At 65.5% G+C, this 42,541-nt stretch carries 36 protein-coding genes and 2 tRNA genes (1 of these 38 running past the window's edge); 16 read left to right on the top strand and 22 right to left on the bottom strand.

Annotation, left to right across the window (positions count from 1 at the left end):
* Positions 1 to 1,232 precede the first annotated feature (1,232 nt).
* The 12 genes from KIH31_RS17235 to dnaA form a co-directional block, all read right to left on the bottom strand.
* A complete protein-coding gene (locus tag KIH31_RS17235; RefSeq protein WP_214428364.1) occupies positions 1,233 to 1,721 on the bottom strand; it encodes a tyrosine-type recombinase/integrase in 489 nt (162 codons plus the stop codon).
* Positions 1,722 to 1,863: 142 nt separating this feature from the next.
* Positions 1,864 to 1,936: transfer RNA gene (locus tag KIH31_RS17230), tRNA-Ala, on the bottom strand.
* 24 nt (positions 1,937 to 1,960) lie between these two features.
* Positions 1,961 to 2,077 (bottom strand): DLW-39 family protein, encoded by a 117-nt coding sequence (locus KIH31_RS17225; protein ID WP_214428363.1) that lies wholly within the window; start codon positions 2,075 to 2,077, stop codon positions 1,961 to 1,963.
* A 37-nt stretch (positions 2,078 to 2,114) separates the two neighbouring features.
* Positions 2,115 to 2,188, bottom strand: a tRNA-Ile gene (locus tag KIH31_RS17220).
* Between the two features lie 86 nt (positions 2,189 to 2,274).
* Positions 2,275 to 2,946: a DUF3566 domain-containing protein gene (locus tag KIH31_RS17215; RefSeq protein ID WP_214428362.1), complete on the bottom strand. Its 672-nt coding sequence runs from the start codon at positions 2,944 to 2,946 to the stop codon at positions 2,275 to 2,277.
* Entirely contained in the window at positions 2,943 to 5,600 is a 2,658-nt protein-coding gene (gene gyrA, locus KIH31_RS17210; RefSeq protein ID WP_214428361.1) for a DNA gyrase subunit A, read from the bottom strand. Before gyrA ends, KIH31_RS17215 begins: the two co-directional genes overlap by 4 nt.
* 58 nt (positions 5,601 to 5,658) lie before the next feature.
* Complete coding sequence (gene gyrB, locus KIH31_RS17205; protein WP_214428360.1) at positions 5,659 to 7,710, bottom strand: DNA topoisomerase (ATP-hydrolyzing) subunit B; 2,052 nt, start codon at positions 7,708 to 7,710, stop codon at positions 5,659 to 5,661.
* A 302-nt stretch (positions 7,711 to 8,012) separates the two neighbouring features.
* Positions 8,013 to 8,552, bottom strand: a complete 540-nt coding sequence (locus KIH31_RS17200) for a DUF721 domain-containing protein (RefSeq protein ID WP_214428359.1) — start codon at positions 8,550 to 8,552, stop codon at positions 8,013 to 8,015.
* Positions 8,536 to 9,723: a DNA replication/repair protein RecF gene (gene recF, locus KIH31_RS17195; protein WP_214428358.1), complete on the bottom strand. Its 1,188-nt coding sequence runs from the start codon at positions 9,721 to 9,723 to the stop codon at positions 8,536 to 8,538. The genes KIH31_RS17200 and recF overlap by 17 nt, the downstream gene beginning before the upstream one ends.
* A gap of 27 nt (positions 9,724 to 9,750) precedes the next feature.
* A complete protein-coding gene (gnd, locus tag KIH31_RS17190; protein WP_214428357.1) occupies positions 9,751 to 10,635 on the bottom strand; it encodes a phosphogluconate dehydrogenase (NAD(+)-dependent, decarboxylating) in 885 nt (294 codons plus the stop codon).
* Between the two features lie 50 nt (positions 10,636 to 10,685).
* Positions 10,686 to 11,807: a DNA polymerase III subunit beta gene (gene dnaN / locus KIH31_RS17185; protein WP_214428356.1), complete on the bottom strand. Its 1,122-nt coding sequence runs from the start codon at positions 11,805 to 11,807 to the stop codon at positions 10,686 to 10,688.
* 454 nt (positions 11,808 to 12,261) lie between these two features.
* A complete protein-coding gene (dnaA, locus tag KIH31_RS17180; RefSeq protein WP_214428355.1) occupies positions 12,262 to 13,671 on the bottom strand; it encodes a chromosomal replication initiator protein DnaA in 1,410 nt (469 codons plus the stop codon).
* Positions 13,672 to 14,131: 460 nt separating this feature from the next.
* On the opposite strand from dnaA, the gene rpmH reads away from it, so the two are divergent.
* From rpmH to KIH31_RS17140, 8 genes are all read left to right on the top strand, one after another.
* Complete coding sequence (rpmH, locus tag KIH31_RS17175) at positions 14,132 to 14,269, top strand: 50S ribosomal protein L34 (RefSeq protein ID WP_214428354.1); 138 nt, start codon at positions 14,132 to 14,134, stop codon at positions 14,267 to 14,269.
* 55 nt (positions 14,270 to 14,324) lie between these two features.
* Complete coding sequence (gene rnpA / locus KIH31_RS17170) at positions 14,325 to 14,654, top strand: ribonuclease P protein component (protein WP_250546177.1); 330 nt, start codon at positions 14,325 to 14,327, stop codon at positions 14,652 to 14,654.
* 25 nt (positions 14,655 to 14,679) lie between these two features.
* On the top strand, positions 14,680 to 15,018 hold the full coding sequence (yidD, locus tag KIH31_RS17165) for a membrane protein insertion efficiency factor YidD (protein WP_250546176.1): 339 nt from the start codon (positions 14,680 to 14,682) through the stop codon (positions 15,016 to 15,018).
* A gap of 64 nt (positions 15,019 to 15,082) precedes the next feature.
* Complete coding sequence (yidC, locus tag KIH31_RS17160; protein ID WP_214428380.1) at positions 15,083 to 15,991, top strand: membrane protein insertase YidC; 909 nt, start codon at positions 15,083 to 15,085, stop codon at positions 15,989 to 15,991.
* Positions 15,991 to 16,530, top strand: coding sequence for a R3H domain-containing nucleic acid-binding protein (locus KIH31_RS17155; protein ID WP_214428381.1), 540 nt, complete (start codon positions 15,991 to 15,993; stop codon positions 16,528 to 16,530). Before yidC ends, KIH31_RS17155 begins: the two co-directional genes overlap by 1 nt.
* A gap of 61 nt (positions 16,531 to 16,591) precedes the next feature.
* The gene (rsmG, locus tag KIH31_RS17150) at positions 16,592 to 17,230 is read left to right on the top strand and encodes a 16S rRNA (guanine(527)-N(7))-methyltransferase RsmG (RefSeq protein ID WP_214428351.1); all 639 of its coding nucleotides are present in this window, start codon (positions 16,592 to 16,594) and stop codon (positions 17,228 to 17,230) included.
* 94 nt (positions 17,231 to 17,324) lie between these two features.
* Positions 17,325 to 18,386 (top strand): ParA family protein, encoded by a 1,062-nt coding sequence (locus tag KIH31_RS17145; protein WP_307857692.1) that lies wholly within the window; start codon positions 17,325 to 17,327, stop codon positions 18,384 to 18,386.
* Between the two features lie 73 nt (positions 18,387 to 18,459).
* Positions 18,460 to 19,485 (top strand): ParB/RepB/Spo0J family partition protein, encoded by a 1,026-nt coding sequence (locus tag KIH31_RS17140; protein ID WP_214428350.1) that lies wholly within the window; start codon positions 18,460 to 18,462, stop codon positions 19,483 to 19,485.
* Between the two features lie 1,640 nt (positions 19,486 to 21,125).
* Here the strand turns inward: KIH31_RS17140 and KIH31_RS17135 are convergent.
* The 6 genes from KIH31_RS17135 to KIH31_RS17110 form a co-directional block, all read right to left on the bottom strand.
* Entirely contained in the window at positions 21,126 to 22,301 is a 1,176-nt protein-coding gene (locus KIH31_RS17135) for an N-acetylmuramoyl-L-alanine amidase (protein WP_214428349.1), read from the bottom strand.
* A 4-nt stretch (positions 22,302 to 22,305) separates the two neighbouring features.
* On the bottom strand, positions 22,306 to 22,632 hold the full coding sequence (trxA, locus tag KIH31_RS17130; protein ID WP_214428348.1) for a thioredoxin: 327 nt from the start codon (positions 22,630 to 22,632) through the stop codon (positions 22,306 to 22,308).
* 26 nt (positions 22,633 to 22,658) lie between these two features.
* Positions 22,659 to 23,630 (bottom strand): thioredoxin-disulfide reductase, encoded by a 972-nt coding sequence (trxB, locus tag KIH31_RS17125; protein WP_214428347.1) that lies wholly within the window; start codon positions 23,628 to 23,630, stop codon positions 22,659 to 22,661.
* A 121-nt stretch (positions 23,631 to 23,751) separates the two neighbouring features.
* Positions 23,752 to 25,338, bottom strand: coding sequence for an ABC transporter substrate-binding protein (locus KIH31_RS17120; RefSeq protein ID WP_214428346.1), 1,587 nt, complete (start codon positions 25,336 to 25,338; stop codon positions 23,752 to 23,754).
* A 115-nt stretch (positions 25,339 to 25,453) separates the two neighbouring features.
* Positions 25,454 to 27,367 (bottom strand): murein biosynthesis integral membrane protein MurJ, encoded by a 1,914-nt coding sequence (gene murJ, locus KIH31_RS17115; RefSeq protein ID WP_374224898.1) that lies wholly within the window; start codon positions 27,365 to 27,367, stop codon positions 25,454 to 25,456.
* Between the two features lie 75 nt (positions 27,368 to 27,442).
* On the bottom strand, positions 27,443 to 27,934 hold the full coding sequence (locus KIH31_RS17110; RefSeq protein ID WP_214428344.1) for an NUDIX hydrolase: 492 nt from the start codon (positions 27,932 to 27,934) through the stop codon (positions 27,443 to 27,445).
* 141 nt (positions 27,935 to 28,075) lie between these two features.
* Between KIH31_RS17110 and KIH31_RS17105 the strand changes: the two genes are divergently transcribed.
* The 5 genes from KIH31_RS17105 (at position 28,076) to KIH31_RS17090 (ending at position 33,701) form a co-directional block, all read left to right on the top strand.
* A complete protein-coding gene (locus tag KIH31_RS17105) occupies positions 28,076 to 29,509 on the top strand; it encodes a CCA tRNA nucleotidyltransferase (protein ID WP_214428343.1) in 1,434 nt (477 codons plus the stop codon).
* The gene (locus KIH31_RS17100) at positions 29,506 to 30,087 is read left to right on the top strand and encodes a histidine phosphatase family protein (protein WP_214428342.1); all 582 of its coding nucleotides are present in this window, start codon (positions 29,506 to 29,508) and stop codon (positions 30,085 to 30,087) included. The genes KIH31_RS17105 and KIH31_RS17100 overlap by 4 nt, the downstream gene beginning before the upstream one ends.
* A gap of 463 nt (positions 30,088 to 30,550) precedes the next feature.
* The gene (locus KIH31_RS18350) at positions 30,551 to 30,679 is read left to right on the top strand and encodes a hypothetical protein (RefSeq protein ID WP_284676044.1); all 129 of its coding nucleotides are present in this window, start codon (positions 30,551 to 30,553) and stop codon (positions 30,677 to 30,679) included.
* Between the two features lie 131 nt (positions 30,680 to 30,810).
* Entirely contained in the window at positions 30,811 to 32,253 is a 1,443-nt protein-coding gene (locus tag KIH31_RS17095; protein WP_214428341.1) for a glycosyltransferase family 87 protein, read from the top strand.
* Positions 32,250 to 33,701 carry an NAD(P)/FAD-dependent oxidoreductase gene (locus tag KIH31_RS17090; RefSeq protein ID WP_214428340.1) on the top strand — a complete coding sequence of 484 codons (1,452 nt, stop codon included), beginning with the start codon at positions 32,250 to 32,252 and terminating at the stop codon, positions 33,699 to 33,701. The genes KIH31_RS17095 and KIH31_RS17090 overlap by 4 nt, the downstream gene beginning before the upstream one ends.
* Positions 33,702 to 33,737: 36 nt before the next feature.
* On the opposite strand, the gene KIH31_RS17085 is transcribed toward KIH31_RS17090, so the two are convergent.
* The 4 genes from KIH31_RS17085 to KIH31_RS17070 form a co-directional block, all read right to left on the bottom strand.
* A complete protein-coding gene (locus KIH31_RS17085) occupies positions 33,738 to 35,939 on the bottom strand; it encodes a heavy metal translocating P-type ATPase (protein ID WP_214428378.1) in 2,202 nt (733 codons plus the stop codon).
* 141 nt (positions 35,940 to 36,080) lie between these two features.
* Entirely contained in the window at positions 36,081 to 36,302 is a 222-nt protein-coding gene (locus KIH31_RS17080; protein ID WP_214428339.1) for a heavy-metal-associated domain-containing protein, read from the bottom strand.
* A gap of 48 nt (positions 36,303 to 36,350) precedes the next feature.
* Positions 36,351 to 36,683, bottom strand: coding sequence for a metal-sensitive transcriptional regulator (locus KIH31_RS17075; RefSeq protein ID WP_214428338.1), 333 nt, complete (start codon positions 36,681 to 36,683; stop codon positions 36,351 to 36,353).
* A 54-nt stretch (positions 36,684 to 36,737) separates the two neighbouring features.
* Positions 36,738 to 37,664 (bottom strand): LysR family transcriptional regulator, encoded by a 927-nt coding sequence (locus KIH31_RS17070; RefSeq protein WP_214428337.1) that lies wholly within the window; start codon positions 37,662 to 37,664, stop codon positions 36,738 to 36,740.
* Between the two features lie 132 nt (positions 37,665 to 37,796).
* Here KIH31_RS17070 and glgX point away from each other — a divergent pair, with 132 nt between their 5' ends.
* The 3 genes from glgX to treZ all read left to right on the top strand — a co-directional run.
* Entirely contained in the window at positions 37,797 to 40,016 is a 2,220-nt protein-coding gene (gene glgX, locus KIH31_RS17065; RefSeq protein ID WP_214428336.1) for a glycogen debranching protein GlgX, read from the top strand.
* Between the two features lie 77 nt (positions 40,017 to 40,093).
* Positions 40,094 to 42,469, top strand: coding sequence for a malto-oligosyltrehalose synthase (gene treY, locus KIH31_RS17060; protein WP_214428335.1), 2,376 nt, complete (start codon positions 40,094 to 40,096; stop codon positions 42,467 to 42,469).
* Positions 42,462 to 42,541, top strand: partial view of a malto-oligosyltrehalose trehalohydrolase gene (gene treZ, locus KIH31_RS17055; RefSeq protein ID WP_214428334.1) — the beginning only. It continues 1,657 nt past the right edge of the window; the window shows 80 of its 1,737 coding nt (coding positions 1-80); it begins with the start codon at positions 42,462 to 42,464; its stop codon lies beyond the right edge, outside the window. Before treY ends, treZ begins: the two co-directional genes overlap by 8 nt.

Here is a 42,541-nt window from a genome sequence, read left to right as displayed (position 1 = left end):
TCTACAATCATGAACGGCCGCACGGATCCCTGAACGGCATGACGCCGAAACGCTACTGGGAAACCTGGACGCAAGAAAACCAATTAGCTATCGCATAGACGCTGGACTGCTAACGGGGGCCCAATCACCAGCTCTGCGTTCCCGCCGTAGTCAGGTAACACACTGTGCAGGTGCATGTGAGTTCCTTTCAATCGAAGTCTCGTGCGCCAGTTGCTTAGAGCGCCAACGACGCGGCCCAGGACATGTCACGGCCTCCGCCGCCTGGGACGCCAATGCCAACAGCGGGGAAGCCCCGAGTGCGGTGACGACCAAGAGGACTGAGGGGCACGAACGGTGCCCGGGTCTCCTACCGTGTCCCTTGGGAGTAGACATCCACGAGCACAGGTGGGCAAATCTCACCTCACTGATCGCGAGATACGTCTATCGCATTACTCGTCCCTTTCCTGATTCGGGTCGCTGGGCTCGTCGTCCACGTTCGTCTTAGACCCGTCGTCCGATTCTGCATTTCGGTTCCTTGCCCACCAGTTTGCTTGGATCAACAGAACTGGAATGATCCCTATGCTGAGTCCTTGGAGAGCGCCGCCCAAGCCTCCCATCAGGTAACCGAGTCCGAAGCCAAGGAGCGGCAAAGTGAAAATCTTGAGGCGGTCCCTAATTGGGCGCTGGCCCATCATTTACCCCCTATAGCCCTGCAAGAAATCCACCGACTGCGCCGCCGATGGTACCGACACCCAAGCCGTTAGATATGGCGTTCTGCGGTCCGGTAGGCCGAAGTACACCCCGAATATCAGTGCAGGGACAACAGAGAGCGCCCGAACCAACCCCAACGCTCGGCCCCCTCTCCCGATAAGTCCAAGCACGCCGTCTTCTGGGGAACATGCACTCACCGCTCTATTGAGATGCGCGCACTCTTTCGACAAGACTGCGGTCGCTGAACAGCGCGACCGTATAACGGTCGTTGCGTGAGCAAACAAGTAGAGCTTCAAAACAGCATCTGCGGGACCCCAATCCGCCGGTAGGGTAACTGTCTGCTTGCCCAGCTGCCCATGGCCAACCGCCGTGAATATGGCCAACCAACGGTTGAAGATTGCCCATCCACTGTCAGCTCTCACATAGTCATCACAAGTGACGCATTTCGAAAACTCCAGGCGTTGTCGTTTCTTCCAACTAGGTCGACCTCTCACCGCTGCCAACTGGCTTGTCGCTTGTGCTGCGTATCTGACAACTCGCAGTTACGCCGCGTCGTCCGAGTCGCCGTCCGTCTCCAACCTCACTAAACGGTCGATCGACCCCATGAGCGGAGCCAGTCCGGCCGGTGCGAGATGGCCGTAGCGGTCGAGCGTAATCGAGGGTCGAGCACGCCCCATGGCGCGCGACACCGAGAGGATGTCCCCGCCGGCCTCGGAGAGGGCGATGGCCGCGAAGGAGTGCCGCAGTCCATGGACGGTGATGCGTTTGATCGGATCATGCTGGCCCTGGGAGGCTATGCCAACAGCTCGGGTCAGAGTTGCACGGGGGTAGGTGTCGCCGATCGGTGCCGCCGGCTTCCGGGGCGAGGCGAACAACCAGGCCGTCTTCGGCCGGTCACCGGCCAGCTCAGTCAGGTACGGCAGCAGGATGCTTGGCACCGGAAGCACCCGCCTGCTGGCGCGCGTCTTGGTGGTGTCGGTACCGGCCCCGGAGTTAGTCACGATGAGCGCACCCGAATGCAGGTCGCCCACGGTGTTCCTATCAGGAGAACCGGGCTGAAGTATCAACTTCTGCCGATATCAATGCCGAGGTGAGCATCAAAACCTGCACTGACCCGCACAAACAAAAAATGAAGGCCCGAACCTTGGCGATTCGGACCTTCATTTCATTCGGTGGAGGCAAGGGGACTCGAACCCCTAACCCCCTGCTTGCAAAGCAGGTGCGCTACCAATTGCGCCATGCCCCCGAACGGGACCTTCGGAACCTGGAATCACTCGACCTGGTCGGTCGCGCTGCTCCATGCGTTCTTCCGGGCTTCGGTTTCCTGCGACTTCCGGTAAACCAGGACACCTGCGATCGCCGCCGCAAGGACGAACAGTTTCTTCACAGTGCTTCCTCGTTTCTTCACCGTTGGTGCAGAACCGTGGGCGTACCAGGACTTGAACCTGGGACCTCTTCGTTATCAGCGAAGCGCTCTAACCGCCTGAGCTATACGCCCGTGTTCCCTCTCGGGCCGAGATATGACTCTACATCATTCCCGCGGAAGTCCCAAAATTGCGGGACCGCCCGGAGGGTGACCCGTGGTCAGTCGTCAGTCAGGGTAACCCCGATGCCGCCGACCAAGGTGGCCGAGATGTTGTAAAGCACCGCTGACAGCATTGCGAGGGCGGTCAGCAGCACCACGTTGACCACGGCGAGGATGGTGGCGAAGGAAGCCACCTGGCCCAGCGAGGCGTACTTCCTCAGGTCGAAGCCGCCGCTCTCGCTGCCGGCAATTTCCCCGAGCAAGCCGTTGATGCGGTCGAAGATGCCGGTCAGATCCAGCACGGTCCACAGCACGATCGCGGCCACCACGGTGACGATGCCGAGGGCTACCGAGAGCAGGAAAGCCATCTTCAGCACCGACCACGGATCGACCCGGCTGATGAGCAGGCGGGCCCGCCGGGCCTTCGCTTTCGGCGCCGGGCGCACCAAACCGGCTGCGGCCGACGACGGAGCTGCCTGCGGACGCGGTCCGGCCGTCTGAGCGGGCGCGGGACGGACTCCGGCGGGGGCGGGACGCCCCTGGACCGGCCGGCCCCCCGGAGCGACCGGCCGCGCCGTCTGGCCGGCGGCAGGACGGGCGGACGTCTGGGGCACCGGGGCGTTGGCGGGCCGCTGCGGCGGCCTGGCGGGGGTATTCACCCGCGGGTTGCCACCCTGGGCAGGACGGCCTCCGGCGCCGCCGGATCCCGGGTTGGAGTTGCTGCTGCTCACTCGGTACCTCCGCTAATGTCCGTGTCCGTCTCAGCCGTGGCCTCCTCCGCGGATGCCTCAGCATCCTGCGGCGTACCGGCGGCTGACGGCTCGCGATCTTCAGTCAACGTTACGTCATCCGTGCCCTGATCGCCGTCTTCGTCGTCAGACTCCTCGACCAGGCCACGCTCGCTGTTGCGGGCAACCTCGATGATCCGGTCATTTTTGTCCGGCTTGGCGAAAACGACGCCCATCGTGTCGCGGCCCTTGGCCGGAACCTCGGAAACGTTGGAGCGCACCACCTTGCCGCCCTCCATGACCACCAGCACTTCGTCATCCTCACGCACGATGAGCGCCCCGACCAGGTCCCCGCGATCTTCAGATAGCTTGGCGACCTTGATGCCCAGCCCTCCGCGGCCCTGGAGCCGGTACTCCTCGACGGCGGTTCGTTTGGCGTAGCCGCCCTCGGTGACCACGAACACGAAGGATTCGTCCGAGACGACATTCGCCGCGAGCAGCTCGTCGGTCTCACGGAACTTCATTCCCGTGACGCCGGAGGTGGCGCGACCCATCGGGCGCAGCGCCTCGTCCGTGGCCGTGAAGCGGATTGACTGCCCCTTGCGGGAGACCAGCAGCAGATCGTCGGTCTCGGACACCAGCTGCGCCGAAACAAGTTCATCCCCGTCGCGGAGGTTGATCGCGATCACGCCCGCCGAGCGGTTGGTGTCGTAGTCCTCCAGCCGGGTCTTCTTCACGAGCCCGTCCTTCGTCGCCAACACCAAATACGGCGCCTGCTGGTAGTCACGCAGATCCAGGACCTGGGCAATGGACTCGTCCGGCTGGAAGGCGAGCAGGTTTGCCACGTGCTGGCCCTTGGCGTCCCGGCCGGCTTCGGCCAGTTCATACGCCTTGGCGCGGTACACCCGGCCAAGGTTGGTGAAGAACAGCAGCCAGTGGTGCGTCGTCGTCACGAAGAAGTGTTCGACGACGTCGTCCCCGCGGAGCTGCGCGCCGCGGATGCCCTTGCCGCCGCGGTGCTGGGACCTGTAGTTGTCGCTGCGGGTGCGCTTGACGTAGCCGCCGCGGGTAATGGTGACGACGACTTCCTCTTCCGGAATGAGGTCTTCCATCGACATGTCGCCGTCGTAGCCGAGCATGATCTGGGTCCGCCGGTCGTCTCCGTGCTTGGCGACGATCTCTGCCAGTTCCTCGCTCACGATGGAGCGCTGCCGTGCCTCGTCGGCCAGGATCGAGTTGTATTCGGCGATCAGCTGTTCCAGTTCCGTGTGTCGGTCCTGGATCTTCTGGCGTTCCAAGGCGGCAAGACGGCGCAGCTGCATGTCGAGGATGGCACGGGCCTGCAGGTCATCGATGCCGAGCAGTTCGATCAGCCCGTCCCGCGCGGCTTCCGCGGTCGCGGAACGGCGGATAAGGGCGATGACCTCGTCGAGCGCGTCCAGGGCCTTGAGCAGGCCGCGCAGGATGTGTGCTTCCTCCTCGGCCTTGCGCAGCCGGAACCGGGTCCGGCGGACGATGACGTCGAGCTGGTGGGTCACCCAGTGCCGGATGAACGCGTCAAGGCTGAGCGTGCGCGGAACGCCGTCGACGATCGCCAGCATGTTGGCGCCGAAGTTTTCCTGCAGCTGCGTGTGCTTGTAGAGGTTGTTCAGCACCACCTTGGCCACAGCGTCGCGCTTGAGCACGATCACGAGGCGCTGGCCGGTGCGCCCGGAGGTCTCATCGCGCAGGTCGGCGATGCCCTGGATCTTGCCGTCCTTGACCAGTTCGGCAATCTTGATGGCAAGGTTGTCCGGGTTGGCCTGGTACGGCAGCTCCGTGACGACGAGGCAGGTGCGGCCCTGAATTTCCTCCACGTTGACGACGGCACGCATCGTGATCGAGCCGCGGCCGGTCCGGTAGGCCTGTTCGATGCCCTTGTGGCCGAGAATTTGTGCGCCGGTGGGGAAGTCCGGGCCCTTGATCCGCTGGAGCAGGGCCTCGAGCAGCTCCTCCCGGGAGGCTTCCGGATTCACCAGATACCACTGCACGCCGTCGGCGACCTCGCGCAGGTTGTGCGGCGGGATGTTGGTGGCCATGCCGACGGCGATGCCGGAGGAGCCGTTGACCAGCAGGTTCGGGAAGCGCGACGGCAGGATGGTCGGTTCCTGGTTCTTGCCGTCGTAGTTGTCCTGGAAATCGACGGTTTCCTCGTCAATGTCACGGACCATCTCCATGGCCAGCTGGGCCATCTTGGTCTCGGTGTACCGGGGGGCCGCCGCGCCGTCGTTGCCGGGGGACCCGAAGTTGCCCTGCCCCAGCGCCAGCGGGTAGCGCATGGTCCAGTCCTGGATCAGGCGCACCAAGGCGTCGTAGATCGCCATGTCGCCGTGCGGGTGGTATTGGCCCATGACCTCGCCCACCACGCGGGCGCACTTGTTGAAGGAGCGGTCCGGGCGGTAGCCGCCGTCGAACATCGCGTACAGCACACGCCGGTGCACCGGCTTGAGCCCGTCGCGCACGTCCGGCAGCGCCCGGCCCACGATGACGGCCATCGCGTAGTCGAGGTAGGAGCGCTGCATCTCGGTCTGCAGGTCCACCTGCTCGACACGGTCCGTCAGCACACCCCCCTCAAGAGGCGCATCGGATTCGGGAACGTCGGGAGTCTCGTCGCTCATCGCGTTGTATTTTCCATTTCGTTTATATGAAGACCCGGGTATACATAGCCGTCAGCGGCTAGATGTCGAGGAACCGGACATCCTTCGCATTTTGCTGGATAAAGGTGCGGCGGGACTCGACGTCCTCGCCCATGAGGACCGAGAAAATCGAATCCGCTGCGGCGGCATCGTCCATCGTCACCTGCAACAGGGTCCGGTGGTCCGGGTCCATGGTCGTGTCCCACAACTCGGTGTAGTCCATCTCGCCAAGGCCCTTGTAGCGCTGGATGCCGTTATCCTTCGGGATGCGCCGGCCCTGAGCGAGGCCGTCGGCGACGACGGCGTCGCGCTCCCTGTCGCTGAAGACGTAGTCATGCGGGGCGTTCGACCACTTGATGCGGTAGAGCGGAGGCTGTGCCAGGTAGACGTAGCCGTTCTCGATCAGCGGCCGCATGTAGCGGAAAAGCAAGGTCAGCAGCAGCGTGGTGATGTGCTGGCCGTCCACGTCCGCATCCGCCATCAGGACAATCTTGTGATAGCGGGCCTTCTGGACATCGAAGTCCTCGCCGATGCCGGCACCGAACGCGGTGATCATCGCCTGGACTTCGGTGTTGCTGAGCGCACGGTCCAGGCGCGCCCGTTCCACGTTCAGGATCTTGCCGCGAAGCGGCAGGATCGCCTGCGTCTCGGGGTTGCGCCCGCGCACGGCCGAGCCGCCGGCGGAGTCGCCCTCCACAATGTAGATTTCCGACTTCGACGGGTCCTTTGACTGGCAGTCCTTGAGCTTGCCGGGCATCCCGCCCGATTCCAGCAGCCCCTTGCGCCGGGTGGATTCGCGGGCCTTGCGCGCGGCCAGCCGCGCCTGGGCAGCTTGGACGGATTTGCGGATCACATCGCGCGCCGGGCCCGGGTTGCGCTCCAGCCAGTCGCCGAGCTGGTCGTTCACGGCGCCCTGGACAAAGGACTTGGCGATCGAGTTGCCGAGCTTCGTCTTTGTCTGGCCCTCAAACTGGGGTTCGGACAGCTTGACGGAGATGACCGCTGTCAGACCCTCGCGGATGTCGTCGCCGGTGAGGTTGTCGTCCTTTTCCTTCAGGATTCCCTTGTCCCGCGCGTAGCGGTTGATCAGCGACGTCATCGCGGCACGGAACCCCTCTTCGTGGGTGCCGCCTTCGTGGGTGTTGATCGTGTTCGCGTAGGTGTGCACGCTCTCCGAGTAGGCGGTGGTCCACTGCATCGCCAGTTCGAGGGCGATGTGCTTTTCCTTGTCCTCCGTTTCGAAGGCGATCACCTCGGGGTGGATCACCTCAACCTTTTTGGAGGAGTTCAGGTGCGTTACGTAGTCGAGCAGTCCGTTGTCGTACTGGTACACGACCTTGCGGTGGTGGTCTTCCTGCTCCGGGGCCTGCTCGTCCTGCTCCGCGATCTCTTCGCTGTCGACCTCGGCCTTGCGCTCGTCGGTGAGCGTGATGCGCAGGCCCTTGTTCAGGAAGGCCATCTGCTGGAACCTGGCCCGCAGCGTTTCGAAATCGAAGTCGGTCGATTCGAAGATGCTGCCATCGGGGTAGAACGTCTGGGTGGTGCCTGTCTCGGACGTCTCCTCGCCCTTGCGCAACTCGCCCACCGGCTTGCCGCCGTCGGCGAAGGACTGCCGCCAGACATAGCCCTGGCGACGGACTTCCGTTTCGACGCGGGTCGACAGCGCGTTCACCACGGAGATGCCGACGCCGTGCAGACCGCCGGAGACCGCGTAGCCGCCGCCGCCGAACTTACCGCCTGCGTGCAGGATCGTCATGACGACCTCAACGGTGGGCCTGCCCTCGGTGGGATGCATGTCCACGGGAATGCCGCGGCCGTTGTCAACCACGCGCACGCCGCCGTCGGCCTGGAGCGTGATCTCGATGTGCGTGCAGTAGCCTGCCAGGGCTTCGTCCACGGAGTTGTCCACGACTTCGTAGACCAGGTGGTGGAGGCCGCGCGGGCCGGTTGAGCCGATGTACATGCCAGGCCGTTTGCGGACAGCTTCAAGGCCCTCGAGAACCGTGATGTCGCTGGCGCCGTATTCCCGCTTCTCCGGCGTGCCGGGCTGGGAGGCTTGCTCGCCCAGGTTCTCTGAATTGTCGTTAGCCACTGGCGCTTTCGACCCCTATTCTGTCTTGATCGAGGCCAGCACGGATCACTGATCAGTTGTACTGGTCGGTAACCGCGCCGGACATCTGGCACGCTACTAGCGGCGCCGCTGGGCTTCAGCGACGCCTGCAACCCTTCAATTCTACCTTGCCCGGGGCGCCAAAACGGGCTGAACAGCCTCTCACCGGCCAGAAAACAGCCATAGGAGCGGTTTAAACCGGCCGAACAGGGGGGCTATACGCCAGCGGGGGAGTTCGCCGCTCTCCATGCCGCTCATTCAATTTCCAAGATCCGGGGCCGGCCCTACCCGTAGGTGTCCCTCGGACCGCGGCCCTGGACCCGCCGGTAGCCCTTGTTCCAGCGCGGGGCGGCAGGACCGATGACCTGGAGTTTGGTGACCACTCCCTTGCCGAGTTCGGCCTCGAAGCGCGCCAGCAGGGTGCTGCTCAACAAGCGCAGCTGGGTGGCCCACGCGGTCGAGTCGCACCGGACGATGACGGTGGTGTCGGTGAAGCTTTCGGGCCGGCAGTGCGCGGCAATCTCGTCCCCGACCAGCCGGTCCCACTGAGCCATCACGGAGCCGACAGCAACAGGGGAGGCCCAGCCGCGCTCGGCGACCATGCGGCTGACCACTTTGCCGAGTCCGCGGGGGTCGCGTCCGACGTCGGCTGCGGCCACGGGCGCGGACCGCAGCTGCGACCCGTCTTTTCCGGTCCTGCGGCGCGAAGCGGGCGTGCGATGCTCGCCCCGGGCTTTGGCAGCCTCGCGCATCCGGTTCAGCGCTGCTTGTGCAGCATCGATCCGGTCCGGTTCCTTTTCCGGTTCCTTACCGTTGCCCTTCATCGATTCCTCCGGGGACCACCGCAATCCTGCGCCCGTCGAGCTTGTCCGGAATGTCCGCCTCGACGGCGGCCGTCACGAGCACCTGCTCGGCACCCGCAACGATGCCGGCCAGACGCTCGCGGCGCTGGACATCAAGTTCGGCAAACACGTCATCCAGAATCAGCACCGGGGACTGGCCTTCGGCCGGAGCATCCTCCAGGAACACATAATACGAGCCCAGACGGAGCGAAAGGGCCATCGACCAGGTCTCCCCGTGCGAAGCGAATCCGCGTGCCGGTGCACCGCCGAGGATCAGGTCCAGTTCGTCGCGGTGCGGGCCCACCAGCGAAATGCCCCGCTCCAGTTCCCGCCGACGGGCGGCGGCAAAGGCAACCAGATAGCGCTCGGTAAGCTCCGGCACGCTCAGCCCCGCCAGGTCGGCCGCTTCCCCGGCGGTGGCACCTTCGGCGTTGCCGTCATCCGTCAGCGGACCGGACAGCGTCGAACGGTAGTCAATGCGGGCTTCCTTGGGACCTTCGGTGAGTTCCGCGTAGGCCCGGGCGACGTGCGGGCGCAACCGTTCGACCAGGTCCAGGCGGGCACGCAGCAACTGCGCTCCGGCGGCGGCCATGTGCTGGTCCCAAACCTCCAGCGTTGCCTCGTGCCCGGAGGAGAACTTGCCGGCCCGGGCCGATTTCAGCAGGGCGTTGCGCTGCTTGAGCACACGCTCAAAATCGCTGCGGGTAGCCGCATGCCGTGGCAGCAGGCTCACCAACAGATCGTCCAGGAAACGACGACGGTGGGAGGGATCGGATTTCACCAAGGCGAGATCCTCCGGGGCGAAAAGCACTGTGCGGCAGATGCCCAGCAGTTCGCGGGCACGGACCGGGTTGGCCCGGTTGATCCGCCCCCGGTTCGCGCGCCCGGAGTTAATCTCCACCTCAAGCAACGTCTTCTGCGCCCCGCGGACAATCATTGCCCGGATCATGGCCTGCTCCGTGCCGAAGCGCAGCAGCGGCACGTCCGAACTCACCCGATGTGAGCCCAGCGTGGCGAGGTAGCCGATGGCCTCCACGAGGTTGGTCTTGCCGAGGCCGTTGGAACCGACCAGCACCGTAACGCCGGGCCCGAGCTCGACGTCGACTTGTGCGTAACTGCGGAAGTCAGTCAGGGAGAGGTGTTCTACGTACACCGGGGGTCAATCGATTCCTGGCAACTGCTACTTTGCCGGCCTGGTCGCGTGTCCGCCGAACTGGTTGCGCAGGGCGGACACCATCTTCATAGCGGGGGAGTTGTCCTCACGGGAACGGAAACGCGCGTACAGCGCTGCCGTGATCGCCGGGGCAGGAATCGCGTTGGCGATCGCTTCCTCCACCGTCCACCGGCCCTCGCCGGAATCCTCGACATAGTCGTCGATGCTGGCCAGGCCCGGGTCCTCGTCGAGCGCCTTGACCAACAGGTCCAGCAGCCAGGAGCGCACAACTGTGCCCTTTTGCCAGGCGCGGAAGGTGCCCGGGAGATCCTTGACGATGTCCTTCGAGGCAAGCAGCTCGTACCCCTCGGCGTAGGACTGCATCAGCCCGTACTCGATGCCGTTGTGCACCATTTTTGCGTAGTGCCCGGCGCCGACCCCGCCCACGTGGACGAAGCTGTCTTCGCGGACACCCTCGGGACGGAGCGCATCGAAGACGGGCATGGCGCGGCTGATGTATTCCTCATCGCCGCCGGCCATCAGACCGTAGCCGTTCTCCAGCCCCCAAACCCCGCCGGAGACGCCGACGTCGATGAAGCCGATGTTCTTCGAGGCCAGCAGTTCGCCGTGCTTCTGGTCCTCGGTGTAGCGCGAGTTGCCGCCGTCGATGATCAGGTCCCCTTCGCTGGCGAGACCGGCCAGTTCCTGGATGACGCCGTCGGTGATCTCACCGGCAGGCACCATGACCCAGATGACGCGCGGCGCCGGCAGCGCCGCGACGAGTTCCTGCACCGAAGCCACGTCCGCGACATCGGGATTCCGGTCGAAACCGGTCACCTCGAGGCCCGCATTGCGCAGACGGGCCCTCATGTTGAAGCCCATCTTGCCGAGTCCGATCAGACCGATATGCACTGTTGCGCCCTCCTGGCGGTAAAAAAGTGGAAGCTGGGACGGCCTGCTGGCTAGCTCGGAAGCCTCACAGGCATGACCAGGTAGCGGTAGTCGTCCCGGTCCTCGCCGTTGAGTTCGGCCTGCGCCGTGATCATGGCAGGCTTCGGAGCACTGGTGAAGGAGAACCGCACGTACGGCGTCTCAATCACGCTGAGGCCTTCGCTGAGGTAGTGCGGGTTGAAGGCGACGGTGATTTCGTCCCCTTCGAGGTGCGCTTCGAGGGCTTCGGAAGCCTGGGCGTCTTCGCCGGTCCCGGCGTCCAGCGTCAGCTGGCCATCGGTGAAGGCGAGCCGGACGGGAGTGTTGCGCTCGGCGACCAGGGAAACACGCCGGACCGCTTCAACCAGCGCCGTGGTTTCGACCGTGGCATGGATTGGCGTCGAGTCGGGGAAGAGGGAGCGAATCTTCGGATAGTCGCCGTCGACCAGCAACGACGTCGTTCGGCGGCCGCCGCTTTCGAAGCCGATCAGTTCGCTGTCGTCGGAAAACGCGATGTTGATGTCGCCTGAGCCGCCCAGCGTCTTGGCCACCTCGTTGAGCGTCTTCGCTTTGACCAAGGCGCTGGTGGACATGCCCGGAGTGAGTGGCTTCCACGGGACCTCGCGCAGCGCCAGCCGGTAGCGGTCGGTGGCGAGCAGCGTAATCAGGTCATCCTCGATCTCCATCCGGACACCCGTGAGGATGGGAAGTGTGTCGTCCTTGCTGGCAGCGATGATCACTTGCGAGACGGCCTTGGAAAAGGCTTCGCCCGAGATCGTTCCGCTCAATTCCGGGAGCGCGGGCAGCTCCGGGTAGTCGTTCTCAGGCATCGTGGCGAGATTGAACCGGCTGCTGCGGCAGGAGAGCGTGACTTTGGAACCGTCGGTGACGACATCCACCGGCGCAGAGGGCAGGCTGCGGCAGATGTCCGCCAGGAGGCGGCCGGAGACGAGGATCGTTCCCTCTTCGGCAATTTCGGCGGGGATCTCAAGCCGCGCCGAAATTTCGTAGTCAAAACTGGCGAGGCTGACGGTGCCGGCCTCGGCCTTGATGAGCAGGCCGGAAAGCACCGGAACGGGTGGCCGCGGAGACAACGAGCGGGCCGTCCAAGTAACTGCTTCAGCCAGGACGTCCCGATCGACTCTGAACTTCACGGACGAGCCACCTTTCCCTCAATTGTCGGCGCGGTCCACGCAACACTACATCCAGCAGACAGCTTAGCGGCAAGGCCGGCTTCCGCAGGACCGTTGTGGCAGCACCGCGGGTCAGGACGGCAACAGGATCATGTTGTTTGGAAGAACTTCATTTTCTTGGGATTCGTAGTGTTAATAACTGCTGTGGATACTGTGGATAACCCCGTGCTTCGGCGGCCTGGCGGGTCCGCACCCTGTTCATACGTTGTGGTTATCTCTCGTAGCCTGCTGTGAGCTTAAGTGGACAAAAATCCGCGTGATTTCGCGGGTCCACAGGGGAACCAGGAGTTGTTAGACCGGAATGCCCACTTGTTCCCCCTTTTGTCCACAGCCTTGTCCACAGCGGTGATTAACCGCACTTCGGCCCCGCCGCCCAGCGCCTGTTCCTAGGGCTACTGGGCCCGCGCCCCCGGGGCTACTGGGCCCGCTGCTGCTGCTTGATCCGGTTCGTCAGCTCGGTGACCTGGTTGTAGATGGCCCGTCGTTCGGCCATCAGTTCGCGGATCTTCCGGTCGGCGTGGATCACCGTGGTGTGGTCCCGTCCGCCGAGCTCCTGGCCGATCTTGGGCAAGGACATGTCGGTGAGCTCCCGGCACAGGTACATTGCGATCTGCCTCGCCGTGACCAAGGTGCGCGTGCGGGACTTGCTGCACAGTTCCTCAAGGCTGAGCTTGAAGTAGTCGGCCGTCTGGCCAAGGATCTGGGCAGAGGTGATTTCCTCCGCGCCGTCGTCGGTGATCAGGTCCTTGAGGACGAGTTCGGCCAGGGCGACGTCGACCGGCTGGCGGTTCAGGCTTGCGAACGCGGTAACCCGGATCAGGGCGCCCTCCAGTTCGCGGATGTTGGTGGAGATCTTCGACGCGATGTATTCGAGGACATCATCGGGCGCGCTTAGTCCTTCGCCGATGGCCTTCTTACGCAGGATGGCGATGCGGGTTTCCAGCTCGGGAGGCTGGACGTCGGTCAGCAGTCCCCACTCGAACCGGGACCGCATCCGTTCCTCGAAGCCGGAAAGCTGCTTCGGCGGCAGATCCGAGGTGATGACGACCTGCTTGTTGTGGTTGTGCAGTGCGTTGAAGGTGTGGAAGAACTCTTCCTGGGTCGCGTCCTTGCCGGAGAGGAACTGGATGTCGTCAATCAGCAGGATGTCAACGTTGCGGTACAGCTGCTTGAAGCTTGAGCCCTCGTCGTCGCGGATTGAGTTGATGAAGTCGTTTGTGAACTCTTCGGAGTTGACGTAGCGGACACGGATCCCGTTGTAGAGCCGGCGGGCGTAGTGGCCGATGGCGTGCAGCAGGTGGGTCTTGCCCAGACCAGAGTCGCCGTAGATGAAGAGCGGGTTGTACGCCTTGGCCGGGGCTTCCGCGACTGCGACTGCTGCCGCGTGGGCGAAGCGGTTGGATTGGCCGATGACGAACGTGTCGAAGATGTACTTGGGGTTGAGCCGCCCGAACTCCTGCGAGGTGCTTGGCAGCGATGGAGCCGGTTTGAGGACCTGGGTCGGCTCAACCTGCGGTTCGGAGACCGGCTCGGGCCGTTCCTCCACGACGGGCAGCAAATCGGTGTCGACGTCAATGGCGCAGCGGATGTCGTCGCTGAAGACCTGGCGGAGGGCTTGGTCCAACGGCTCCTTCACCTGCGCCTGGAGAACCTCGCGGGTGAGCTCGTTCGGAACCGCGACCAGGAGGGTGCTGCCGAAGAGGCCCTGAGGCTGGGCGAGGATCACAAAGCCGCGTTGCCGCGGGCTGACCCGCTCGTCCTGTTCCAGGATCCTCAGCACCTTGCGCCACGAACTTCCGACGTCGTTGATCTCGTCAGTGCTCACCAATAACCTCTAAACCTTCAACCCGCTGATTCGACGAATCCATAGCCCTGGAACGCATCCATCCACAGAGATATGCACACCCGGTGGAAAACCCGGCACTGTGCAAGCGTAAAGGATGGGATTCGCCGACGATAGCTGGGGTTGCTGCTGTGGAAAAGTGGAGAAGCTTGTGGGTTGATAGGCTTCTCCCACAGCCATTCATCCACAGGTGTGGGGAACGCCGTGGACGGGTGACCCGACGGGCCGGTTTGACTCCTAAGACGCCGCTGGCCTAACGTTGTGAAGTCCTTTGTGTCAATAGTTTGCGCTTCGGCATGCCCGCGTAATGTTCAGGTGGCTGACTCAGTCCCCTGCCCGGGCAGCGGAGCAACTGTGGACACTGAACCTATAGCGCCGGCCTGTTTCTTCCCCCCTGTTGCATCCGGGTGGGCGCATCCTTGATTGTCTTGGAGTAACCACCGTGAGCAAGCGGACCTTTCAGCCGAATAACCGCCGTCGTGCCAAGAAGCACGGCTTCCGCCTTCGCATGCGTACCCGTGCAGGCCGTGCAATTCTTTCCGCACGCCGCGCCAAGGGCCGCACGGAGCTGGCAGCCTAAACAGTCCGACTAGTTCGTTCGCAGTGATCCGACGGTGCTTACCGCCAAAAACCGGATGCGGACCTCGGTCGACTTCTCCACAACTGTACGTTCCGGCGTCCGTAAAGGACGTCGGAACTTAGTGTTATATGCGGCACCTACGGCCGGGCCCGAACCGACCCGTTTTGGTTTTATCGTGGCGAAGACCGTGGGGAACGCAGTGGTGCGCAACCGCGTTAAGAGAAGATTGAGGGAGGCTGCCGCAGGCACCGTTTCGCTGCGGCCGTCCGGCCTCAACGTAGTGGTGCGCGCCCTGCCTGCCTCGGCTGACGCAACCTGGACCGAATTGTGCGCCGACTATGACGCTGCGCTTGCGTCCGCGTTCAAGCGTCTGGACCAGCAGTGATGTCGGAGAGGAGGATGGGCTGGCGATGATTTCTGCTCTTTGGAACCTGCCGCGCAACCTCCTGATCGGTCTGCTGACCGTCTATCGGGCGGTTGTCTCCCCTCTGTATGGTCAGGTGTGCCGGTTTTTCCCCTCATGTTCCGCCTATGCCCTTGAGGCCGTGACTGTGCACGGCGCCGTCCGCGGGAGCTGGCTTGCGGCGAAGCGGTTGGCGCGCTGCAACCCCTGGAACCTCGGCGGCGTGGACCACGTGCCGCACGGCCATCGCCATGACGAGTGGCTGGATCCCGCGGCCACCCCCAAGATTGTTTTGCTGAACCATCCCGTTATCCCGCCGGACATCGACAGCCGGCCGGCGGCCTGAGGAGTAGATAGTGGATCCGATTAGTTTCGTCCTGCAGCCATTTGAATGGTTTGTTTCCTGGATCATGGTGCTCTTCCATGACGGGCTGACCTTCATTGCGCTGCCCGCTGCTTCGGGGTGGACTTGGACACTCTCAATCATCGGCCTGGTGCTGGTCATCCGGGCTGCGCTGATCCCGGTGTTCGTCAAGCAAATCCGCGCGCAGCGGGGAATGCAGCTGCTGCAGCCGGACATGAAGAAGCTGCAGGACAAGTACAAGGGCAAGACCGACCAGCTCTCGCGCCAGGCCATGGCCCAGGAGCAGATGGCCCTGTACAAGAAGCATGGGACCAACCCGTTCTCGGCCTGTCTCCCGATGCTTATCCAGATGCCGTTCTTCTTCTCGCTTTTCCGGGTTCTTTCCGGTATTACGCACGCGAACCAGAACAACACCGGCATCGGTGCCATGAGCCATGCCCAGGTGCAGCAGTTCGACCAGGCGAGCATCTTCGGAGCGCCGCTCTCGGCAACCCTTCTCAACTTCAAGGGTGAAGGCAGCTACACCGCGGTCATCATCCTGTCGGTGTTCATGATCGTCGCGATGACGGCTTCGCAGTTCATCACGCAGAAGCAAATCATGGCGAAGAACATGTCTGACGAGGCGATGGCCAGCCCCTTCATGAAGCAGCAGAAGATGCTGCTCTACGTGCTGCCGCTCGTGTTCGGTATCGGTGGAATCAACTTCCCGATCGGCGTGCTGATTTACTGGACTGTCTCCAACCTGTGGACCATGGGCCAGCAGTTCTACGTGATTCGGCGGATGCCGGCTCCGGGTTCCCCCGCGTACCGCGATTACATGGAACGCCGGGCCAAGAAGGGCCTGCCGGCGGTTCCCCTGCTTGGCGGAAGCAAGAATGCTGAGGTCGTGCCGGAGCCGGTCGACGTCAAGGCCCAGCGCCAGCAGCCCCAGCGCAAGAACAGAAAGAGGAAATGATGTCCTTGGACAGCACTGAAGAGACCTTCACTGAGTCTGACGAAGAGCGCACCACGGAGTCCTCTGCGCCCAGCCGCCTCGAGGAAGAGGGGGACGTCGCGGCGGACTATCTGGAAGAGCTGCTCGATATTGCCGACATCGACGGCGACATTGACATTGAAGTCCGGAACGGCAGGACCTATATCTCGATCGTGGCGGACGACGACGACCCGGCCTTGAAGGCTTTGGTCGGGCGCGACGGTGAGGTGCTCGAAGCTCTGCAGGAACTGACACGGCTCTCCGTGCTCTCCGCCACGGAGAACCGGTCCCGGCTCGTGCTGGACATCACCGGTTACCGCGCCGAGCGCGGGGGCGACCTTCGCCGCATCGCCGAGGACGCCGTCGAGCAGGTACGCGAAGGTGCGGACCGTGTGGCCTTGGCTCCGATGAGCGCTTACGAGCGGAAGATCGTACACGACGCCGTCGCCGAACTAGGATTCGTCAGCGAGTCCGAAGGCGAGGGCTCGGGGCGACACATCGTCGTTTCAGCAGCTGAGTAACCGGCGCCGGCCAGCGGGTCCTCCGGGACCCTTGCCGGTGTTGATCCTTAAGGGAAGAGTGATGGTAGAGCAGACCGCTGCCGAGCTCGCCGCAGCCGAAAAGATTTTCGGTGACCGGCTTGAGCTGGCGCAAAGGTACGTGGAGCACCTGGCGACGTCGGGAACTGAACGGGGCTTGATCGGTCCGCGTGAGGTGCCCCGGCTATGGAGCCGGCACGTTCTCAATTGTGCCGTGGTCGTCGAATACATCGCCAACGGCGCACGGGTGGCCGATGTAGGCAGCGGTGCCGGACTGCCCGGGCTGACCTTCGCCATCGCCCGGCCCGGCCTGCAGATGACCCTGATTGAACCGCTTGAGCGGCGCGTGACGTGGCTCGAAGAGGTCATCATGGATCTGGGTCTGGATAACGTCGACGTTGTCCGCTCCCGTGCCGAGCTGGCCGTCGGAAAAGTCACAGCGGACGTCGTTACCGCGCGAGCAGTCTCCGCTCTGAACAACCTGGTTGGATTGACGATCCCGCTGCTCGACGGCGAGGGCGAGGTCCTGGCGATTAAGGGACGCAGTGCGGCGGAAGAAGTGGAGAAAGCCGCCAAGGTCATCAAGCGGCTGGGCGGAGTCAAGACGGACGTTGTGCTGGCGGGGGAAGGCTTGCTAGAGGAACCCACCACCGTCGTGCGAATCGTCGTTCGCGGCCGTTGATCGGCGCCACGACGGCCGTCTCCCACGGTCGAGGGGCAGCGACCGGATAGGCTAGGAAGCGGCAGCAACGCCAATTGAGAGTGAGTGATCGCAAGTGACCAGCAGTGACGTTTCCGCGCAGCGCATCCCACCGTTCGTCTCCTTGGGTTCCGCAAGGGCCGGAGCGGCGAGCAGCGCGCCCGCGGCCGCCACGGGTCAACCTAAATCGGTTGCTAAGCCCGCAACCGACGATGTTTCACGTGAAACTGGTGCGGCCGCACGCTCCAACGTCATGGACAGCCTGGATGAGAGCAGCCCCATCGCCCAGCAGCTGGCGAGCGAAAGCAAGCGGCGCGAACGCCTTCGCGGCCGACGCTTGCCTCGCCCCTCGAACACCCGCATCCTCACTGTGGCCAACCAAAAGGGTGGTGTTGGGAAGACAACCACGACGGTGAACATTGCGGCAGCTCTGGCCTCGGCCGGGCTTCAGGTGCTGGTGGTGGACATCGACCCGCAAGGCAATGCCTCCACCGCCCTGGGCGTTGAGCACCACGCGGAGGTGGACAGCATCTACGATGTGCTGATCAACGACCTTCCGCTGGGAGACGTGGTCGCCCCCTGTCCCGACGTAGCCAACCTCTTCTGTGCGCCGGCCACTATCCACCTGGCCGGGGCAGAAATCGAGTTGGTGTCTCTGGTGGCGCGTGAACAGCGTTTGCGCCGTGCCCTGGATGTTTATGCCAAGCAGCGGGAAAGTGAGGGCCTCCCGCGCCTCGACTATGTCTTTATTGACTGTCCTCCCAGCCTTGGGTTGCTTACCGTCAACGCTTTCTGTGCCGCGAATGAGGTTCTTATCCCGATCCAGTGCGAGTACTACGCGCTCGAAGGACTGAGTCAGCTCCTCAAGAACATTGAGATGATCCAGAAGCACCTCAATGGTGACTTGGTGGTGTCGACAATCCTGCTGACGATGTACGACGGGCGCACCAACCTCGCCGCTCAGGTGGCCGCCGACGTTCGCGAGCACTTCCCGCAGCAGGTTCTTACCGCAGTTGTACCGCGATCGGTGCGCATCTCCGAAGCTCCGAGCTACCAGCAGACTGTGATGACGTATGATCCCTCATCCACCGGCGCGTTGTCCTACCTTGAAGCGGCCGCTGAGCTAGCCGAACGGTAGACTTCGAGGGGTAAAAGTAGTGCTCTAGCCCGACGATTGTTCCGTCGGGTGCCTTCCTTTGAAAGGGAACTCCATGACCGATAAGCGTCGGGGACTGGGTCGCGGCCTTGGTGCTCTGATCCCAAATTCAGCCTCTGAGACCGATCCCGAGACAGGCGCTCCCGTCGCTCCCGCTTCGAGGCCGGTCGATCTGTTCTTCCCGGAGAACCGGAGGAAGACCGATGCGCGGAACGACGAGGCGCAGGCAGCGGATGCTGTTTCACGTGAAACGCTGGTTGAGGTTCCCGGTGCACGCTTCGCCGAGGTTGGCGTCGCAGATATCCACCCGAACCGTAAACAGCCGCGTTCAGTCTTCGACGAAGATGAGATGTCCGAGTTGGTTCACTCAGTTCGTGAAATCGGCATTCTTCAGCCAGTCGTGGTCCGTAAGTCCGCGGAAAAGGGCGGGGAGTCATACGAACTCGTCATGGGCGAGCGTCGCTGGCGCGCATCTCAAGCCGCTGGACTGGAGACGATCCCAGCGATCATTCGCGACACGCATGATGACAACCTGCTTCGTGATGCCTTGCTCGAGAACCTGCACCGCAGTCAGCTGAACCCGCTGGAAGAGGCCGCCGCCTATCAACAACTGTTGGAGGATTTCGGCACCACCCACGAGGAGCTGGCTGACCGCATCGGTCGGTCGCGTCCTCAGGTGACGAACACTATCCGTCTGCTGAAACTGCCGGCTGTAGTCCAGCGCCGTGTGGCTGCGGGTGTTCTGAGTGCCGGCCATGCGCGCGCGTTGCTGTCCCTGCCTGATACCGATGCGATGGAGCGCCTGGCGCAGCGCATCGTCTCCGAGGGCCTCTCGGTGCGTGCGACGGAAGAAGCCGTTGCGTTCTACGATGACTCGAAGAAGGGCGACAAGCCGAGTGGTCCGAGGCCTGGCGCACGTCATGAGCGCCTTGATTTCCTGGCTACCTCGCTGGCGGACAGGCTGGACACAAACGTGAAGATCACGCTCGGCGCCCGAAAGGGAAAGGTCTCTATCGAGTTTGCATCCGTTGAGGACCTGAACCGCATTATGGGAGTCCTGAATCCGGGGGAGCAGTCCTAACGAGTAGTGGTTTCAGCGCGGCCCTGTTTCACGTGAAACAGGGCCGCCTTTTTGTGCCAACCGTTCGTTACGTTGCCAGTTTGCAGATTACGAAAAGAGCGGTGCCGCAGGCGCACCGTTCGGTTGACCAGGTGGTGTACGGGTTGTGTTGAGCAATGACCACTGATTGAGGTGTTCCTCGGCGCAGGTTGAGGGCGACGCGGGCAAACCGGTGTGACTTGCCCGCCTCCTCGACCACCCGTGGCGGGTACACCTGGACTGAGCTGGTGCCAAGGTCGGCTATCGGTCTGAGGGCGCCTCTGGCTTTGCTCGTAGTGTCGCGCCGCCGAAGGCGCCATTTGCGACGCTGAACCCGTTGGGGCCACGGGCAAGCGGTCCTCGGCGGTGACCGGGTCTGTCCTAGTGCACGGAGGCGTTGCACGTGAAACGGAGTTCCCGCACCCCAGGGTGTGCGGCCCGGCGGGGCGGTATTCAGCACTCGAGTTCCGCGCTCGTGTTTTGGTAGCCCCGCGGACGCCGCGGCGGGGGTGCCCTGGGCGGCCTGTCCCACTCGACCGCAAGGCCGGAGACGGCGGGTGGTCGGTGTGCGGGTCGCGATGCGCTGGTGGCCTCCCGTGTGGTTTGACGTGAACTGAGCTCTGCAGTCTGCAGGTGCTAATGCGGTCCAAGTGATCGTGACCGCATTGGCCTTGCGGTCCGGCCTGTTGCGGCTAGCCCAATCGGCGAGCGGCCCGTCTTGATGCAGGTTTTCGCCGCGCCTGTCCCTGGGTTGGCAACCGAGCGCACACGCCCGCGTTCCCGCGGCTCGGTTTCACGTGAAACAAGAGCGGAGTACGTCACCGAAAATGGCGCGTACGAGGAAGAAGCGCATCTGCGTTCGCTTGTGCGGGCTGCCACGCGCCGGCCCGAGCGCCCGTGCTCGGCGCTACGGCCATTCGTTGAACGGTGGTTCCCTCTGACTGCGCCGGCAGGAAGGAGAGAAGTTGTGGGAAGACGGACCGAATGTGGGCGCGGGCATCGTTCCCAACCACGTGTATTTCCCGGCTCAGCCCGGTGCCGCTTCCGCCCGGTATGGTGCGGCGGGACGTGTCGGGAAGTCGGTGCTGACCGCGTCTGTCGGTTGGCGGGTGATTTCTGTTGATGCGTAGTGAGATCGGCGCTGTGCGGAATGCGCGGCCGTCGTTGCCGAGGGGCGCCCAGTGCTTCAGGTCTGACTTTTAGCGACGGAATCCCGCTCGCGCGGCAGACCGTTTTACGTGAAACCCAGCGACAGCGAGAGGATACGGAGCCAGTCGGCGACCTCGTCGCTAAACGGCGGAAGCCCTCTCGGGCGGGACAAAGATCGATTAGTGCCGCCGGTTGTCGAACGGCGGGCGGTCGCCCTAGGAACGGCAGCCGCCCCGACCGGGTACTCGGCCCGTCGAGATGATCGTGGCCGCTGCTTCGAGGGATAGAAGTCAGTCTGTACGATCCGGGATGCGCCCAAAGTGCTCCGTAGGCTGCAAAAGGGCTCGACCGAGAGGATCAACCTGGGGATAACTAGGAGCCGTAATACACAGTCTGGGGAAAGGTCTGTGGAAAGGAAAGCAAAAGACCCCTGTTTCACGTGAAACAGGGGTCATTCGCCGGCTTAAGGATCCTCAGGAGTCGCCAGGAGGGTTGTAGCGCATGACATCTTCAACGCGCATGGTCCCCGTCGCCTGCTCATCATCTTCGAGCAGGAAGAGGCGCTGAAGCCCAATCATGACGGCATGCGCGATGACCTCCTGCGACGTAGGGTCAGTGAGCAAGTCCGAGTCATGTGGGCTGCTGAGGTAGCCGAGGTCGACGCAGAGCGACGGCATCGAAGCAATACGGAGGATGTCCCACGAACGCCCGTGTGTTCCGAGGTCGGTCATCCCGGTTCTCGCGACCAGCTCACGGTGAATGATCCCAGCGGCGCGCTCTCCGATGGCCGAGCGAGCGTCACCGGTGGCGCCGTCTCCCCAGTAGAAGGAAGCAGTGCCTTGGGCAGCGGGGTTGGAGTGCCATTCACACTGCAGAGTGAGATTGATGCCGGCACCGCTCGCGCCAATGCGGGAAACCCGTTCTGCAAGGGTGGGCTGCTCCTCTGCATCCCTGCTCAGGATCGCGCGGGCACCAAACGCCCGGAGAGCATCAGCCAAGCGCTGTGCGATACGGAACGTCTCCCGGGTGCCGTCCACAGCTGTCCCATAGGACCGGGCGGCGGGAGCGGGGTCTATCGAAATCACGCGCCCATGTAGGGCGGAACTGGCCTGCTGCAGCCGTTCGTAATCGCGGAGCGAGAAAGCTTTGCTCGGGGTGAGCGTACGGTTCACTCTGGCGAGGGCGCCGATAGTCTCCGAATCGCACGCCCCGCTGACCGGCAGACCGAGATTTTGCTGCAGTTCGCTGACCGCGAGTGAGGTGCGCTGGCCAAACTCGCCGTCGATGTGCCCGTAATAGAAGCCCAGGTGGGAAAGCTGGCGTTGCAGCTCCGCTACGTCGTCACCACGAAGCCGATGTGCGATCTCCTCGTGAAGGGACAGGACACGGTCACCAAGCTGAAACTGCGCTTCGGTCAGCGCGCGTTCCGTCTCCCCGCCGACCACTCCGTCAACAATGAGGCCCCTAAGCTGTTGGAAAGCACGTACCGCGGCATCCACGTGGTCGTCGAAGGCCGCCGGATTCTCGACCGTCTCGGGAGCCAGGTAGGAAACAGAAACGCCGGCGCGGAGCAACCTCTCGCGGAGGGTTACCACGCGCCGGCCGACAGCGCCTCGCTGGAGGACTCTGCCTTCATACTGATCGGTCACAGGCTCAGCTGAGGTAGTCAGCGAATTCCTTCTCGAAGAACTGCTTCGGCTTAGCGCCCACCACAGAGATCTTCTTCTCGCCGCCCTGGAAAAGGTAGACGGCGGGAATGGAGGTGATGCCGAACTCCGAGGCAACCCGGGGGTTGTCGTCCACGTTCACCTTCACAACTTCGATCTTGTCAGAGTACTCCGACGCGATTTCATCGAGGATCGGTGACAGCTTGCGGCAAGGACCGCACCATTCCGCCCAGAAATCGACGATGACAGGCTTTTCGGCCTTGAGGACGTCAGCCTCGAAGGAGGAGTCGGTCACATCCTTGGCGTTGCTCATAGCTTTTCCTTCCGTTGATATTGGCTTCAGATGCCCGGCTGCTGGACTTGCCGCTCGTCGACGAGGTAATGCTCGACGTCGAGGGCGGCAACGCAGCCGGAGCCGGCGGCAGTGATCGCCTGGCGGTAGGTTGGATCTACGACATCTCCGGCGGCGAAAACGCCGGGGATGCTGGTGCGCGAGGAGCGTCCCTCGACAGCGATTGTGCCCTCGGCGGTGAGATCCAGGACGCCGCGGAACAGATCCACGCGTGGGTCGTTGCCAATTGCCACAAACACGCCAGTCACCGGGAGAGCGCTTTCCAAGCTATCCTCGCGGCTCCTAAGGCGCAGGCCGCTCACCTTGTCCTCGCCGTCGATGCCGATTACTTCGGCGTTCCAGACAAAGGAGATCTTTTCGTTAGCGAAGGCGCGCTCCTGCATGATCTTGGAGGCCCGCAGCGTGTCACGACGGTGTACGACCGTGACCGAGCGGGCGAACTTGGTGAGGAAGAGTGCCTCCTCCATGGCGGAGTCGCCGCCCCCCACCACGGCAATGTCCTGATCCTTGAAGAAGAAGCCGTCGCAGGTTGCGCACCAGCTGACCCCGTGGCCGGACAGACGCTTCTCATCCGGCAGGCCGAGCTCCCGGTAAGCCGAACCGGTCGAGACGATGACCGAGCGTGCCTGGAAGACCTCGCCGGTGGCGATCGTGACGGACTTGACGGCTCCGGAAAGATCGACAGAGGTGACGTCGTCGAAGAGGATCTCAGTGCCGAATCGCTCGGCCTGCTTCTGGAACTGTTCCATCAGATCGGGGCCGAGGATGCCGTCGGGGAAACCCGGGAAGTTTTCGACGTCCGTGGTGTTCATAAGTTCGCCGCCGGCAGTCACGGAACCGGCGATGAGCAGCGGCTTCAGGTTCGCCCGGGCCGTGTAGACCGCCGAAGTGTAGCCCGCCGGGCCGGAACCGATAATGATGACGTCGCGTACATCTGACGTCCCTACCTGGGTGCTCACGTAGACGAGTGCCTTCCTTGCTTGATCTGGTCACGGCTCGGGTGCCGGACCACTACACACAACGGGTTCGCTGTGGGGGATATTCCGCCGTCCGCGGCCGCGGGCGTTCAAGCCCGGGACGCTACTGGACCTTGACCTCCGCGATCCGCAGGCCGAAGGGGTATTGGGTCAGCGGGTTCTGCAGCTTCGGAAGCTGGGTGACATTGATGATCACGTACTGCCCCTTGGCCGACGGGGAGACGGGCAGCGTGATCTCCGGAGCGGTGAAGCTGTTCCGTGCCACTTCCTTGGCGCCGTCGAGGGAAGGCTTGTCGTTGACGAGGATCGAGAACGAGCCGCCGCTGCCTCCCAGCTGGCTGATGGCCACGCTGCTGATGTCGGACGGCTGCTTGAGTTGGATGGCAACCACGAGGTTCTTGGCGAAGCCCCCAAAGTCCGCCGAGGCGAATTCGAGCTTGGACCAGTACGACGCCGGGTTCCCGTCGATCATCTTGGGCAGCTCGCCGTCGAACTGGGAGTAAATGTCGGTGCCGGGCGTCGGGATCCGGGATGCACTGACTATCTCGGGTGCGACGGTGGGCTTGGCCGGCGCCGAGGTGGGCGCAGCGCTCTGGGGACCGGCCGCCGCCGACTGAGTCTGCTGGGGAGCCGAGGGCCCGTTGCTCGCAGCGGTGTTGTTGCCGGAGAAAAGGGAGCCAAGGTTCGTGAACGCAAAGACCAGGGCGGCGACAAGGATGACGCCGATGATTCCGCCCACGAGCCACCGGCGGGACCGCGGCTCGGCATCGGGATCGGTGACGTAATCATCCTCGGTGTCGTCGAACATCGGCTGCGCGCTGCGGGCGGAGGCCGGGAAATTCGAGGCCTTGCGCGGAGCATCGCCAGCCTCGGGGGGATAGCCGGTGGAGTCGTACTCGTCGTTGGACCAGAGAGTAACCTTCGGCTTCTCTGCCGGGGGCGCCTGCTGCGGCACCGGTCGGCTGGCCTCGGTGGGATCCGGCACGCGGGGAGCTGCGGCGGTGGGTGCCTCCGCCGGGCGTCCAACCTGCTGGGCGGGAGGCGCAGTCTGCTGGTAGGAAGCCTGCCTGAAGGCCGCGGGTTCAGCCTGGGCTGGCGCCGGAGCCGGCTGCGGAGGTGCGGGAGGCGCCGGAAGCCGGGAAGCGGCGGCACCCCCGGCTGCGGCGGCGGCCGCTCCAGCGGCCCCGGCGGCCGGCCCGGACTGCTGTCCGGAGCGGGATGCCTCGGTGCGGCCCCTGCCGAAACGCTCGAGGAAGGACGGGCGGTCCTCCTCTTCCTCGTCGGCGTAGTCGTCTTCGTAGATTTCAGGTTCAGTCGAGCGCGGTTCGCCGAAGATCTCGCTGCCGAGCGTGTCGGTGAAGAACGGCTCCACATAGGGAGGGTTGTCCACGACGATGAGGTCCAGCAGGTCCGCTGCGGAGGCATGATTGGTGATGAGGTAGGTCGTTCCGTCACTGACCCCCAGGTCCAGGATCTGCATGGTCCCGGGTCGTTCGCCGGTGGCAACTTCCCGGGCGCTTTGCGAGACCTGGCTCGCGTTCGACGGGCCGGCCACAAGAATGCTCACCGGTCGATTCAGAACCTGATCCACACCGTCGAGCACGAGGTCCTGGTCGTGGGAGACCAACACCTGCTCGGTCACTTTGTACCGCCCGCCGAGCACGGAGCCGACGTCGATAGGGTGGGCCACGGGTTTCCTCCTTGCCAGTGCGGTTGCCTGGGCGTACCGCAAAATGACGACCTGCGTTAGCTATTGATCCTAGCCGATGCGCGTGCGGATCCCTTGATTCAACGGTGCCGGGGGGCTAGTGCCGGCCCCCGGTCCGGGGCGCTCCCTGGTTGGTGCGGCGCCCCGGAAGGGGCGGCTGCTGCCGCCGTCCGGAGCGGCGGCGCGGGGCGGCTTCCACGGCCGCCTCGTCCTCGCGGCCCCCGGCGAACATGGGCACCTGCGTCTGCGAGAGGGTCGGCAGTTGCGCGGTGAGGTCGCTTGGTTCGGCCCGTCTGCGCTGCGACGGGACCGCCGGTACCCCGGAGACCGGCTCTTCGCCGGCCGTCCCGCGGCGGCGGAACCTCGCCAGCAGCGGCCCTGCGAGCTGCTCGAATTCACGTACCCGCAGCGCCTTCAGCGCGACCACGTAGACCGCGAGCATGGCTGTTCCGGTCACTGCAATGATGGCCAGCACAAGAAGGTTGCCGGAGAACCCGCCCGTGGTGCGCCAGAGCAGGCCGTCCGGGCGGTAGCTCCCGAAGAGCCACAGGATACCCATTCCGGCGGCAGCGGAGATGGTGGCCGCTGCTGCGATGCGCAGGTGAGCCGGGAGGACGACGTCGCCGTCGAGGTGCCCGAGGAGGCGGCGAAGATATCCCGCGCTGATGATCACGCTCAGGATGTTGCCGGCCGCGTACAGCGCGGCGATGCCGAAAACGATCCAGTGCACCGGAAGCAGGGAGGCAGCGAAAGCACCAACGATGTTGAACCCGGCCAGCCACAGCTGGATCCGGAACGGAGTGCGGGCATCCTCGTTGGCGTAGAACACTCTTGCCATCATGAAGTTTGCGCTCATGAAGGGGGTGCTGAGGGCCAGGATGACCAGCGTCTGGCCCACGAGCGTCGCACCCGTTGTGGCGCCGTTGGTGAACAACTTCCCGAGCGGGCCCGAGAGCACCATGAGGGCGACGGCGCCGAAGATGGTGGCGACGGCCATGGTCCGCAGGCCCTGCGAGAACGTGCTGCGCAATTCGCGTCGGTCGCCGTTCTGGGATGCGTGCGACATCCTGTTGAACAGGACGGTGGCCAGCGACAGCGCAATGATGGAGTGCGGCAGGATGTACAGCTGGGTGGCCGCGTCGAGCACGCCCTGGCCGGCGATGCCCGCGGCCGCTGCATGCTGGCCGGCCTCGTCCAGGCGCTGGCGTTCGGCGCCCGGGATGCTCGCCACCTTCATCATGTACAAAAACGTTCCCTGGCCGACGACGGCGGTCAGCAGGGTCCAGATGCCCAGCTTGGCGGCCTGCCCCAGGCCCACGCCCCGCCAACCGAAGCGGGGCCGCAGGCCCAGCCGCAGCTTACGCACCGGGAGCACGAGCAGCAGTGTCTGCACCACGACGCCGAGGCTTGCCGTCCCCGCCACCAGGAGCGTCTGCGCCGGCGTCCAGCTTTCGATGGTGTGCGGGTGCTGCTTGTAGCTGCCCATGGTCACCAGGAAGAAGACCAGGCCCGCGATGGCGACAAGGTTGTTCACGATGGGCGCCCACATGGCGGCCACGAAGGAGCCGTGGGCGTTGAGGACCTGCGTCAGCAGGGCGTACAGGCCGTAGAAGAAGATCTGCGGCAGCACGATGAACCCGAACGCCGTCGCCAGCCCCAGCTGCGAATCCGAGTAGCCCTGCGTGGTCAGTCGGATGACCAGCGGAGCGCCGGCGGTGACCAGGACCGTCAGGGCCGCCAGGATCAGCACGGCCAGCGTCAGCAGACGGCTGACGTAGTCCGCGCCCCGGTCCGGGCTGCGGCTGGCCTTGATGATTTGCGGGACGAGCACGGCGTTGAAGACACCGCCGGCCACCAACAGGAAGATGAGGTTGGGCAGGTTGTTGGCATTGACGAAGGTGTCCGTGACCGTCGCGTCCGCGCCGAGTGCTGCGAGCAGCAGGAAGCTTTTGACGAAACCGAGGACGCGGGAAAGCAGCGTTCCGGCGGCCATGAAGGCGCTCGAACGCACGTCGCCGCGTGTACCCGTTTTTGTTGACATCGCTCTCATGCTCTCACCCGGTGCTGCCCTCCCGAAGGAGGCGGCTCAGAGATAGTCGGGGAGAACATCCCTCGCCAGGTCGGCAATGCGCCGCTCGTTGGGGAAGGACAATCTCTTGGCCAGGTCCTCGATCTTCACCCAGGCGACGTCGACGGCCTCGGCGTCGGGGTCGTTCTCGATGGTCAGTTCGCCGCCCGTGGCGCGGAGCAGGAAATGGTGCACGGTCTTGTGCACCCGGTGGCCGCTGACGGTGAACCAGTAGTCAATGGAGCCCAGGGGTGCCAGGATGTGCCCGTCAATCCCGGTTTCCTCGGCAATCTCCCGGATGGCCGCTTCCTGGTTGTTCTCGTTCCCCTCGGGGTGGCCCTTGGGCAAGCACCATTCCAGCCGGCCTCCGCGGTTCAGCCGGGCGATGATCGCGACCCGCAGCTCGTCATCGGAGGTATCGACGATCACGCCTCCGGCCGAGATTTCCTCCACGGTCGGCATGATTGAATGGCCCGCAGGCGCGACGTGGCCGCCAATTGCCGAGGGCAATGGCGTACGCTTCGGCGCACTCGGTACGGGATGGGCCATGAGGTCCACTCTAACCACCTTTGCCCGGCGTTGATGATCCTTCGGCGGGACCCGCGGAGGCGGACAATCCTCGCTCCGAAAATCTGGCACGCTTAAGGAACTATGCACCAGAGACTGGAACGATCCGCCGTCAGCCCCGTCGTCATTGAACTCGGGAAGCTCTTCGTGGACGCCGGGTACGAGCTGTCGCTGGTCGGCGGTCCGGTGCGCGACATCTTCCTTGGCAGGACCTCGCCCGACCTGGATTTCACCACCAACGCGACACCGGATGAGACGATCGCCGTCATTAAACGGTGGGCGGATGCCTACTGGGAGATCGGGCGTGACTTCGGCACCATTGGGCTGCGCCGCGACGGCTTCCAGATTGAAGTCACAACCTACCGCGCCGAGGCCTACGACCAGGACTCCCGCAAGCCGACCGTCGCGTTCGGCTCCTCGCTGCACGATGACCTGCAGCGGCGCGACTTCACCATCAATGCCATGGCGCTCCGCCTGCCCGGACTCGAACTCGAGGACCCGTTCGGCGGCGCCCGCGACCTGCACGCCGGGGTGCTCAGGACGCCGTCATCGCCCGAGGAGTCCTTTTCTGATGACCCGTTGCGGATGATGCGTGCCGCGCGCTTCGCCTCCCAGCTGGGGGTCCGCGTGCACGAGGATGTGCGCCGGGCGATGACGGACATGGCCGAGAGGATCTCCATCATCTCCGCCGAGCGGGTCCGCGACGAACTCGTCAAGCTGGTGTGCGGCAGCCGCCCCCGCGCCGGAATCGACCTGCTGGTGGAAACCGGCCTTGCCGACCGGGTGCTGCCGGAGGTGTCGGCCCTCCGGCTCGAGGTGGACGAGCACCACCGGCACAAGGACGTTTACCAGCATTCGCTCCAGGTGCTCGAACAGGCGGCAGGGATGGAAACGGACGCCGCGGGTCCGGTGCCGGGCCCCGACTTCATCCTCCGTTTCGCCGCCCTGATGCATGACGTCGGCAAGTCCGCCACCCGCCGCTTCGAGGCCGGCGGCGCCGTGAGCTTCCGCCACCACGACGTGGTGGGCGCGAAGATGACGGCGAAGCGGATGAAGGCGCTCCGCTTCGACAACGACACAATCAAGGCGGTAGCGCGGCTGGTGGAGCTGCACATGCGCTTCTATGGTTACGGCGAAGCGGGCTGGACGGACTCGGCGGTGCGCCGGTACGTGACGGACGCCGGGCCTCAGCTCGAACGACTGCACCGGCTTACCCGCTCGGACGTGACCACCCGCAACCAGCGCAAGGCGGACCGGCTGTCCTTTGCCTACGACGACCTCGAGGCGCGGATCGGCGAACTCGCCGCCCAGGAGGAACTGGCGTCCATCCGTCCGGACCTCGACGGCGGCCGGATCATGGAGCTGCTGAGCATCCGTCCCGGGCCCGTCGTTGGCCGCGCCTACAACTTCCTGCTTGAAGAGCGGATGGAGCACGGGCCGCTCGGAGCGGAGCAGGCGGAGCAGCGGTTGCTGGCATGGTGGGCCGAACAGGACGCTGAACTAAAGGAGAACAAGTGAGCCACGCACCCGTATCCCGCCCGCAGTTGTGGGTCCTTCGCCACGGAGAGACGGAATGGTCCAAGAGCGGTCAGTACACCGGACTGACGGACCTTCCCTTGACCGTCGACGGCGAGCACCAGGCCGCAGCGGCGCGGCAGACGCTGGAGAACGTGGATTTCGACCTGGTGCTGACGTCCCCGCTGCGCCGTGCTCGCCGCACGGCTGAACTCGCCGGCTACCCGGACGCCGTCGTCGAACCGCGCGCGCACGAATGGGACTACGGCGACTACGAGGGCATCAGTTCGGATCTGATCCGCAAGGACAACCCGGACTACCTCATCTGGACGCACGGCGTGCCAAACGGCGAAAGCCTCGACCAGGTGGCGGCCCGCGCCGACGGCATCATCGAGCGCGTGCTGACCTCCGGCGCGGACAACGTGCTGCTCGTGGCCCACGGACATTTCCTCCGCGTGCTGACCGCACGCTGGCTCCGGCTCGCCGCCGCCGACGGCCGCCACTTCATCCTCGGCACCGGGAAAGTCTGCACCCTGGGCTGGGACAAGAAGACCCCCGCCGTGCTTTCCTGGGGCCTGTAGGACCGAAGACCGACCTGCCCGCAAACCGAGCTATCAGCGCCGCACCGCAGTCCTGATCGGCGTGTCGCGCCCACTACACGCGGGTTTCGGCACTAAAAAGCGGAATTGTCGGGAATTATCTCTGGAATTCCCGCGAATGCGCAGGTTATAGTGCTTCTGGAGCTCGTGGCAATCGCCCGAGTCGAAGCGCATATCGAAGAAAAGGAGGTGGGGAAATGTTCACAAGGATTACCGGCCGCATTGCCGATGCCATCGCCCCGGCCTCCGCTGTCTCAACGCGCTGATTCACTGCCGATAGACCGGCAACCACCCGCAGCACGCGACATTTCCGGCACTTTTCCGTGCCCGGAGGCCCTTTCGATTACGTGAGGCTTCCCGCTGTACCACTTCAGCTTTCCGCACTCCGGCGCGCCCTTCGGCGCTTCCGGCCGTCCCGCCATTCCCCGAAAGGAGGTGCTCCGCCATGACCCGTAACCTGAAGGAATCCCTGACGTTCTGGAGAAAGGAAAGAACGTCCATTGATTTCCACCGCCTGGAACAGGCGAAGGAGAAAATCGTCAACGATCTCTACGGTTCCGGCCACGTGCGCTAATTGCCCGGGGGGCTATGTGCCGCCGCCATCCAGCCTGGAGGTATCGATGACTGACATTTCCATCCGTTCCGCAAGAAGCCCGCGCTTCACTGCGCGGGCTTCCGCATTTAACCGGCCGGTAAGCTCTGACTATGCAGCCAGCGGGGACCCAGGAACAGCACCGGCAGATGCGCACCGTCGTTCCCACGCGGGAGGATCCGCTTTTGGCGCGCTTCACCGCGGTGGTGGGCGGACCGCTCGGACGGCGGACGGCCCCGGGGCTGATCCGGCCGGGTGCCTTCACGGTTGACCGCGTGCTGATCGTGCTGACAACCCTGGCCGCCCTGCTGGCACTGGTGCTGAAGGAGCATTGCCGCAGCAGCGGCTGGAACACGCCGGATCAGTTCTACGCGACCTGCTACTCGGACCTGCCCCAGTTGTTCGGAAGCCGGGGACTGGCCGGCGGGCTCTTTCCCATGTTCGGCTCCGGGCCGCGGTTCGAATATCCGGTCCTGACCAGTTTCATCGCCGGCTTCACAGCGCTGCTCGTCCCCGGCAGCGGCGCGGGCGCGGCTCGTGCGCTGGACTACTTCGACGTCAATGCCACACTGCTGGCTGCGGCATGGGTTGGCGCCGTCGTTCTCACTGCGCGCATGAACCGCCGGCGGCCCTGGGACGCGGCGATGGTCGCCGTCGCCCCCGGGATCATACTGGCCGGCTACATCAACTGGGACCTGTGGGCAGTGCTGGCCCTCGCAGCCGCGCTGTTGCTCTTCGCACGGCGGCACGCCGTTGCGGCAGGGCTGCTGGTCGGCATCGGCGCCTCCCTCAAGATCTACCCGGCCTTGCTGCTGCTGGTACTCCTGCTGCTGGCAGTGCGCTCCGGCCGGTACCGGGCCTTCGTGACGACGGCGGTGGCGGCGGCGGCAGCCTGGCTGGCCCTGAACCTGCCGGCGGCCGTGTCCAACTTCGGCGCCTGGGCCTGCTTCTACCAGTACAGCGCCCAGCGTGCGGCGGGCTACTCGTCGCCTTGGTATGCCTGGAACGAGGTCGCCGGGCGGATGCAATGGACGGCGTTGTCTGCAGGCACCGTCGGGGCCCTCGCCGTCGCGCTGTTCCTGCTGGCCTTCCTCGCCCTGGCGGTCCTGGCCCTCGCAGCCCCGAGGCGCCCGCGTGTGGGTCAGCTGTTGTTCCTGCTGGTGGCAGCGTTTGTTCTCGTGAACAAGGTCTACTCCCCGCAGTATGTGCTGTGGCTGATCCCGCTCTTTGTGATCGCGCGGCCCCGGTGGCTCGAGTTCCTCCTGTGGCAGGCGGCCGAGGCGTTGCACTGGGCCGCGATCTGGCTTTTCCTGGGCCAGCAGACCAGCGGCGGGAATCTGCAGCACAATATTGATGTGCCCTACTACGTCCTTGCCGTGGCGCTGCACATGATCGCCCTGATGGCGCTCATGGGACTGGTGGTGCGGGACATCCTCCACCCGGCGTGCGACGTCGTCCGGCGGCAGAGGGTGGACGACCCGCTTGGCGGTGCTTTCAACCGGTCGCCGGACAGCTTTGTGCTGCACCGCGCCCGTCCGGCGGACGCGCTGCGGTGAACACGCCCGACGCCGTCGTCGTCGGGGCGGGCCCGAACGGGCTCGCCGCAGCAGTGACGCTGGCCCGGGCCGGTCTGGCCGTCCGGGTAGTGGAAGCAGCGGACAGGATCGGCGGGGGCACCCGCACCGAGGAGCTCATCGAACCGGGCCACGTGCACGACGTCTGTTCTGCCGTGCATCCGATGGCTTTGGCATCCCCGTTCTTCCGGTCCTTTGAGCTCCCGCGCCGGGTCCGCTTCGCCGTGCCGGAGATTTCCTATGCCCACCCGCTCGACGGCGGCCGGGCCGGACTTGCCTGGCACGACGGGGCCGCAACGGCCGAGGGGCTTGGGGAGGACGGGGGCGCCTACACCCGTTTGTTTTCCCCGCTGGTCCGGGAGATTGACGCCGTGACGGGATTCGTCACCGGTCCGGTGATAGGGGTGCCGGAGGACCCTGCCTCAGCCTTTGTCTTCGGCCGCAGGGTGCTGGGGCAGGGCAGCTTCCTGCGGCGGGTGCGGTTCGCCGGCGCGACGGCTCCCGCGATGCTGGCGGGCGTGATGGCGCACGCAATCCAGCCGCTGCCGTCCCTGTCGGCAGCGGCCACAGGGATGGTGCTCGGAGCCATGGCCCACGCGGGCGGTTGGCCGATTCCGCTCGGGGGCTCGCACGCCATCACGGATGCGCTGGCCGAGGATCTGCTCGCCCACGGCGGCGAGATAGTCACCGGCCATCCGGTCGAACGGCTGGAAGAGCTCCGTCCCGCCCGTGCGGTGCTGCTCGATGTTGCCGCCCCGATGCTCCGGGCCCTGGCGCCGGGCCTGCTGCCGGCACGGTACCTGCGCGCCCTCGGCCGTTTCCGCTTCGGCAATGCGGTCTGCAAGGTGGATTTCATCCTGTCCGGCGCTGTCCCGTGGGCCAATGCCGACATCGGGCGCGCCGGCACGGTGCATCTGGGCGGCACGGCGGCGGAGATCGCGGACGCGGAGGACGACGTCGCCCGCGGCCGGCACCCGCGCAAGCCGTACGTGCTGGTTTCCCAACCCTCGATCTTCGACCCGGGCCGGGCCCCGGCCGGCCGGCAGATCCTGTGGGCCTATTGCCATGTTCCGGCCGGGTCCACCAAGGACATGACCGGGGAAGTGACGGCCCAGCTGGAGCGCTTCGCCCCGGGGTTCCGCGACCTGGTGGTGGCGTCCAGAGCCACCACGGCCGCGGGCGTGGCAGGCTACAACCCGAACTACGTGGGCGGGGACATCAGTGCCGGCGCCGTTGACCTGCGGCAGCTCATCGCCCGGCCGGTGCTCTCGGCGGCGCCATGGAGAACGCCGCTGCCGGGCGTCTACCTGTGCTCCGCCTCCACGCCTCCGGGTCCGGGGGTGCACGGCATGGCCGGCTTCCACGCGGCGCGGCTTGCGCTCCGCGATGTCTTCGGTCTGGCCGTGCCGCCGCTCGGGGTCGGCGCCTGACCCCCCGTGCGGCGGGCGGTCTCCGGCTAGCGCCGGCTACCGCCCGAACCGGCGGAGGCGAAGCGAGTTCGTGACCACGAGGACGGAACTTGCGGCCATCGCGGCACCGGCGATCATCGGGTTCAGCAGGCCCAGTGCGGCCACCGGGATCCCGACGGCGTTGTAGAAGAAAGCCCAGAACAGGTTGGTCTTGATGGTCGCCAAGGTACGGCGGGAAAGTTCGATTGCCTGGGCGACCTGCTCCAGGCTGTTGCCCATCACGGTGAGGTCGGCCGCTTCAATGGCGACGTCCGTGCCGGAGCCCATGGCGATCCCGAGGTCAGCCTGGGCCAGGGCCGCGGCATCGTTGACGCCGTCTCCCGCCATCGCCACCGTTGCACCGGACGCCTGGAGCCTGCGGATCTGCTCCACCTTCTCGTGCGGGAGCACCTCGGCCATCACATCGGCGGCGTCGATGCCCACCGCCGCGGCGACCTGGCCCGCAACGGCTGCGTTGTCCCCGGTGAGCAGCATCGGGCGCAGACCCAGTTCACGGAACCGGGCGATGGCCGCCCGGGAGCCTTCCTTGACGGTGTCGCGGAGGCTGATGATGCCTGCTGGAAGCCCGTCGACCGCCACCAGCACGGCTGTGGCGCCCGCTGTCTGCTGCGCTTCAAGGGCCGCCGTGACTTCCGCGGGAGTGGCGACGCCGTGCGCCTCGAGCAGGGTGCCGCGGCCGGCGACGACGGCGCGGCCGTCGACAGTGCCCTGCACGCCCCCGCCGGGGGTGCTCGTGAAGCCGGTGACCGGCTGCAGCGGCCCGTGCGCCGCAGCAGCGTCGGCGATGGCGCGTCCGAGCGGGTGCTCGCTCGCGGATTCGACGGCGCCGGCGAGCCGCAGGACCTGGTCCCCGGCGTATCCGGCGAAGGCGGCCACGTCCGTGACTGCGAGGTGGCCGGTGGTGACGGTCCCCGTCTTGTCCAGCACAATCGTGTCAACGGTGCGCGTGTCCTCGAGCACCTGCGGTCCACGGATCAGGATGCCCAACTGCGCGCCGCGGCCCGTCCCGGTCAACAAACCGACGGGGGTGGCCAGCCCGAGGGCGCAGGGGCAGGCGATGACCAGGACCGCGACGCCGGCGGTGAAGGCAGCATAGAGGCCGCCGCCGAAAATCATCCAGAGCAGGAACGTGAGCACGGCCAGGCCGAGGACAACGGGGACGAACACGGCGCTGATCCTGTCCGCCAACCGTGCGATCGGCGCCTTGCCGCTCTGCGCCTGGCTGACCAGGCGGCCCATCTGGGCAAGGGTGGTCTCGGCGCCGACCCTCGTCGCCTTCACCAGGAGCCGGCCCGCCGTATTGATCGTGGCACCGGTGACCGCGTCCCCGGCGGAGACATCCACCGGAACCGATTCGCCTGTGATGAGGGACGCGTCGACGGCGCTCTGGCCCTCGACAACGACGCCGTCGGTGGCAAGTTTTTCACCCGGCCGGACGACGAACACGTCCCCGACCGCCAGGTCTGCTGCCGGGATGCGGACCTCGGCTCCGCCGCGCAGCACGGTCGCTTCCTTCGCGCCGAGATCCAGCAGCGCCCTGAGGGCGTCGCCCGCGCGCTGCCGGGCATTCGCCTCCAAGTACCTGCCCAGCAGCAGGAAGGTGACGACGACGGAGGCGACTTCGAAGTAGAGCGGGTGGGCACCCGCGTCCATCCCGGGCTGCGCCGTCAGCGCCGGATCGGAGAAGAGCTGCCAGGAGGAGAACAGGTAGGCGGCCGCCACACCGAGGGACACCAGGGTGTCCATGGTGGAGCCCAGGTGGCGGGCGTTGATCGCAGCGGCGCGGTGGAAGGGCCAGGCCGACCAGGTCACTACCGGCAGGGACAGCGCGAAAGCCACCCATCCCCAGTTGCTGAACTGCAGCCCCGGCACCATGGACATCAGCAGCACCGGTACGGTCAAGACGGCCGCGACGATCAGCCGCGGACGAAGCGCGGCTCCGGCAGGTTCCGGCCGGGGCACAGTCTCCGAGCCGGCTTCGCTTGCCGCCCCGGTTGGCGTTGACGTGCGGGGCTTGGCTGCGGGTTTGAGCGTTGCCTTGTAGCCGATGGCGTTCACAGTCTCGATGAGCTGTTCGTCCGTGACTGTCCCCGGCGCCGTCACCTGCGCGGACTCCAGCGGCAGGTTCACCACCGCCGAGACGCCCTCGAGCTTGCCCAGCTTGCGCTCGACCCTGGCGACGCAGGAGGCGCAGGTCATCCCCTCGATGTCGAGTTCGACGACCCGTGCGGGGGTCAACAGGGCTTTGTTTCCCTGGCTGCTGTCCGTGGTTGCTGCCCTCCGTGGTTGAGGTGTGGCTGGTTGAGGTGTGGCCGAGGCGGCGGTTTGGGCCGGCGGTGATCAGGCGGTCGCGGAGACCACGGTGTAGCCGGCCTCGGCGACCGCTTCGCCGATCTGCTCCGGTTCAAGCGGTCCGGCCGACGTGATCACGGCCCGCGAAACGCCGCCCTTGTTCAGTTCGACGTCGACGCCGCTGACGCCCTCCAGCGCCTCCAGCTCTTCCGTCACGGCCGAGACGCAGTGGCCGCAGGTCATGCCCGAGATGTTCACGGTGGTTTCCATTGCTTTGCCTTTCAATTGGGGTTGTTGATCAAGAGCGGCTTCCGGTTCCTATTTCAGGAGCCTGCTGATGGCGGCCGAGGCTTCGCGGACTTTCTCCTCCACCACGGCCGGGTCCCCGGTGGCCGCCGATTCGTTGGCGGCGCCGACGACGCAGTGCGAAATGTGTTCTTCGAGCAGCTCGATACTCACCGCGTGCAGCGCCTTCGTCACGGCCGAGATCTGCGTGAGGATGTCGATGCAGTACTTGTCCTCATCGATCATCCGCGCGATCCCGCGGACCTGCCCTTCGATCCGGTTCATCCGGCGCTGGTACGCGGCCTTGTCGCCGGAGTATCCGTAGACGGGCGCCTCGGTGCCGGAGACGGTGTGGTGAGTGTCCATGAGAGGTCCTTCCCTGCGTTGCGCGTTCGAATCTATACCCTCGGGGGGTATGCGTCAAGAGGTTGGGACTGCCCGGGTTCCTGCGGGGGCAACCCGCCGCGCCAGATGCACCAGCTCGGCCGCCGGGTCGCTCAAGCGCCGCCCGGCGGTCCAGACCGCCCGCAGTTTCCGCCTCAGGTCCACTCCTGCCACCGGCACCGCCCGCAGCTCGCCGGTGCGCAGGGCGGCCTCAACGGCCAGCCCGCTCAGCACCGCCGGACCGACGCCGGCGGCGACGCTGATCTTCACTGCGGCGTTGCTGTTCAGCTCCAGGAGCGGCTCGGCCCGCTCATAGGAGGCGAGGGCGTCGTCGAGCACGCTGCGGGTGCCTGAGCCGGGTTCCCTGACCACCAGCCGCTCCGCCGCTAGTTCCGCGGCCTCCACCGGTGACCTCCGCGCCGCCCAGCGGTGTTCGGCGGAGACGACCAGGACCAGTCTGTCCGTCGCGACCGTGCTGCAGGCTAGTCCGGCGGGGACGCTTCGGGACTCCACGAAGCCGACGTCGTACGCGCCGGCCGCCACCCGCTCGAAAATTTCCGCCGAATTGGCCACTTCGAGGCGGATTTCGACGTCGGGCTGCCGGCGCCTGAGCTCGCCCAGCCAGAGCGGCATCAGGTGCTCCGCCACGGTCATGCTCGCGCCAACGGCCACATGGCTCAGCTGCTCGGAACGGAGTGCGGCACTGCCGGAGAGGAGCCGCTCGGCCGCCTCGAGCACTGACCGCGACCAGTCCACCACCACCGCTCCCGCCGGGGTCAGTTTGGAACCTCTCGGAGTGCGCTCCAGCAGGGCCAGGTTCAGCGATTTCTCCAGCTGGGACAGGGCCCGGCTGGCGTTGGGCTGTGCCATGCCGACGGATCTCGCTGCCGCGCCGAGACTGCCCTGGAGGGAGACCGCTACCAACAGTTCCAGGACCTTCAGGTCCGGCCACTCGGATGCCATATCGGCATGATATGCCTCACCTCTCGGAAGCGGCTGTCACATGGATGTGAAGTGTACTTATTAGTTCTGCAGCTAGGGTACCGTTGAGCCAGACCAAACTAGCGGTCAGTGGGACCTACACAGGGAGTTCGCATGGAAATTTGGCCGGGCAAAGCTTATCCGCTGGGGGCCACTTTCGACGGCAACGGCACCAATTTCGCGCTCTTCAGCGAGGTGGCTGAAAAGGTCGAACTGTGCCTGATCGACGCGGAGGGCGCCGAAGAGCGGATCCAGCTCACTGAGGTCGACGGCTACGTCTGGCACTGCTACCTTCCGCAGGTGAAGCCGGGACAGAAGTACGGGTACCGGGTCCACGGTCCGTACGATCCGGCCAACGGATTCCGCTGCAACCCGAACAAGCTGCTGCTCGATCCCTACGCCAAGGCAACCTGCGGTGAAATCGACTGGGATCCGGCGCTCTTCTCCTACAATCTGGGCGACCCCGATTCGCGCAACGACGCGGACTCGGGCCCGCACATGATGCTCGGCGTCGTGATCAACCCGTTCTTCGACTGGACCGGGGACAGCGCCCCGCAGACCCCCTACCACCGCTCGGTCATCTACGAGGCGCACGTGAAGGGCCTGACCGCCCAGCACCCGGAAATCCCCGAAGAGCAGCGCGGCACCTATGCCGGCGTCGCCCACCCGGCCGTCATCGCGCACCTGCAGAAACTCGGGGTCACGGCCATCGAGCTGATGCCGGTGCACCAGTTCGTCCAGGACAGCATCCTGAAGGACAAGGGCCTGTCGAACTACTGGGGCTACAACACCATCGGCTTCTTCGCTCCGCAGAACTCCTACAGCGCCACCGGCGCCCTCGGCGAGCAGGTCCAGGAATTCAAGGCCATGGTCCGCGCCCTGCACCAGGCCGGCATCGAGGTCATCCTCGACGTCGTCTACAACCACACCGCTGAGGGCAACCACCTCGGGCCCACGCTGTCGTTCAAGGGCATCGACAGCCAGGCGTACTACCGGCTCGTCGACGACGACAAGCAGTACTACATGGACTACACGGGCACCGGCAACTCGCTGAACGTGCGCCACCCGCACTCGCTGCAGCTGCTGATGGACTCGCTGCGCTACTGGGCCACCGAAATGCGTGTGGACGGGTTCCGGTTCGACCTCGCCTCCACCCTGGCCCGCGAGTTCTACGACGTGGACCGCCTGTCGACCTTCTTTGAAATGGTGCAGCAGGATCCGGTGGTTTCCCAGGTCAAGCTCATCGCCGAACCGTGGGACGTCGGCCCCGGCGGCTACCAGGTCGGCAACTTCCCGCCGCAGTGGACCGAATGGAACGGCAAGTACCGCGACACCGTGCGCGACTTCTGGCGCGGCGAACCGTCCACGCTGGGCGAATTCGCCTCCCGGCTGACCGGCTCCGCGGACCTGTACGAGAGCTCCGGGCGCCGCCCGGTGGCGTCGATCAACTTCGTCACGGCCCATGACGGCTTCACCCTGCGCGACCTGGTCTCCTACAACGAGAAGCACAATGAGGCCAACGGCGAGGACAACAACGACGGCGAGTCCCACAACCGTTCCTGGAACTGCGGCGCCGAAGGCCCCACCGATGACGAGAAGGTGCTGGCCCTGCGGGCACGGCAGCAGCGGAACTTCCTCGCGACGCTGCTCTTGTCGCAGGGTGTGCCGATGGTGTTGCACGGCGACGAGCTCGGCCGCACCCAGGACGGCAACAACAATGGCTACTGCCAGGATTCCGAACTCACCTGGGTGCACTGGGATGCGATGGACAAGCCGCTGACGGAATTCGTGGCCGCCGTGTCGAAACTCCGTCATGACCATCCCACGTTCCGCCGGAGCCGGTTCTTCGACGGCCGGCCGGTGCGCCGCGGCGAGGGCGAGCGGCTCCCGGACGTGGTCTGGCTGAACGTTGACGGCTCGGTCATGGTCCCCGAGGACTGGGACAACGGGCTCTCGCGTGCTGTCGGTATGTTCCTCAACGGTGACGGCATCGCCGGGGTGGACAACCGCGGACGGCGCATCACCGACGAGAACTTCCTGCTGTACTTCAACTCCGGGGACGAGGGCGTGGGCTTCACGCTGCCGCCCGAGGAGTACGGGGCGCGGTGGGAAGAAGTGATCAACACCGCCGGACACGACGACGGCGAGCCGCTGAGCAATGCCGGCGAGTCCCTTGAGGTGGAGGCGAAATCGATGATCGTCCTGAGGGCCTTCACCGAGCCCGAGACCGAACCGGACCACTCGGTGGCCGCATCGCTGGCCACGATGGCCGCCGGGGCGCTCACGGAGAACGAGCCGCCCGCCGGACCGGTGCTGAAGGCTCCGCAGAACTAGGGCCCGCGCAGGGCGCCGCCGGCTGCCGGCTGCGCGGAACGCGGGAAGCAGACATGGGAACGCATATGAGGGGAACTATGAAGAAACCAGTGTCGACCTACCGCTTGCAGATCCGCGAGTCGCTGACCCTTCAGGACGCTGCCGGGCTGGTGGATTACATCCGCCGGCTCGGCGCGGACTGGGTCTACCTCTCCCCGATCCTCACGGCTGAGAAGGGCTCTGACCACGGCTATGACGTGACCGACCCGACCTCCGTCGACGAGTCCCGGGGCGGGCCCTCGGGCCTTGAGGCACTCTCGGCAGCAGCCCGGGCAGCCGGGCTGGGTGTCCTGGTGGACATCGTGCCCAACCATCAAGGGGTCGCCACACCTGCGGACAACCCCTGGTGGTGGTCGCTGCTGAAGGAGGGCCGGCAGTCCCGCTATGCGGAGGCCTTCGACGTCGACTGGGACTTCGGCGGCGGCAAAGTACGCATTCCGGTGCTCGGCGACGGCGAGCACGAACTCGATGAGCTGAAGATCGTGGACGGCGAACTGCGCTACTACGACAACCGCTACCCGATCGCCGATGGCACCGCCGATGACGGGGCGAGCCCCGTCCGCGTGCACGAGCGCCAGCACTACGAGCTGGTGAACTGGCGGCGGGAGGACGCCGAGCTGAACTACCGGCGCTTCTTCGGGGTCAGCTCCCTTGCGGGCGTGAAGGTGGAGGTCCCGTGGGTCTTCGATGAATCGCACGCCGAAATCGGCCGTTGGATCGACGAGGGCCTCGTGGATGGCCTCCGAGTGGACCACCCGGACGGCCTTGCTGATCCGGCGGGCTACCTGGAAAGGCTCCGCGAGCTGGCCCGGGGCGGCTACGTCCTGATCGAAAAGATCCTCGAACCCGGCGAGGAACTGCCCGCAGGCTGGGCCTGCGACGGCACCACCGGCTATGACGCGCTGGCCGACGTCGACAGGCTCTTCACCGATCCTGCCGGCCAGGCGGCCCTGGATGCCCTCGACGGGAGCCTGCGTGAGGGCACGCCGGCCGACTACCATTCGATGATTCACGGCACGAAGCGCGGCATTGCCGACGGCATCCTGCGTTCGGAGGTCCTCCGGCTCGCGCGGCTCGTCCCGGCCGACGCCGGCCTGGCGCCGGAGACAGCGGCGGACGCGCTGGCGGAACTGCTCGCCTGCTTCCCGGTGTACCGCAGCTACCTCCCCGAAGGAGCGGCCTACCTTGAGGAAGCCGGCCGGCTCGCGGCCGAACACCGGCCGGACCTGGCCGGGGCGCTGCAGGTGCTGCTGCCGCTGCTTGCCGGCCAGGGGCGGACCGCCGGTGAGCCGCTGGGCGAACTTGCCACGCGGTTCCAGCAGACCTCCGGCATGGTGATGGCGAAGGGCGTGGAGGACACGGCCTTTTACCGGTACACCCGGCTCACGTCGCTGAACGAAGTCGGCGCGGATCCCTCCGTCTTCGCGCTCGCCCCGGCGGAGTTCCACGACAGGCAGCGCCAGCGGCTTGCCTCGGCACCGCATTCAATGACCACCCTTTCCACGCACGACACCAAGCGCTCCGAGGACGTGCGGGCCCGGATCAACGTCCTGTCCGAAATCCCCGGAGAGTGGGCGCAGACCCTGAGCACGCTCGATGCTGCGGCGCCGCTGCCGGACGGCCCGCTCAGCAACCTGCTGTGGCAGGCGATCATCGGCGCATGGCCGCTTTCGCGCGAGCGGGCGCACGCGTACGCCGAAAAGGCAGCCCGCGAGGCGGGAAATTCCACGCGCTGGACGGCGCCGAACGAGGAGTTCGAGGCCGCGATGCACCGGCTCGTCGACGCGGCGTACGACAACGAGGAAGTGTCGCGGACGGTCGGTGCGCTGGTGAACCGCATCCGCGCGGCGGGCTGGTCCAACTCGCTCTCTGCGAAGCTGGTGCAGCTGACCATGCCCGGCGTGCCCGACGTGTACCAGGGCAGCGAATTCTGGGAGGACTCCCTGGTGGACCCGGACAACCGCCGCCGGGTGGACTTCGAGGCGCGGCGCACGGCGCTGGAACAGATCGACGCGGGGGCGCTCCCCGCCGTCGGCCCCGACGCCAAGGCGAAACTGCTGGTCACCAGCGCCGCGCTAAGGCTGCGGAGGGACTCGCCGTCGCTCTTCACCGGCTACGAGCCGCTCACGGCAGCCGGCCCCGAGACGGCATCCCTGCTGGCTTTCGACCGGGGCGGGGCCATCACGGTGGCGACCCGGCTGCCGCTGGGCCTGGAACGCAGGGGAGGCTGGGCGCGCACAAGCCTGGACCTGCCCTATCCGGTGACCGACGTCCTGACCCGGAACCGGCACGACGCGGGCACCGTCCTGGTCCGCGACCTGCTCGCCACTTATCCGGTCGCCCTGCTGGCCCGCAGCGACGCTGCTGCCCCTGGTGCCGCAAACGACCCGAGCCAAGGAGCACGCCATGAGTAGCAGATTCGACGTCTGGGCCCCCAAGGCCGGCAAGGTGGAGCTCTCCGCCGGCGGTGAAACGATCCCGATGTC

The sequence above is a fragment of the Paenarthrobacter sp. DKR-5 genome, from assembly GCF_018531425.1.
GTDB lineage: Bacteria > Actinomycetota > Actinomycetes > Actinomycetales > Micrococcaceae > DKR-5.
Note: the sequence above shows the minus strand (reverse complement) of the source record. Positions and strands in the feature narration are given on the sequence as shown.

What these genes read in the sequence shown, in the direction of transcription:
- gyrA (WP_214428361.1), bottom strand. Translation starts at nt 5,600, where the DNA reads ATGAGCGACGAGACTCCCGACGTTCCCGAATCCGATGCGCCTCTTGAG.
- KIH31_RS17200 (WP_214428359.1), bottom strand. Translation starts at nt 8,552, where the DNA reads ATGAAGGGCAACGGTAAGGAACCGGAAAAGGAACCGGACCGGATCGAT.
- rnpA (WP_250546177.1), top strand. Translation starts at nt 14,325, where the DNA reads ATGCGGACCTCGGTCGACTTCTCCACAACTGTACGTTCCGGCGTCCGT.
- yidD (WP_250546176.1), top strand. Translation starts at nt 14,680, where the DNA reads ATGATTTCTGCTCTTTGGAACCTGCCGCGCAACCTCCTGATCGGTCTG.
- yidC (WP_214428380.1), top strand. Translation starts at nt 15,083, where the DNA reads ATGGTGCTCTTCCATGACGGGCTGACCTTCATTGCGCTGCCCGCTGCT.
- KIH31_RS17155 (WP_214428381.1), top strand. Translation starts at nt 15,991, where the DNA reads ATGTCCTTGGACAGCACTGAAGAGACCTTCACTGAGTCTGACGAAGAG.
- rsmG (WP_214428351.1), top strand. Translation starts at nt 16,592, where the DNA reads ATGGTAGAGCAGACCGCTGCCGAGCTCGCCGCAGCCGAAAAGATTTTC.
- KIH31_RS17140 (WP_214428350.1), top strand. Translation starts at nt 18,460, where the DNA reads ATGACCGATAAGCGTCGGGGACTGGGTCGCGGCCTTGGTGCTCTGATC.
- trxA (WP_214428348.1), bottom strand. Translation starts at nt 22,632, where the DNA reads ATGAGCAACGCCAAGGATGTGACCGACTCCTCCTTCGAGGCTGACGTC.
- KIH31_RS17105 (WP_214428343.1), top strand. Translation starts at nt 28,076, where the DNA reads ATGCACCAGAGACTGGAACGATCCGCCGTCAGCCCCGTCGTCATTGAA.
- KIH31_RS18350 (WP_284676044.1), top strand. Translation starts at nt 30,551, where the DNA reads ATGACCCGTAACCTGAAGGAATCCCTGACGTTCTGGAGAAAGGAAAGA.
- KIH31_RS17095 (WP_214428341.1), top strand. Translation starts at nt 30,811, where the DNA reads ATGCAGCCAGCGGGGACCCAGGAACAGCACCGGCAGATGCGCACCGTC.
- KIH31_RS17085 (WP_214428378.1), bottom strand. Translation starts at nt 35,939, where the DNA reads ATGACCTGCGCCTCCTGCGTCGCCAGGGTCGAGCGCAAGCTGGGCAAG.
- KIH31_RS17080 (WP_214428339.1), bottom strand. Translation starts at nt 36,302, where the DNA reads ATGGAAACCACCGTGAACATCTCGGGCATGACCTGCGGCCACTGCGTC.
- KIH31_RS17075 (WP_214428338.1), bottom strand. Translation starts at nt 36,683, where the DNA reads ATGGACACTCACCACACCGTCTCCGGCACCGAGGCGCCCGTCTACGGA.
- KIH31_RS17070 (WP_214428337.1), bottom strand. Translation starts at nt 37,664, where the DNA reads ATGGCATCCGAGTGGCCGGACCTGAAGGTCCTGGAACTGTTGGTAGCG.
- glgX (WP_214428336.1), top strand. Translation starts at nt 37,797, where the DNA reads ATGGAAATTTGGCCGGGCAAAGCTTATCCGCTGGGGGCCACTTTCGAC.
- treY (WP_214428335.1), top strand. Translation starts at nt 40,094, where the DNA reads ATGAAGAAACCAGTGTCGACCTACCGCTTGCAGATCCGCGAGTCGCTG.